This is a genomic window from Oceanicaulis sp. MMSF_3324 (assembly GCF_030733545.1).
Taxonomy (GTDB): Bacteria; Pseudomonadota; Alphaproteobacteria; order Caulobacterales; family Maricaulaceae; genus Oceanicaulis.
The window spans coordinates 1-57034 of record NZ_JASHIU010000001.1; the positions used below are offsets into that span (position 1 = coordinate 1).

Consider the following 57034-nt stretch of genomic DNA (forward strand, 5'->3'; position numbering starts at 1 on the left):
CGGCCAGACCACCGCCCTGCCCTTTGAAAGCCGTGCGGTGCTTCTGGGCCTCGGCGGTGATCTTCATGTCACCCTGGCCAGCGGCGACAGCCTGACCCTGCCCGCCCTGCGCGAGGGCGTGCTCTACCCCCTGGCCCTCACCCATATTCATGACGCCGGCACCAGCGCCGCCCAGATCACGGTGCTGGCATGATCGGCTTCGGACCCGAGCTCGTCGGCGGCGCCCAGATCGACGGCGCCGTGCGCCTCGACGTCAACGGGCTGCGCCCCGATCTGTGGCCGCGCAATGGCGTAAGGGTTGAGCCCGACCCGCTGCCCGCCCCCTTCACCCCGGCCCGGATCATCAATACGGGCGGAGAGACCTGGCATCGCTGCAATGTCGAGCTGAAACGGCCGCTAAAGCTGGGCGAGACGGTCTTGATCCGCGTCCGCACGGCGGACGGGACCAGCCAGAACCGCCGCATTGGGCCCATGGGGCCGGGCAGCCTGGCGAGCCTCCTGACCGGGCCGCTCTCCAATCTGAAGGTCACCCGCGAACAGATCGGCCCCCTGTCCCTCGTCTCCAACACCGCCCTGCCAGACGGCAGCGCCGATCTGGTGCTGAGGTATGAGTGTCAGGCGGAGGGGGTGGAAGCAATAGCTGTTGGGCCTGAGACAAATATTATCGGAATGCACCTAATCGTGTACAATTGCACCGCCCGATCCCCCTAAAATGAAATTCAATCATGATTGAATTGCACCTGTATTGTAATTAAATAAACGCGATTATTACGATCCTATGTTAATGCAGAGCAGATTTGTAATGGTATTAGAATGGCACTGTCACAGCCATAAAACACTTGGCTTGCAAGGCTGAGCAGAAACCCAGTTTGATGCTCTCAAGTAGGCTGGGTTAAAAAAGGTCAGCCCAATCCTAGTAAGGGGTAGCGACGGTCTTTAATCCCGCCGCAAATCAGAAAGGCCCCGGCCTCATGGACCATTTCAAGCGCTATTTTCCCATTCTCGATTGGGGGCGCGACTATGACCGGCTCGCTCTGGGTGAAGACCTGACAGCAGCGGTCATCGTCACCCTTATGCTGATCCCGCAATCTCTGGCCTATGCCATGCTGGCGGGCCTGCCGCCCGAAACAGGTCTGTACGCCTCCATCGCGCCGATCCTGCTCTATGCCGTCTTCGGCACCAGCCGGGCTTTGGCGGTGGGACCGGTCGCCGTGGTGTCGCTGTTGACCGCCTCGGCCATCGGACAAGTCGTCGAACCGGGAACCGCCAGCTATGTCGCGGCGGCGCTCACCCTGGCCGCGCTCTCCGGCGCCATCCTTCTGGGGCTCGGCCTGTTGCGTCTGGGCTTTCTGGCGAATTTTCTCAGCCACCCCGTGATCGCCGGCTTCATCACCGCCTCAGGCGTGCTGATTGCGGCGAGCCAGCTCAAACATGTCATGGGCGTGGAAGCCGAAGGTCACTCCCTGATCGAATTGGGCCTCTCCCTGGTGCAGCACGCGCCCGACACGCATGGGCCGACCCTGTTGATCGGCGGGGCGGCGGTCGCCTTCCTGTACTTTGTCCGAACCGGGCTTAACCCCCTGCTGACCCGGCTGGGCCTCCCGCCGCGTCTGGCCGGCTTCATCACCAAGGCCGGACCAGTGTTCGCGGTCATCGCTACGACCGCGCTGACCTGGGGGCTGGATCTGGAAGCGCGCGGCGTCGCGGTCGTTGGCGTCGTGCCGCAAACCCTGCCGCCCCTGACCGCGCCAGACTGGTCACCCGAGTTGATCCGCGCCCTGTTCATCCCCGCCGTGCTGATCTCGATCATCGGCTTTGTGGAATCGGTTTCGGTCGCCAAGACCCTCGCCGCCAAGAAACGCCAGCGGATCGACGCCGATCAGGAGCTGATCGGCCTGGGCGCCGCCAATCTGGGCGCAGCCTTTACCGGCGGATATCCGGTGACAGGCGGGTTCGCGCGATCGGTGGTCAATTTCGATGCGGGCGCACGCACGCCAGCGGCCGGCGCCTTCACGGCGCTGGGGCTGGCGCTGGCGGCGCTCACCTTGACGCCGCTCATCTATTTCCTGCCCAAGGCAACCCTGGCGGCCACCATCATTGTCGCCGTACTCAGCCTTGTGGACTTCTCGATCCTCAGAGCCACCTGGCGCTATTCCACATCCGACTTCATCGCCGTGCTCGCGACCATCCTGCTGACGCTTTCGCTCGGGGTGGAAGCCGGCGTGGCGGCGGGCGTGGGCCTGTCGATCCTGCTGCACGTCACCAAGACCTTCAAACCGCATATCGCCGAAGTTGGCCGCGTGCCCGGCACCGAGCACTTTCGCAACATCCATCGCCATCAGGTGGAAACGACACCGTCTCTCCTGACGCTTCGAATTGATGAAAGCCTGTATTTCGCCAACGCCAATTTCCTTGAGGACATGCTGCTCAAGCGCCTGAGCCAGGATGCCGAAGCCGTCCGCAATGTCGTGCTGATGTGTTCAGCGGTGAACGAGATCGACTATTCGGCCCTTGAAACCCTCGAAGCACTCAACGCCCGCCTTGAGGACATGGGCGTGCGCCTGCATCTGTCAGAGGTGAAGGGCCCGGTCATGGACAAGCTCGAACACACCCACTTCCTCCGCGACCTGAGCGGAGAGGTCTTCCTGTCTCAGCATGACGCCTGGGCGGCGCTCGGCCGGTCAGGATAAAGCGCGTCTTGCAGCTGTCGGCGCGAGACAGGTCGGGCACTCCAACAAAACATTGCAAGGCCCTGAGCGAGCTGCGATAGCTGATCCGGAATCTGATGCGGGAACGGAATATCGGGGAAGAGCGCACATGACCAAAGTCACGCCCGTCATTCTGTGCGGCGGCGGCGGCACGCGACTATGGCCCTTGTCCACCCCGCGCACGCCCAAACAATTCCTGCCCCTGACCGGCCCTGTGTCCATGGTCGCGGAAACCCTGGCGCGGGTGACCGATGACGGGCTGTTCAATCCCGCCATGGCGATCGGCTCCTTCCGTCACAAGGACCAGCTCCAGGACGAGCTGCCCGACGTGAAGCTGGTCCTGGAGCCGATGGGACGCAATTCCGCGCCCGCCATCGCCGCCGCCGCCCTTCTGGCCGAGCCGGACGATATCCTGCTGATCCTGCCCGCCGACCATCACATCAAAGATGTGGCGGCCTTTCACCGTGCGATCCGCAACGCCCAGCCCGCCGCCAGCGAGGGCCAGATCGTCACCTTCGGCATCAATCCCGATTTCCCGGCCACCGGCTATGGCTATATTGAGGCCCTGCCGGCCGACAGCGCCGCCAAGCCCGTCGCGCGCTTTGTCGAGAAGCCCGACGTGGAGACCGCCCGCACCTATATCGAGACGGGACGGTTTTACTGGAACGCCGGCATCTTCATGTTCACCGGCCAGGTGATGCGTGACGCGTTGGCCAGCCATGCGCCCGACATTCTGGAAAGCGTACAGGCGGCGCTGACCGAAGACGGCCAGCTCGACCGCGCCGCCTTCGCCCGGTGCCGGTCGGAATCCATCGACTACGCCGTCATGGAAGCGGCCAACAATATCGCCGTCCTGCCGGTCTCCATGGGCTGGAGCGATGTGGGCGATTTCCGGGCCGTGCACGCCCTGCACGCAGAAGCGACCCATGACCCCAAGGTCTTGCGCGGCGCTGTGGTCGCGCCCGGTTCGGAACGGGTTTTCATCCAGTCCTCAGGCCCCAAGGTGGCCGTTCACGGGCTGGACGCCATTGCGGTCATCGCCACGCGCGATGCGGTGCTGGTCTCCAGCCTGGATGGCGCGGCGGGGATCAAACACGCAGTTTCCGCCATCCAGACGCTGGGACAAACCCTGCTGCGCGCCGATCAACGCAAGACGCTGGGCGACTGGCTGTGGAACACGGTGATGCCCGGATGGGCGACGCGCGCCGTCGACCCGGCTTCGGGCGGTTTTGTCGAAGGGCTCGACCTGAGCGGAGAGGCCGCGCCCGGCCTGAACCGGCGCGGACGCGTGGCGCCGCGGCAATTGTTCAGCTTCGCCCGCGCCAAGCAACTAGGCTGGAATCCGGATGGGCTCGCCGATCAGGTCATCGAGGCCGCGATCACCTTCCTCAACGGCCCCGCTCGTGCGTCCCAGGGCGGCTGGGCGCACGGCTTTGACGCCCAGGGCAAGGTCAGCGATCCGCGCCGCGATCTGTATGACCACGCCTTCATCGCCCTGGCGGGCGCGGAACTGGCGGCGCTTGGCGATCCGCGCGGCGAAGCGCTGGCCGAGGAAGCCTTCACCGTCATCGACGACCTGTTCGCCGACGACATTTATGGCGGCTGGGTGGATCATGAGACCGGCGGCGGCGGCAAGCTGTCCAACCCGCACATGCATCTTCTGGAAGCGAGCCTGCGTCATTACGAGGTCATGGGCGACCCCGCCTCCGCCGCGCGCATCCAGACCATCGCCACCTTGTTCGAGCGGTTCATGTTCGCGCCGGAAACCGGCGCCGTGCTCGAACGCTTCGGGCCGGACTGGACCCGTGTGCGCGATGACCGGATCGAGCCCGGCCATTGCTATGAGTGGATCTATCTACTCAATGAAACCGATCGTCTGGTCGGTCGCGATTGCGGCAGCTGGCTGAGACGTATCTACGCCTTCGCGGAAAGTGAGGGCATACGGGACGGCCTGGCGCTCAATGTTCTGGGCAATGGCGATGTGGGCTACCGGCTCTGGCCCCAGCTGGAGCGCCTGCGCACCTATATCACCCTGGGTTCGCCCCAGGCGCCGGTGAAGGCCATGATCGACGAGATCACGGCGCGCTATCTGAAGAAAGGCCCGGCCCATGGCTGGGTGGACCGGCTGGATGCGGACTTCGAACCGGCGGTGGACCATGTCCCCGCCAGCATGGTCTATCACCTGATGACCGGCATCGCCCCGTTCGTCGCCGCCCCCCAATCGTAATCAAGTCTCTGCTGTCTGCATGCGCATCGCCTCCCTGCTCGCCAGCTCGACCGAGATCGTCGCCGCCCTGGGGCTGACCGATGATCTGGTCGCCGTGTCCCATTGCTGTGACTGGCCGCCTCAGGTGACAGACTTGCCCGCGCTGACGAGCGCGCTGTTTGAAGCCCAGACCGCACGCGAGATTGACGAGGCCGTCCGCGAAAAGCTCCAGGGGCAGGATGCGATCTATGCGCTCGACGCGCAGGCGCTGGCCGACCTCAAGCCCGATCTCGTGATCAGCCAGGCGCTGTGTGATGTATGCGCCGTGTCCGGCGCCGAGGTCAGCACGGTTCTGGGCAATCTCGATCCGCAGCCGACACTCGTCAATCTCGAACCCTATTCGCTGGGCGACATCCTCGAAACCATCACCATGATCGGCGAGGCCGCCGGCGTCAGCGAGCGCGCCGCAGACCTTCGCGCCCGTCTTCAGGCCCGGATCGACGCTGTCGCCGCGCGCACACAGGCGCTCCCCGGTCCACGCCCGCGCACCGTATTGCTGGACTGGACCAACCCGCCCTTCATTGGCGGGCACTGGATGCATGAGCTTTTGACGCTGGCGGGCGCCGAGGATGCGGGCAACACTGCGGACCGTCCCAGCTGGACCACGAGCTGGAAGGAGATACACGCGATCAATCCCGAGCGTCTGGTGATCGCGCCCTGCGGCTTTCCCACCGCACGCACGCTCGACGACATTGCCGGCGATGCCGAGACGGTGACCGCGCTGCGCCAGCTGGAAGCCCAGGGCTGCCAGATCGCCGTCTTCGACGGCAACCGCCTGTTCAGCCGATCCAGCCCCGGCATCGTCAATAGCCTGGAAGCCCTGGCCCACTGGCTCTGGCCCGACCATCATCCGGCGCCGGATATCGCGTCGGAAATGGGTCCGTTTCATCCGCTGTCCGCGCTGAAAACCTGATCAAAGCTCACCCGCCAGATCCTGGCGCGCCGCCGCACAAGCCTTGAGATGCTGGGCCAGGCGATTGGCGGCGGCGGAGGGGGAGCGCCCCGGGGCCGTCTGCAGAAAATACGCCTGGTCGGTCGACTGGTCCCCGTCCGGGAAGACCGGCGCGAGCCGGCCGCTGCGAATGGCGTCATAGGCCAGCGGCTTGCGCCCCAGCACGATCCCGCCCCCCTGTTCGGCCAGCGCCAGCGCCGCCAGCGAGTCCGCCACCCGCAGGCGCGGCTGCGCTTCAAGCCCATAGCCGCCCCGCGCGCTCAGCCATTGCGTCCAGCTCATTCCGCCCTGGCTGTCCTCGATCAGGGGCAGGGTTTCAAGCACATCCAGCCCTGCGTCCGGCGCCACAAGACCCGGCTGCGCCAGCGGGGTCAGCACTTCATCCATGATCCGGTCCGCGCCCGCCGTGGCGGCCGCAAGGCTTGAGCGCGTCAGGGTCAGCTCCGCCTCCTCGCCGGTCGGCACGAGCCGGATTGCGGCATCCGTCCTGGGCAGGTCCCGGCTCAGCCAGGCGATCATCAAATCGTGATCCGCCGCCAGGGTCAGCGTGGGCGTCGCCTGTACGGCGCGCAGGGCGGCGCTCGCCTCCCCCATCAGCTCAAAGCCGCGGCGCAAGGGCTCCAGCGCTGCAGCGCCCCGTTCGGTCAGAACGAGCTTCTTGCCCTCGCGTTCAAACAGCGCTTCGCCAATCAGGGCTTCAAGCTGGCGCACCTGCTGACCCACGGCGGCGGGGGTGACATTGAGTTCTTCCGCCGCGCCGACAAAGCCGCCCTGTCGAGCAGCAGCCTCGAAAGCACGCAGGGCATTGAGCGGAGCCAGACCGGCCATGGATCACCATTAAAAAGAATTTCTTTCTATATGGCGCAAAAATACTGATTTGTAAAAAGCTATACTGACAGCGAGAGTGCGGGCCGCATTACGAGAAGGCCTTAGTGTTATGGATCAGTTCCTGCCCGCCATCCCCCTCAAGAACGCCCGTGTGGTCGTTCTGGGCGCCGGAGAGTCCGCATTGAACAAGCTGCGCCTGTTCCGCACCGCCCCGTGCGAGCTGGTCTGGTGCACGCTGGGCGTCTCACCCACCCTGCCCTCAGATCTCAACCCGAACACCCGGATCGACACCCGCGCCCGCCCTCATGACGTCTTCAAGGGCGCCAAGCTGGTCTTCATCGGCGTTGAGGACGAGAAGCGCGCCATCAAGCTGGCGGCGAAAGCCCGCAAGGCCGGCGCGCTGGTGAATGTGGTCGACAATCTGCCCCTGTGCGATTTCTACACGCCCGCGCTCGTGGATCGCGGCGCGATCACCATCGCCCTGTCCTCGGGTGGCGCCGGACCGATCCTGGTGCGCGATCTTCGCAGCGCGATCGAGACCGTCATCGCGCCGGGCATTGGCCTTCTGGCGGAAACCGCGCGCGGCCTGCGCCAGCGCGTCATGGACGCCTTCCCCAGCGTGGACGCCCGTCGCAAATACTGGGAGCGCGCCCTGCGCGGCCCCGCCGCCCAGCTGGCCGATGCCGGCGATGAAGACGGCGTACGCGCCGCCCTGATCGACGCCCTGAAAGACGACGCCCCCGCCAGCAAGGGCGTGGTGCATCTGGTCGGCGCGGGGCCGGGCGATCCCGAACTTCTGACCGTGAAGGCGGCCCGTCTGATCCGCGATGCGGATGTGATCGTGCATGACCGCCTGGTCTCGCCCGAAATCATCGACCGCGCCCGCCGCGACGCCCATCGCATCGATGTGGGCAAGCGCCAGGGCGACCATCCCGTGCCGCAGGAGCGCATTTGCGAAATCCTGATCGAACAGGCCAAGCTGGGCCGTCGCGTGGTGCGCCTGAAAGGCGGGGACAGCTTCATCTTCGGGCGCGGCGGCGAGGAAGTGGACGCCGTGCGCGCCGCGGGCATCGAAGTGCATGTCACGCCGGGCATTTCCGCCGCTCTGGCAGCGGGCGCACAGGCGCAGATCCCGCTGACCCATCGCGACGCCGCCCAGGCGGTGACCTTCGTCACCGGGCGCCCGAAACTCGGTGGGCCGGATCTGGATTACACAGCCCTCGCCGCCTCCACCCACACCCTCGTTGTCTATATGGGCGTCGCGGTGGCCGCGACCCTGGCGCGCCGCCTGGTCGAGGCCGGCCGCTCCCCCGCCACCCCTGTGGGGATCATCGAGAACGCCAGCTTGAGCACCGAACGCCGGGTTTTCACCACGCTCGACGCTTTGGCGCACACGATCTCGTCTGAAGCCGTCAACGGCCCCGCCGTCCTCGTGATCGGCGATGTGGTCGCCCATGCGCCCGAACACCTTGCAAGCCTGAGCCAGAAAGCGCTGGAGCACGCCGCATGAAAACCATCACTGCAAACCGGCTGACCGATGGCCGCGTGGTCTATCTCACGCCCGATAACCGCTGGACCGAGAACGCCGACCAGGCCATCCGCCTTGAGGATGACGCCACCGACGCCGCGCTGGATACGGCGCTGCTGGACGTGCTGACCGTGGTCGGTCCCTACCCCATCGAGATTGACGCCGACCGTGAAGGCTTTGCGCCCGCAGGCCGCAAGCATGTGCGTGAAACCATTCGCCTGACCGGCCCCAGCGCGGGCTCGACCAAGACGGGAGTCGCGCATGTATAAGTATGACGAGATCGACCGCGCGGTTCTCGACGCCCGCACGGCGGAGTTCCGCGAACAGGTCCACGCCCGTCTGTCCGGCGCCTTGAGCGAGGACGAATTCAAGCCGCTGCGCTTGATGAATGGCGTCTACTTGCAGCTGCATGCCTACATGCTGCGCGTGGCCATTCCCTATGGCGTCCTGTCCTCGGAGCAATTGCGCTCGCTGGCCTATGTGGCGCGCACCTATGATCGCGGCTATGGCCATTTCACCACCCGCCAGAACATCCAGTACAACTGGCCGGCGCTGGTGGATATTCCCGATGCGCTCGACCATCTGGCGGGGGTGCAGATGCACGCCATCCAGACATCGGGCAATACGATCCGCAATACCACGACCGACCCGTTCGCAGGCGCAGCCGCGGACGAGATCGCCGATCCGCGCCCCTGGTGCGAGCTGATCCGGCAATGGTCCACCACCCACCCCGAATTCACCTGGCTGCCGCGCAAGTTCAAGATCGCGGTCACCGGCTCGCCCGAAGATCGCGCCGCCATTGGCGTGCATGATATCGGCCTGCGTCTGGTGCGGAACGAAGCGGGCGAGACCGGGTTTGAAGTGCATGTGGGCGGCGGTCAGGGCCGCACGCCAATCGTCGCCAAGATCATTCGCGACTTCCTGCCCCAGCGCGAGCTTCTGGCCTATCTGACCTCGATCCTGCGCGTCTACAATCTCGCCGGTCGCCGGGACAATATGTACAAGGCGCGCATCAAGATCCTGGTCGACGCCATGGGTCCGGACGCGTTCCGCGATGCGGTCGAAGCCGAATATGAAGCCAGCCGCGGTCGCGCCATGACCGTGCCGGTCGAAGAGATCGAACGCGTCAGCAGCCATTTCGCCCCGCCCGCCGAGGGCGGCGCGCTGACCGAAATCCCCACCGGGACTCAATTCGCGCGTTGGCGCGCGGTGAACGTAAAGCCGCACAAGGTGAAGAACCGGGCCGTCGTGGTGATCCCCCTCAAGGCGCCGGGCGCCACGCCGGGCGACGCCAGCGCCGAGCAGATGGACCTCATCGCCGATCTGGCAGATCGTTACGCCCTCAGCGAGATCCGCGTCAGCAAGGAGCAGAACCTGGTTCTTCCGCATGCGGACAAGGCGTCTCTGGGCGATCTGTTCCGCGCCCTCGACGAAGCCGGTCTGGCCACGCCGAATTTTGGTCGCGCCAGCGATATCGTCGCCTGCCCCGGGCTTGATTACTGCAACCTCGCCAATGCCCGCTCCATCCCGATCGCCCAGGCCATCTCGACCGGCCTGCATGAAGCGGGACTCGATGACGCGACGGGTGATCTGACCATCAAGATTTCAGGCTGCATCAATGCCTGCGGCCACCACCATGTGGCCAATATCGGCCTTCTCGGCGTCGATAAGGCGGGCGAGGAAGTCTACCAGCTCACCCTCGGAGGCGTCGGCGATGGTCAAGCCGCCATCGGCAAGATCCTGGGCCCTGGCCTGTCCGCTGATGACGCCGTGACCGCCGTCATCGCTTGCGTTCGCGTTTACGCTGAACACGCGCAGGTGGAAGAAAGCTTCATCCAGACGCTCAACCGTCTGGGCACAGACCCGTTCAAGGAGGCCGTCTATGGCGCTTGATGCCCTACGCCGGATCGAATCCCATTCCGTGGAATTGCCAGGCGACGCCGCCCCTGCCGACGCCGAAGCCGCCATTGAAGGCGCGGACCGGGTCGTGATCCGTTTCCCCACCTTCAAGGACGGGCGCGGCTTCTCGCTCGCCGCCCTCTTGCGCCGGTCCGGCTTTGACGGCGAGCTTCGCGCCGCAGGCCCGCTCCTACCCGATCAGGTCGACGACCTGTTGCGCATGGGGTTTGACGCCGTCGACATCGAACGTCCCGACGGCCCGGCCCGCAACCGCAATACCGGCGGTGCCCCCTATATCTATCAGCCCGACCCCGGCGCTGTGACCGCCCGCCCGACGGCGCTGCAAATCCGGGCGCTGGCGGCACGCAAGGCGACCGCAGAAGCGCTGGCGAAGGAGCTGGATGGCGCGACGCCTGAAGCCATCCTGATCCGCGCCGCCCAGGTCTATGGCGGCCGCATGGCCATGCTGTCCTCCTTTGGCGCGGAAGCCGCGCTCGGACTGGCGCTGGTGGCGGAGATCGCGTCGGATACGCCGATCCTGTTTCTCGACACCGGCATGCACTTCCCCCAGACGCTGAGCTATCGCGACCGTCTGGTGAAGCATCTGGGCCTGACGAACCTGCACATCCTCAAGCCGGACGAAGCCGAGCTTCGAAACGAGGATCCCGACAACAGGCTCTATGACCGCGATGGCGTGGCGTGCTGTGATCTGCGCAAGGTGCGCCCTCTGGGACGCGCCCTGGACCCGTTCGATGCGCTGATCACCGGGCGCAAGCGCTACCATGGCGGCCAGCGCGGCGACATTCCGGCCGTCGAGTTTGATGGCGAGCGGGTGAAGATCAATCCCTTCGCCTTTCTGAGCCCCCAGGATGTGGCCGACCGCTACAAGGCGCTCGACCTGCCTCGCCACCCGCTGGCGGAGGACGGCTACGCCTCCATCGGGTGCTGGCCCTGCACCGCGCCCGCGGACGAGCCCGGCTCGCGTGATGGTCGCTGGGCTGGCCAGGACCGGGACGAGTGCGGCATCTTTGATCCAGCTCGCGCCGAGCGCGCCAAACGCGCTGGCGCTGTCCGCCTGATCTGAGGCGGATGGATCAAGAAGGACGCATCATGAGCACACCGATTGTCTCGCTGATCGGCGACACGCCGCTGATCCGCCTGAAGGCGGCGTCAGACGCCACGGGTTGTGAGATTTTCGGCAAGGCCGAATTTCTCAATCCCGGCGGCTCGGTCAAGGATCGCACGGCGCTCGGCCTGATCCGGGCGGCGGAAGCGGATGGCTCGCTCAAGCCCGGCGGCGTGATCGTCGAGGGCACGGCGGGCAATACCGGCATCGGTCTGGCGCTGGTCGCTGGCGCGTTGGGATACAAGGCGCTGATCGTGATGCCCCGCGGACAAAGCCCGGGCAAGCGCGAAGCCCTGATTGCGGCGGGCGCCCAGATCATCGAGGTCGACCCCGCCCCATATTCAAGCGAGCACCATTTCGTCCACGCCTCGCGCCGGATCGCCGAGAGCCTGCCCGGCGCCATCTGGGCGAACCAGTTCGACAATCCCGCCAACAAGGCCTTCCACGCCAATACGACTGGTCGGGAAATCTTCGAACAGACCGAAGGTCGCGTTGACGGTTTCATCTGCGCCGCCGGCACGGGCGGCTCGCTGGCGGGCATTGCGTCCGCCCTGCGCACCGTCAAGCCCGAGGTCCAGATCGGCCTCGCCGACCCGGCGGGCGGCGCGCTTTATGCCTGGTTCACCGAAGGCGCGCTCAAATCCGAAGGCGGCTCGATCACCGAAGGCATTGGCGTGGGCCGGATCACGGGTCAGCTGGAAGGCCTCAGCGTCGACCACGCCTACCGGATCGAGGATTCCGAATTCCTGCCGATCCTGTTTGATCTGGTGCAGACCGAAGGCCTGTCGCTGGGCGGCTCGGCCGGGGTGAATATCGCCGGCGCCATCCGGCTGGCGAAGACCCTGGGTCCGGGCAAGACCATCGTGACCCTTCTGTGTGATTCCGGTGCGCGCTATGCCGGCAAACTCTTCAACCCTGAATTCCTGCGCGCCCGCGGGCTGCCGGTTCCGCCCTGGACGGAAGCGGACGCCGGCGCGGGCCTGAGCGCCTGACGGAGACTCTCATGCTGGATACGGCTCAAGACTTGGACGTGATTGACCAGGGCGCTTTCTTCGCCTGCAAGGTCACCGAGGTCGAACACTTCACCGACGATCTGTTCCGCTTCCGCACGGCGCGGCCGGCGACCCTGCGCTTCCGCCCCGGCGAGTTCCTGATGATCGGGCTCGAAGGTGAGAAGAAACCGATCCTGCGCGCCTATTCGGTGGCGAGCCCCTCTTGGGACGACACGCTGGAATTTTACTCCATCAAGGTGGAGAACGGCGCGCTCACCTCGCGTCTGCGCAATATCCAGCCTGGCGACCGGGTGCTGGTCGGCCGCAAACCCACGGGCACGCTGGTCACCGATGCGCTCAAGCCCGGCAAGCGCCTCTACATGCTCTCCACCGGCACCGGGGCTGCGCCTTTCGCCAGCCTGATCCGCGAACCGGGCGTTTATGAGCAGTTTGACGAAGTGGTCTTCACCCATACCTGCCGCACCAGCCCGGAGCTGACCTATTCGCGCGGCCTGGTGGAGGCGCTCAAGACCGATCCGCTTGTCGGCGAGGCGGCTGACGGGCGGCTGGTCTATTTTGACAGCGTCACCCGTGAGGACGGCCCGCGAAAGGGCCGGATCACGACGCTGATCGAGTCGGGCGAACTGTTCAGGATGATCGACCGGCCCGAACTGAACCCCGAAAGCGATCGGGTGATGATCTGCGGCTCCATGGCCATGCTCGAAGAGCTCAAGACCATGCTGGAAGCGCGCGGTTTCGAGGAAGGCTCGAACGCCAAGCCGGGCGATTTCGTGGTCGAGAAGGCTTTCGCCGGCGAAGGCGTCTGAGCGTCGACAAGGGCGCGGCCCAAGCGGTAATACGCCTCGTCCGCGCCCGTCGTTTAGGGCCTGTTAACACTTTATTTACAACGCTGATTGGGTCTTTGTTCAGCTTTCCCTGCTATCCAGGGTGCTGATGGAGGGATGTCATGCAGGCCCAACGCAAGATCGATATGACCGCAATGTCCGCCCCGGCGCCCGCGCCAGAGGATGAGGCGCGCGTCGCTCCGCCCCCCTTCCCGACCGCTCCGGCCGGGGAAGCGAGCGCCATTCCCTCCCCGGCGCACGCCCTTCAGGAACGACTGGAATCTGCATTTGCAGACCCTGTGGTCGAAAACCGCTGGAGCCCGCGCCAGACCCTCGCCCTGCTTGTCTTCACCTGCGGCGCCTTCTGGGGCGCCGTCGTGGGCGGCGCGATCCATTTCCTGGGCTAGCGCGCGGCCCGGGTGACAAATGTCACCTCAGCCTTGTGACGGGCGTCACTCACAACACTCCATGAGATCAGGCACCCTTCCGGCCTTGATAGCCAGGCTGTGAGGGCTGATGACTGCTTCCCCCGATTTTGCGCCGCCCATTCTCAAGGCGGACGCACTTACCCGACGTTTTGGCCGCAAGACAGCGCTGGACGGGATCAATCTGACCGTTTCAGACACGGGCGTTCTGGCGTTGTTGGGCCCCAATGGCGCGGGCAAGACCACGTTTGTCCAGACTGCGCTGGGCTTGGTCCGTCCCAGCCATGGCGAACTCAGGGTTCTGGGCGCCAAGCCCGGCCAACAGTCGGTCAAGACACGCATTGGCGTCATGATGCAGGATACCGATCTGGCGCACACGCTGACCGGGCGCGAATTGCTTGAGCTGTTCGCCAGCTATTACCCAGACCCGGCGGATCTTGAGGCGCTGATTGACCGTTGCGCCCTCGGCGATTTCATCAAGCGGCGCTACGGCCAGCTGTCTGGCGGCCAGAAACGCCGGATCCAGTTCGCCCTGGCGCTCGTGGGCCAGCCTGACCTTCTGTTCCTCGACGAACCCACCACCGGGCTCGACACCGAAGCGCGCCGCGCGCTTTGGGCAATCGTGCGCGACGTCGCCGCCAATGGAACGCTGGTCGTCCTAACCACGCACTATCTGGAAGAAGCGGACGCACTGGCCGATCGGGTGATCGTGCTCAAGGACGGGCAGGTCATCGCGGATGACACGGCTGACGGGTTGCGCACGCGCATGGGCGGCGCAGTCATCGATTGCGTCACCGGGCTGACAGATGACGCGCTCAGATCCATCGAGGGCCTGATCTCGCTCAACCGGTCGGGCCGCAAGGTCCGCTTGCAGGTCAGTGAGGCTGTCCCTGCGCTCAAATCGCTGTTCGAACTGGACCCCGATCTGTCCGATCTGGGCGTCGCCCAACCCACGCTGGAAGATGCGTTCGGCGCATTGACCCGCCCCTCCGAAAGCCAGGGAGCCTGATCATGGCGAACGCCTATCTCGCGGAAATCAAGGCCGAGATCTTCAAGCTCGCGCGCATGCCCGAATTCGCCATTCCCACGCTGATCCTGCCGGTGATGTTCTTTACCCTGTTCGGCGTCATCATCCCCGGCAGCCGGGACAACGCCCCCTACCTGCTGTCCACATTCGGCGTCTTCGCGGTCATGGGGCCGGCCCTGTTCGGCTTCGGCGCCGGGGTCGCACAGGAACGCGAACGCGGCTGGCTGACCCTCAAACGCGCCGTTCCGGCGCCCGCAGCCGCTTTGCTGGTGGCGAAAACCACCGCCACGATCGTGATCGCCAGCGTCTCACTAGCCGCGATCTACGCTGTGGCTGCGTTCGCTGCGGGGGTGGAGCTGCCCGCCCTGGTCTGGCTGGGCCTGCTGCTGGTCCATGTCATCTCCGCCATCCCCTTCGTCCTTCTGGGCCTGGCGCTGGGCTTTGTCTTCGGCGCCAACGCCGCCGTCGCGGTCGCCAATATCGCCTATCTGGGCATGGCGGTTCTGGGCGGGCTGTGGATGCCGATCAGCGTCTTTCCGAAAATCATGGGTCAGATCGCCCAGTTCCTGCCCAGCTATCATCTGGCTGAAATCGCCCTGGGCGTCAGCGGCGCAGCGGGCGAGAAAGCTGTTCTCGGCCATATAGTCGCGACCCTGGTCATCACGGCGATCGCCGCCGGGCTCGCTCTGCTGGCCTGGGCGCGTCAGCGCTAGGGTCTGGCTCGCAGCGACGGAGCAGGGCAGGGTAGCGCCTGTCCTGTTATGCCCGCTCCTTTCCGGGAACCCTGATCACCATGGCGTCTGACCCCTTGTACAAACCCGACAGTCCCGCCGATGACACAGGCGCGGAAACGACGGCTCCCTCCCGGGCGCAACGCCTGCGGGGCCTGTCCGAAACGCCAGCCTTCTATCTGATCTATCTGGTCTTCTATTTCACGCCCTGGTTCTTCCAGCTGCCGGGCATGCGCGATGCGCTGATCAGCTTCGCCGCCGTGGGCAGCTTCATCCCGGTCTATCTGTACGCCAATGCCGGCGACCCTTATCGCGAAGGGGTGAAGCCGCGCCGTGTTCTAATGGCCACCGCCTATGCCTCTTTCCTGTCGCTGGCCCTGATCCCGGTCGTGGGCATGAGCGGCAATTTCCACATATTCGCCGTCACGCTTCTGGCGGGCCTGCGGCCGCAGAAGCTGGCCCTGCTCGCCATGGCTGGCCTGAGCGCCTTCTACATGGTCGCCTCCTGGCTGCTCGATGTGACGCTCTTTGAACTGGTGCTGTCCCAGTTCATCGCCGTGATGGCGGGCATGGCGACACTGGCCGGGTATGAATCCGCCCAGCGCGTCACGGTCCGCGAACGCAATCTGCGCATGGAGGCCGAACTCGCGGCCTTGCGCGAACGCGAGCGCATCGCCCAGGACCTGCACGATCTGCTGGGCCACACCCTGACCACCATCGCGGTCAAATCCGAGCTGGCCGCCCGCCTTCTGGATGCAGATGCGGATCGGGCGCGGTCCGAAATCATAGAGATCCGCGACGCCGCCCGCATCACCCTCAAGGATGTGCGCGCCGCCGTGGCGGGCATGCATGTCACCACCGTGCACCAGGAGCTGTCGCGCGCGCGCTCGGCCCTGTCGGCTGCGGACATCCGGCTGGTGGTCGAGGGCGAGCCGCCCGAACTGGACCAGGCCGCCCATGCGGCCCTCGGGCTGGCGCTGCGCGAAGCGATCACCAACATCATCCGCCATTCAGGTGCAGAGACCGCCCATATCCGCTTTGCGCCCGAAGGCGCCCTGATCATCGAGGATGACGGCCAGGGCGGCGCGCTCAATGCGGGCACGGGCCTGATGGGCATGCGCCGCCGTATTGAATCCCTGGGCGGCGAAATGCAGATCGAGAGCCGGGATAGCGGCGTTCGCGTCACCTTGAGCCTGCCCCCCACCCAACCCGGCCAGGAGCGCCTGGAGACCCCTTCATGATTTCCATCGTCATCGCCGAGGACCAGTCGCTGCTGCGTGGCGCACTGGCCGCTCTTCTGACGCTTGAACCCGATATCGAATTGCTGGCGCAGGCCCAGGACGGCGAAGAGGCTGTCCGACTTGTGGGCGAGCTCAAGCCTGATGTGCTGGTCACCGATATCGAAATGCCCGGCATGACCGGCATCGAGGCGTCCGAGACCCTGCGCCAGTCGGGCAGCGACACCCGCGTGCTGATCGTGACGACCTTCGCCCGTCCCGGCTATCTGCAACGGGCGCTTCAGGCTGGCGTGCTGGGCTATGTGCTCAAGGATGCGCCCAGCGAGGAACTGGCGGACGCCGTGCGCCGGGTCGCACGCGGGCAGCGCGCCATCGCGTCGGAGCTGGCGGAAAGCGCGTGGAGCGCGCCGGTGGTGCTGACCGATCGCGAGCGCGAGATTCTGCGTCTTGTGGAAGAGGGCAAGTCCAACAAGGAAATCGCCCGCCTTCTCACCCTGTCACCGGGCACCGTCAGGAATTATCTGGCCGAGGCCACCCAGAAGCTGGGGGCAGCCAACCGTATCGAGGCGTTCCAGATCGCCCGCGAAAACGGTTGGCTCTGACCCTTCGGACCGGGGCCTAGCCCCGGTCGACAACGGCGGCCAGCTCACGCAATTGCGTTGAGCAGATGGCCACTTTCGAGAGCGTCCAGCCGCCAGCCGAGGACACTTCCTCGAGCGCCCGGTCGGCGCGCCGGACCATGATGTCCTGGGACTCCGCCCAGGCCGCAACCACCTCTTCGGCCCAGTCCGAACCGGCGGAGGCCAGGTCCTTGGCGAGATCGGTGCGCTCGGTTTTGACGTAATCCATCATGCCTTCGCAGATGGCCTGCTGGCTTCCATACAGGTCCTCGATCAGACGGCGCATGGCCAGACGGTCCCAGTGCAGGGTCGAGGAGAGCTGATTGCCCGCCGCCCGCAGGCGGTCGAACATAAAGCGCGCGCCCACCGCGTGATACAGACGCCCCACCGCGCCCAGCGGCCAGTTGACCGCCTTGGCGAGGTCGATCACGTCCGACGACGAGGTCAGAGGACGCAAGCGCGCCACGTCACGGGCGATATCCTCGGGCGCCCCCGCCTCCACATAGGACTGGAAGCGCCGTTCAACGGCTTCACAGTCATACGGGCTGGCGATATCGGTCACGAGCGGCTTGAGCTCGTCCACGCCCGGCTGATAGGCCGCAATCACGTCCGCAATCGGCAGGACGTCCTGACCCAGGGTCCGCCGCGACAGCCAGTAGGTCTGACGACGCAGAAGCCGGATCACCTCGTCATGAAGCGCGATCTGGACCTCGGCCGGGGCCTTGTTGTCGAGCGCATTGATCCGGTCGCTGTATTCGTTGAAGCGGAAGATGTTGCGCCCCGCCTCGAACGCCCGCGCCACGGCGGCGACGTCCGCGCTGGTGCTCTCGATGGCCCGGTTCACAAAAGTGGGGCCGCCCAGATTGATCATGTCATTGGCGAGCCGGGTCGCGATGATCTCGCGTTTCAGCCGATGGCCCTCCATGGCGTCGGAGAACTTCTCCAGCTTGTCCGGGAAATAGGTCACCAGCGATTGCTTGAAGTGGGCGTCATCCGGCACGTCGGACTCCACCAGCTTATCAAACAGGGTGATCTTGGCGTAGCTGATCAGAACCGCGATCTCGGGACGGGTCAGGCCCAGCCCCTGGTCCTTGAGCTCCCGGATCTGGTCCGGCGCGGGCAAGCCTTCGACCTTGCGGTCCAGACGGCCATCCTGCTCCAGACGCTCCATCAGGCGCTCATGGGCGTCGAGATCCTCGACCGCGTGCTCCCGCGCGATGGTGATCGCCAGCGTCTGGTCGTAATTGTGCTCGAGAACGTGGTCCGCGACCGTGTCGGTCATCGATTCCAGCAGCGTGTTGCGGTCATCGAGCTTCATCGAGCCCTCGCGCACCATCGGGTTGAGCAGAATCTTGATGTTGACCTCGTGGTCGGAGCTGTCCACGCCCGCCGAGTTGTCGACGAAGTCCGCGTTCACCCGGCCGCCATTGCGGGCGAATTCGATCCGCGCCGCCTGGGTCACGCCCAGATTGGCGCCCTCGCCGATGACCTTGGTGTTGAGCTCTTTCGCGTCGATGCGCAGGGCGTCGTTCGCCTTGTCGCCCACCTGATAGTTCTGCTCGCTCGACGCCTTGATATAGGTGCCGATGCCGCCGAACCACAACAGCTCCACATCCGCTTTCAGGAGCGCGCGGATCAGGTTGGTCGCCGATGCGGCATTGCCGGTCAGACCGGTCAGCTCGCGCATTTCATCGGAGAGCTTGATGGATTTCGCAGAGCGCGGGAAGATCCCGCCGCCTTTGGAAATCAACGACTTGTCATAGTCCTGCCAGCTTGACCGCCCCTGATCAAACAGGCGCTTGCGCTCTTCCCAGGTCTTTTCAAGATCGGTCGGATTGGGATCGATGAAGATGTCGCGGTGATCAAATGCGGCCACCAGCTTGATCTGCTTGGACAGAAGCATGCCGTTGCCGAACACGTCGCCGGACATGTCCCCGACGCCGATGACGCTGAAGGGCTCGTTCTGGATGTCCTTGCCCATTTCGCGGAAATGGCGCTGAACGCTGACCCAGCCGCCCCGGGCGGTGATGCCCATCTTCTTGTGGTCATACCCGGCTGACCCGCCCGACGCGAAGGCGTCGCCGAGCCAGAAATCGTACTCGGTCTGCGCCACGGAGTTGGCGAGGTCGGAGAAGGTGGCCGTGCCCTTGTCGGCGGCGACCACGAGATATGGATCCTCGTCATCCCAGCACACGACCTTTTCGGGCCGTTTGACGGCGTCCTCGACCAGGTTGTCGGTGATGTCCAGAAGCCCGCGCAGGAAGGTCTTGTAGGCTTCCTGGCCCTCGGCGATCCAGGCGTCGCGATCGCCCCGATCAGGCAATTGCTTGGGATAGAAGCCGCCCTTGGAGCCCACCGGCACGATCACGGCGTTCTTGACCTGCTGCGCCTTCACAAGGCCCAGCACCTCGGTGCGGAAGTCCTCACGACGATCCGACCAGCGCAGGCCGCCGCGTGCGACCGGGCCAAAGCGGATATGCACGCCCTCGACGCGCGGGCTCCAGACAAAGATTTCACGATAGGGTTTGGGATCGGGCAGCTCGCGCACATCGCGGCTGGCGATCTTCATCGAGATCCAGGGCTTGGCGCGACCGTCCTCGTCGGTCTGGAAGAAGTTGGTGCGCAGCACGGCCTCGATCAGGCGCAGCATCCGGCGCAGCGCGCGGTCGTGGTCCAGGCTTTCGACCCGCTCGAGCAGGATGCGGATGGCCTTGCTGACATCCTTGGCGTGGCTCTCGCGACTTTCCTCGCCGAAATCGAGATCCGGATTGAACTTGGTGTTCACCAGCTCCAGCAGTCCACGGGCGATTTCGGGGTTCGCCGCCAGCGCCTCTTCCTGAATGGATTGCGACGGGTCGAGCCCGGTCTGCTGGCGATAGCGGGCGACCGTGCGCAGGAAGGCGGCTTCGCGCCAGCTGACCCCGATGCCCAGCACCAGCTTGTTGAAGCCATCATCCTCGGTCTGGCCGGCCAGCACCGCGAGCAGCGCGTCCTCGAACGCCGCCGCCTCATCATCGATCTTGCTGGCGCCATCGCCGCTCAGGGACGCTTCGAACTCGTGCACCCAGACCGTCTCGGAGCTGTTTTCCCCATGGCGCTGGACCGGGTACCCGGCTTCGGCGAGCACATGCAGGCCCAGATTTTCCAGGACGGGCATGACGCCGGACAGCGCCACCGGCTCGCCGCAGCGATACAGCTTCACCCGCAGGCGGTTCTCGCCGTCCGTCTCGACGCGATAGGCGCGCGCCGCGGTGTCCGCCGACGATTTGACCCGCTCCATGCGGCCGATATCGGCCAGGGCGTCTTCAGGCGAGAAACGCTCGCGATACCCGGCGGAATAGCCATCGAGATAGCGCGTCACCGCCCGCCGCAGCTCGGCGTCGCCCGCATTGCGCGCAGCATTGTGCAACTCGTCTTCCCAGGTCCGCGCCAGCGCCGCGATCTCGCGGTCGAGCTCGGACGGATCGGGCTCGGGATGATTGAACGGATCAAGCCCGATGATGAAGTGGACCCGGGCCAGCGGCGCATCGCCGAATTGCGGATAGAACGCAGACAGACGACCGTTGAAGGCTTCGCGGATCTTCTCGCCCGCCAGTTCGCGCACCTTCGAATTATAGCGGTCGCGCGGCACGAAGAGCAGGCAGGAGACAAACCGGTCAAACTGGTCGCGGCGCATGAACAGCTTGGTGCGCGGACGGTCGTGCAGATGCAGGATGCCCAGCGAGATATCCAGCAGATCCTGTTCCTCGGTCTGGAACAGCTCGTCACGGGGATAGTTCTCGACGATATTCTGCAGCTTCTTGGCGGAGTGCGAGCCCGGCGCCTTGGCGGCCTTGTCGAGCACGCGGCGCACCTTGCGACGGATCAGCGGCACCTCGCGCGCCATCTGGTCATACGCCTCGGCGGTGAACAGGCCCACAAAGCGGGTTTCACCCACCACATTGCCGTCGGCGTCATACCGTTTGACCCCGATATAATCCATGTAGACGCGACGATGGACGCGGCTCTTCATGTTCGCCTTGGCGACGATCACCGGCGAGGGCGCGCGCATATAGGCCTCGATCGCCGGGGTCAGCATCATCGGTTCGGCGCTCTTGCGCAGCACCTTGCGCTCGGGGTCACGCAGCACGCCCCGCCCGCTTTCCGATTTGACCTCGGGCTTGTGGTCGCCCTCCATGCCCTTGTCGAAGTCGAACTGATAGGTCCGGCTGCCCAGGAAGGCGAAATGGTTGTCGCGCAACCAGCGCAGGAAGGCGACGGCCTCTTCCTGCTCTTCCTTGGAGGCGGATGTGTTGGCGTTGGTCAGATGGTCGATCGCATCGTCCATCTCCGCGCGCATGTCGTTCCAGTCCTCGACCGCATCGCGCACATCATCGAGGGTGGCGCGCACGCCCGCTTCCAGGCGCTCGCGCACATCATCGCTGAGCAGGTCCAGATGGACCTGGATCATGGACTCGTTCAGGCAACGCCCGCCGGACGCCACACGCTGGCCGTCATCATCCCGGCGCACCTGCACCACGGGGTGGAACATGGCCAGGACATCCAGACCCTGGCTGGCGATCTCGCCCATGACCGAGTCCACGAGGAAGGGGCGGTCCTGGCCGATGACCTCGAGGATGTCGCGCTCCAGGCTGCGACCGTCCGCACCTTGCGCCGTGCGGACCCGGACCAGCAATTTGTCCGATCCGCGCTCTGAGCCATAGCGCCAGAACTCTTCGGCCAGGGAGATCGCATCCTGTTCGGAGATGCCGGCGAGATCATCCGCCAGCGCATCGCCCCAGAGCTGTTCCAGGAAGCTGGCGGCATCAGGCCCGCTATCGCCAAACGCCGCAGCAAAACGGCTTTGGGCGGCCTTTAAAAAGGCCTCTTTGTCATATGCGTGTCTGACGCTGACCACGGCGTTCATATCAAGGGGCTCCTGGACGGAAAAATGGTGGACGGTGGACGATGTTCATCGAATAACCATGAACATATAGCCCGCAGCCTACTCTCGCCTGCGCTGGGTTCAAGCGGTACTGAGCGGCTAGACCTGCAATCTTGGCTGTGCTTGATTCCAGCCCAACAAAACAACAGATTTCCACATCGGAGACGACCATGCCTCACGCTCTTATTACGGGCGCCAATCGCGGGCTCGGCCTTGAGCATGTCAGCCAACTTCTTAAGCGGGAATGGACGATCAGCGCCGCAGTGCGCGATCCTGAGTCCGCCGACGCCCTCAAGGCGCTCGACCCGGGCGATGGCCGCCTCGAGATTCTGCTCTATGACGCCTCGGACCTGAACGCCGCCAAGGCGCTCAAGGAAAAAGTCACCGGACCGCTGGACATCCTGTTCGCCAATGCCGGCGTGATGGGTCCGAAAGAGCAATCCTTCGGCGAGGCCGCCAATGACGGCTTCCTCGACACGTTCCGCATCAATACGCTGGCGCCGCTGGCGCTGGCCGAAGCCTTCGCGGACCAGGTGGCCCAAAGCCAGCTCAAGGTGATCGCGCTGCAATCGAGCCGCATGGGCTCCATCGCCGACAATGACAGCGGCGGCCGCTACGCCTATCGCGCGTCCAAGGCGGCGCTGAACGCCGTGGGCAAGTCGCTGAGCATCGATCTTCAGGACAAGGGTGTGGTCGTGCTGGTCCTGCATCCGGGCTGGGTGCGCACCGATATGGGCGGGCCGAACGGGCTGATGACGCCGAGTGAATCGGTCAGCGCCCAACTCGACCTGATCGCGCGCGCCAATCCGGCGATGAGCGGGCGCTTCTTCCATATCAGCGGCGAGGACCTGCCCTGGTAGGGCCACAGCCTTGAACACCGCGCATCAAAAAACCCCGCAGCCAGGCTGCGGGGTTTCTTTTTGCAAGCGGCGCCGCCGGACGGGGACAGGCTTGTCCGGCGGCGCCTGCAGGCCTCATCGGGCAGGCTGGGGGGACGCACTCTGAGGCCTGTTCTGTTCACTGACGCGTTTCATCGAATCGCGTTCATTTATCCCGTGATGTAGAGCCCCTCGCCTGAAGCGCAAGCGGCTATGAGGCTGAGAGTCAGAAAAATACCAGTTGCGATCACCAGTGAGATGGCGCGGGTCATGGCTGAACCTTCTTTCTTTTCTTGTGTCCGGCTTCATGCCGGTTGGCGAAGGGCGGAGCCGGGCAGACGCTGAAAGACAAGGCTTTCAGCGTCTTCCGGCTGGGGAGAGGTCCGGTGGGGGGATCCGGCTCCGCATTCGCAATCGAGGATATGGGGCGCACGCGACCGTTTCGCCAGACACGTCCGCTCACAGCTGTGTGAAAGATGTATTTCCGGATCGGCAATATTCCGGGGCACACTCACCACATATCAGACTCATGGATTGGGGGAGGCTTGAGATGATGGTTCTTCGCACGGCCGTAAGGGTGCACAAATGGCTGGCCCTGATCATCGGCATTCAGGTGATGATCTGGATCCTGGGCGGGCTGGTGATGAGCGCCCTGCCCATCGAGCGTGTCCGCGGCGAGCACAATATCGCCCGTCATGCGCCTCTCATGGCGGACCCTGCCGACCTGAAATCCGTCGAGGAAGCAGCCGCGATCGCGGGTTTTGACACGCTGGAAAGCGCCGCCCTGACCCATCTTGCAGGCGCTCCGGCCTGGCGTCTGGAGAGCGCCGGTCGGACAATCGTCATCGACGCCGTCACAGGCGCGCGCCTGTCGCCGGTGGATGAAGCGCTGGCTCGCACCATCGCCCGACACGATTTTGCGCCGGAGGCCGAAATCGAGGCCGCGCAGCTGCTCAACGATCCGCCCTCCGAATACGGGCCGGGCGGCGAAGTCTGGCAGATCCGCTTCGCCGACGCCGACCAGACCCGTTTGTACATTGACCCCGATACCGGCGTCGTGCGGGCGCGCCGGTCCGACACCTGGCGGGTGTTCGACCTGTTCTGGCGATTGCACGTGATGGATTATGACGACGGGGCGGACTTCAACCATCCCCTGCTCATCATCTCGGCGGCCCTCGGGCTGCTGGTGGCCCTGGCCGGTCTTGTCATCCTGTTCATCCGGATGCGGCGCAGCTGGATGATCTGGCGCGCATCGCGATCGGTCTGAGAGATGGGAGCGGGGCGGAGCCTGTCACAGGCGGTCCAGAGGGATTGGGGGCCGTTCACCTTTGGGGGAAAGGCTGACGGATGATCCGCCCCGCACAGTCCATCCTGTGATCGCAGCGTCGGGGAGACGCATTCTTCAAACAGACCTGCCGGCCCGAGGCCGGCAACTGGGAACTTGCCCGGTCAAATCGACCGGCTGCAGGTGCAAGTTATATTGTCGTCTGAAGAAAATGGAGCGGGCGATGCGATTCGAACGCACGACCCTCACCTTGGCAAGGTGATGCTCTACCCCTGAGCTACGCCCGCTCACTACCTGCGTACAGGGTCCGGCTTGCGCCGAGGCCGGGTATATCGCTCATCGCCGTTTGTTTTGCAAGCCCGTCTTGTGCAGCTTTTGCAGTGGACCTGCATCTTGCCTGAAATCCCTTGTGCTGCTGAGCTGCGCCGATGATGACGACACCGCCCCCGCCTGCTCCGCCCGCTTCACGCAACGCCCTGTTCGCCTATCTCGATGCGCTCGGGATCGCCCATGAAACGCGCGACCATGCTCCGGTCTTCACCGTCGAGGAAGGCGAGGCCATCAAGCTCGACATGCCGGGCGGGCACACCAAGAACCTCTTTCTCAAGGACAAGAAGGGCGCGCTGATCCTGATCTCGGCCCTGCAATCCACCCAGGTGGCGCTCAAGCGCCTGCACCATACGCTCGGCTGTGGCCGCCTCTCCTTTGGCAAGGCCGACCTCATGGAAGAGACGCTGGGCGTGACCCCGGGCTCGGTGACTGCCTTCGCGATCATCAATGATCCCGAACACAAGGTGCGTTTCATCCTGGATGAAGCGCTGATGGCCAATGACATCGTCAATTTCCATCCGCTGAAAAACGACGCCACCACCGCCATCCGCTCCCAGGACCTTTTGACCTTCGTGCGGGCGTTGGGGCGTGCTCCGGAAATTGTGAAGCTTGATGAGTGAGCCCGCGCGCTTGCATCCCGGCGCGCAAACGGCCACCTAGAGACCCAACGGATTATCGCCCCAGACGGGAGGCCTTTATGGACATTATTGGTGCAACCGGCGCTGACGCGCCCAGCGGTGACGACCTGGTGCGCGACGGCACTGACCAGACCTTCATGGACGATGTGATCGAGCCCTCTCGCGAAGTGCCGGTTCTGGTGGACTTCTGGGCGCCGTGGTGCGGCCCGTGCCGCCAGCTGGGCCCGACCATTGAACGCGCCGTCACCAAGGCGGGCGGCAAGGTCAAGCTGGTCAAGGTCAATATCGACGAGAACCCCGGTATCGCAGGCCAGTTGCGCATCCAGTCCATCCCGGCGGTCATCGCCTTCAAGGACGGCCAGCCTGTGGACGGCTTCATGGGCGCCCTGCCCGAAAGCCAGGTCAATGACTTCATCAACCGCATGACCGGCGAAGTCTCCGAAGAAGAAGTGACCGCCCTTGTCGAGCGCGCTCAGAACGCGCTGGACCAGGGCGATTTCGGCGGCGCCGCGCAGGATTTCGCAACAGCGCTGCAAATGGACAAGGACAATGCCGACGCCATCGCCGGCATGGCGCGCGTCTATCTGGCCAGCGGCGACCCGGTCCAGGCCAAGGCCATGCTGGACAATGTTCCCGACACCCTGAAATCGGCCCCGGCCATCGCCGCCGTCCGGGCCTCCATGGAGCTGGCGGGCGAAGCCGAAGACGCCCCCGAAATGGACGCCGCGGAAGCCGCGGTCCAGTCGAACCCGAGCGCGCAAACCTGGTTCGAGCTGGGCCGCGCCCGTCTGGGCGCCGGCGATATGGACGGCGCGGCGGACGCACTTCTGGAATCGATCCAGCTCGACCGTGAGTATGACGAAGCCGCGGCGCGCCAATTGCTATTGCGGGTCTTTGAATCGGCGGGCGCCGGGTCCGAGCTGGCCAAGAATGGTCGCCGTCGACTGTCGTCGATCCTGTTTTCCTGACACCGAGCGGGTCGCAGCGCTCGACTGCGGCCCGCATCGCGCTATTTCGCACCAAAGGAGCGACCCAAGAGCCCGACCATGTCCGAAAGCGTCATCTTGCCCAGCGAACTTAAGCTGTTTCCGATCCGCGGCTGCATCCTGCCGCCGGGCGAACATCTGCCGCTGAATGTCTTTGAGCCGCGCTATCTGAACATGGTCGATGATGCTCTGGCGTCCGACCGAATCATTGGCGTCATCCAGCCCGCACCCGGCGGAACTCCGGACAAGCCTGCGCTTCAGGCGGTCGGCGGCGCGGGGCGCATTGTCAGCCATCAGGAAACCTCGGACGGACGTTATCTGATGGTGCTGGAAGGGCTGACCCGCTTTGCGGTCGAGGCGGAGCTGGACCGTCAGACCCCTTATCGTGTGGCGCGTGCCGATTATCGGCCCTACACGCAGGATCTAGTGGAAGTGCACATGCCGCCAGCCCTGGAAGTCAAAGGGCTGCTGGACCGGCTTCACGCCTATTTCGATCTGGTGGGCATCGAGACCGACTGGCCCGCGCTTGAAAAAGCGCCGCTCTCGCTGGTCATCAACAAGACGGCCATGGCCGCGCCGTTTGACGCCGAAGCCAAGCAAAGCCTTCTGGAGGCCAGCTCGATCCCGCACCGTGCCGAGATCCTGGACCGCCTGATGCAGTACAGCCTGGACGAGGCCGCCAGCGGCTCCCAAGGCTGGACGCCCTGAACCGGTGAGCGTACTGTTTCCCATATGAGCGACGTGAACTCCGAACAAACCGCCTTGGACCCCAAACTCCTGGAGATCTTGGTGTGCCCGGTCAGCCGTGGCCCGCTGGAATACGACCGGGAGGCGGGGGAACTCGTCTCCAAGGATGCCCGTCTGGCGTATCCGATCCGGGAAGGCGTTCCGATCATGCTTCCTGAAGAAGCCCGCAATCTGGACGACTGAGCCATGAGCGATCGCCCCTGGCCCAAACGGTTGAGCTTCAAGGGCTCGGACCGCGTTCTGGATATCGCCTTCGAGGACGGGGCCCAGTTCGCCATTCCTTTTGAATTGCTGCGCGTAGAAAGCCCTTCCGCAGAAGTGCAGGGCCATGCGCCGGATCAGAAAAAGCTGGTCGCCGGCAAGTCAGGCGTCAGGGTCACCGCCGCAGATCCCGTGGGGCGTTACGCCGTGCGCCTGAGCTTTGATGACGGCCATGACAGCGGCATCTATTCGTGGGATTACCTGCATGAGCTGGGCGAGAACGCCGACGCCATCATGCAGGCCTATCGCGAGCGGCTGAAGGCCGCCGGCCTGCCGCACTAGGCGGCGGTGTCCGTATCGCCCTCCGCGGGCGTCTGGGTTTCCGGCGGCGCCAGCTCGGCGAACAATTGCTGCACGGCCAGCATTTTCTGTTCCCCGCCCGGGGATGCCGCCGCCACGCGCGCTTCATCGCTTTCCATCATCCGCACCGCGCGCAATTGCGCATCCGTCCGGCATCGGCCTTCGGGCAGGACGCCAGTGGTGGACAGCTTCAACAACGCCGCCGCCCGATCCAGCACGGGGGCCTGGGAGCCCGCGACCCGGTCCATGACCTTGGTGGCGTCCAGGATCGCCAGTCCGAGATTATCGAACGCGTCGACCAGCTCTTTCTTGTCGGCCTTTGGAAAACCGCCCTTCTTGGCGCGCGCCTGCAGCCCCGTCACACGGGACAGGCGCTCCAGCGGCTGGCCGCTGCCGCGCACGAAATAGCTCACCGTCGTGTTCGCCGTCGCCTTGGCGCGGATATAGCCCGCCAGCTTCTTCTTGTTCTCCTCGCCTACCAGATGGTCCTCCATCGAGAACAGGCGTTCGATCTGGTCAACCGGCGTATGGGCGCCCGACAGCGCTTCTTCTATGGCGTCCGGCTGCAACAGGCGTGCGGAGCGGTGGGTAAAGGCTTCCACCAGGGCTTCAGGATTGAGGTTCTGTCCCGCCGACACAATGAGCCGTTGGGCCAGTTTGCGGGCCAGCTCGATCTCGGCCATCACCGAGCGCGGGCGGAAGCGTTTGGGCGCACGCAGCTTTTCCAGAATCTGCTGGGCCAGTTCGTTATGCGCGGCCGGCAAGGAAGCCGCCTTGATCTGGCTGGCGAGCCGACGGGCGGTTTCCGGCGCCCGGCTCAGGTCGGGACTGTCCGGCGCGCCCTCGTAAATCCCGGTCAGGCGCAACACCTCGTCGCCCAGATCCACGGTATCGCCCAGCACACGACGCAGGGCGGAATCAAAGGACAGAATTTCCGCGATGAAAGCGTCGGTCTGCTTGGCCGCCAGCGCACGCGCTTCCTCGCTCTGGGGCAGGTCATCATGCATGTCGAGCAGGCGACGGACCTTTTCGCCCATGTCATAGGCTTGCGACAGTTCGTCCGCGATCAGGCGGCGCATCTGTTTCTCAGACGTCGACTTGCTGGCGAGCAGGCTGGCGCTTTCGGAGAATGACTTGCCGCGCGGCGGCTTGCCGCCTGCCTTGGCTTCCTTGCGCGATTGTTCGATGCCGCGCTGCACGAGTTCGGTGATCAGCCGCACATAGGCGTGCACGCTGGCGTCAGAGTTCTGAGCGCGCGCAATGGCGACTTTCTGGATGGCGTGCTGGAGGTCGGTGTCAGACCCGTCGAGCTGCTCGATCAGGTCGGGTCGGTTCAACAGTTCCATGGGGCAGACCTGGGACCGCTCCAGCCAGCCCGACAGGGCCCGGCGCACGGTGTCACGAGCCGCGGGTCCGGACAGGTCATCAGGCGTCAGGCAGGGGATGGTGGCTTCGGCAGGCTTTTCGTCACCGGTGAACTTTTCCGGGCCCACTTCGAAGATCGCGCCGCCGCGAAAGCCGCTGGATTCCGCTTCCCAGACCTCGCGCACGACCCGGATCGAGCCGCTGGAATGGTTGGCGTGCAGCTTGTTGGCCAGCGCCAGCGCGACGTTCCGATCCGGAAGCGCTTCCACCAAGGTCCAGTCAGACTTGGCGTTTTTCTTCAGAAAGACCTCGTAATGGACGTCTTCGTGCGCCATTTCCGCCTCATTCCCCCGCAGGTTTTACAAAGTAATGCACTACCCGCCTTAACCCTAGGTAACCATGTCTTTGCTTGATCTTGGACACCAATTAGTGTGAAGCGCTAACGACATCGGTTTCGCCGAGAGATGACAGGATACGTACGATGGCGACCATCGCCCTTGTGGATGACGACGAGAACATTCTGACCTCTGTTTCCATGTTCCTGGAAAACGAGGGTTACAACGTGCGCACCTTTACAGACGGGTCCGCCGCCCTGACGCATCTGACCGAGACGCCGCCGGACCTGGCGATCTTCGACATCAAGATGCCGCGCATGGACGGGCTGGAGCTGCTGCGTCGCGTGCGCCAGTCCTCCAACCTCCCCGTCATCTTCCTCACCTCCAAGGATGGCGAGTTCGACGAGGCGCTGGGCCTGGATCTCGGCGCGGACGACTATATCGCCAAGCCTTTCTCCCATCAGCTTCTGGCGCGCCGGATCAAGGCGGTGCTGCGCCGTGCGCAAGCCGATCCTGCAGGCGCTGAAGGCGGCGAAACCGGCGAGCACAAGGTGGTCGAGCGCGGCTCGCTGGTGCTCGACCCGAACCGTCACGCCTGCACCTGGGCGGGCAAGCCGGTGCGCCTGACCGTCACCGAATTCCTGATCCTGCATGCGCTGGCCAACCGTCCGGGCTTTGTGAAAAGCCGCGATAGCCTGATGGACGCGGCCTATGACGATCAGGTCTATGTGGATGACCGCACGATCGACAGCCACATCAAGCGCATCCGCAAGAAATTCCGCGACGTGGACGACACGTTCGACAGCATCGAGACCCTGTATGGCGTCGGCTACCGATATAAGGAGGCTTAAGGTCGCGCGCCGCGCGACCCTGCGCCTTTCGGCTCAACTCAAGCCGCTACTCTTCACGCGCCTGGGCGCCACCATCATCCTGACCAATCTGGTGGCGCTGAGCGTTCTGATCGGCGGCATGTTCGCGATCACCGAGAACCGGCGCGGACTGGTGGACGCCAAGGTGGACTCCCTGTCCGCCCAGGCCGAGATCATCGCCAACATCATCACCGAAACCGCCGTGTACGGCGATGCGCCCGGTCCGGAAATGGATCGCGATGCGGCGCGGGAGGTCCTGCGCCGCTTGTCAGGGCTTTACGTGCCCGACGAGACACGCGCGCTGCTGCATGCGCCTGGGCCCTTACGTATTGCGGACTCCGACCTGATCGCCGGTGAGGTCGACCAGATTCCCCTGCCCCCGATCGAGGATGAACCGCGCACCCCCATCTCGCGCGCCCAGGGCTGGGGCCATTCGCTCATGGAGCATGTGGGCGAGATCTTCCTCGCTTCTGATGAACGCGCCGCGCTGGACCGCACCCTTTCAGATGAAGTGCGCGCCGCCTTCCAGACCGGCGAAGCGCAAACAGGCGTGCGTCGCGATCCCGATGGCGGCCGGGTGGTGTCGGTCACCATCCCCATCCAGCTCATCCAGGCCGTGGTGGGGACGATCACCTATGAATCCTATGATCTCGACGCGCTGATCGCCCAGGAACGCGCCGCCATCCTGCCCTATGTGATCGTGGCCGCGCTTGTGACCTTCTTCATGGCGGTGGTGCTGACCGTGCAGATCGCCTGGCCGGTCCGCCGCCTCGCCGAAGCGGCGCGCGAAGTGCGGCTGGCGGGCGGGCGGCGCGTGCCTCTGCCCGACATGAAGGGCCGCAAGGACGAGATCGGCGATATGGGCCGGGCCTTCACCCAGATGACGAACGCGCTCTATGACCGGCTGGACGCTATTGAGGCCTTCGCCGCCGATGTGGCGCACGAAATCAAGAACCCGCTCACCTCGATCCGCTCGGCGTCGGAAATCCTGCCCATGGCCAAGGATGACGCCAAGCGCGCGCGCCTGATCGAGGTCATCCAGCATGACGTCAAACGCCTGGACCGCCTGATCACGGACATCTCCAACGCCTCCCGTCTGGACGCCGAGCTGGCGCGGGAAGACCTTGAGACGATTGACCTGGTGGTCCTTCTGACCGACATCGCCAGCCTGCAGAACGATCCCGACGCCCCCGCCCCGCGCGTTCTCGTGAAGGCCGAAGGCGACCGTCACATCATTCGCGGCCATGAAAGCCCGCTCAGCCGGGTCTTCATCAATCTCATCGAGAACGCCGTCACCTTCTCGCCCGAGGCAGGCGGGGTGCGGATCATCATTGAGCGCGGTCCCGGTCAGAACCAGCAAGTGCGGATCGAGGACGACGGTCCCGGCATACCCGAAGAGAATCTCGAAGCCATTTTCGACCGCTTCCACACCCAACGTCCCAAAGGCGCCGCCTTCGGCGCCCATTCCGGTCTGGGCCTCGCCATCGCCCGTCAGATCGTGACCGCCCATGGCGGCCAGATCCGCGCCTCCAACCGCAAGGACGCCGAAGGACGCGTTCTGGGCGCCTGTTTCACCGTCATCCTGCCCGCGCCTTCACGCTAGCGGATGTGTGGCGCGAAAACGGCGCCTGTCGTCATCATGCAGCAGACTGTTGCACACCCGACGCACAGGGCTTTCGTCCGACGCAAAACCGGGTTTACATGGACAGGAAGTTACTCCGTCTGAGGACCTGATCCACACCATGATCGGCATTGTCGTCGTCACCCATGGCCGTCTCGCTGACGAACTCGTCGCCGCCACTGAACATGTGGTCGGCCCGCTTGAAGCCTGCAGCGCCATTTCCATCGGCCCGGATGATGATATGGAGCGCCGCCGCGACGATATTCGCGAAGCGGTGGAGAAAGCTGATCAGGGCGATGGCGTGATCATCCTGACCGACATGTTCGGCGGCACCCCCTCCAACCTGTCCATTTCGCTGCTGGAAAAAGGCCGGGTCGAAGTGATCGCCGGGGCCAATCTGCCCATGCTGATCAAGCTCGCCGAAGCGCGCTCGCGTCTGGACATGAACGCCCTGGCCGAAAGCGCCAGCGAGGCGGGCAAGCGCTATATCGCCGTCGCCTCCCAGATTCTGGATGGCGCCGCGTGAACACCGAACGCACCGTAACGATCTGCAACCAGCGCGGCTTGCATGCCCGCGCCTCTGCGAAATTCGTGGCGGAAGCCGCACGCTTTGACTCCCAGGTGAGCGTCGCCCGCGACGCCGAGGAAGTCAGTGCGGATTCCATCATGGAATTGCTGATGCTGGCCGCCGGACCGGGCGTGGTCATCACCATCAAGGCCGAAGGCGAGGACGCCGAAGAGGCCGTGGACGCGCTCAGCGCCCTGGTGGAATGCGGCTTTAACGAGAACGACTGACCGAAGAACGTCATGCCTCATCAACAAAAACGCCGCCGGATGATCCGGCGGCGTTTTGCATTGGAACAAGGGCTTCGCGCCTAGACGTTCTCGTCCTCGGAACTGCGCTCGGGCGCGGGCGGCGCAGGCGGGGCCGGCGGCACGGGCGGATTCGAGAACAGAGACAGGACACGGCTCGTCAGCGGCGCACTGGGCCGTAGCTCACGCGTCTCGCGGGTCACCGGGCCGTTCGACGCCGTCACCGCGTCATCCGCAGCCGTATCCGCCTCAGCCTCAGCCTCAGCCTCAGCTTCAGCTTCAGCTTCAGCAGCCGGCATGGGCGGCGGCGAGGGCAACACAATGGCCCGGGCGGCGTAGCGCGGATCATTCTTCAGGCGTTCGGCCTCTTCCGCGTCCAGACCGGCGAGTTCCAATTCCGGCTCTTCAGGCTGGGGGTCGCTTTGCGCCTCGGCGGTGAGCGCCGGCTCCAGCTCCTCGGCGTCCTCAGATGTCAGCGCGTCCGGATCAGCATGGGTCTCGATATCGGCCTCGGACTCCGCCTCGAAGGCGACAGCTTCTTCGGCCGTCGGCTCGACTTCATCATCCGAAGCCGCCTCGGTGGCTTCGCTTTGCGCGTCTTCCGCAACAGCCTCATCCACCGTTGTAGCGGCAGGCTCTTCCGATGGAGCCACATCCCCCGCCATCGTCTCGGTCGCAGGCTCAGACACCGCTTCATCATCCCCGGCCTCCGGGGCGGACAGAACCGGTTCGGGGGTTTCTTCGGTCAGGACGGTATCGGCCGGCGCCGGTTCGGCGCCTTCGGCTTCCGCTTCAACCGCCTCTTCGTCCCCTTCCGTGTCTTCCAGCACGGCTTCATCGGCATCCACAGCAACGGTCTCGTCCGGTTGGACGACAGGTGCATCCGCGTCCGCGGTTGGCGCGTCTTCGGCTTCTGCCTCGGCAGAGGCAGTCTCTTCACTGTCCGTATCGGCGACGGAGGCTTGCTCGACATCGGCCGCAGCGGCTTCGCCCTCGCCCTCGCTCAAGGCAGCGCTCACCGGAACGGCGATGGCCGCCGGCGCGTCATCATTGGCTGCAGACGCGTCCGCATCTTCCGCTTCGGACTCCTCAGCGACAGGCTCGACCGCCTGTTCCGCTTCAGGGTCTTCGGCATGGGCAATGGTTTCTTCGGGCGGGTGCCGCTCGAGATGGTCCGCGAGCAGCGCGATCCGACGCTCCAGCCGGGCGGAGTCGCGCACGCGATTGATCGTCCCGCCGACCACGAAAATCAGTCCCGCCAGGCCATAGGCCAGAACGGCATAACCCGCCGCCTCCGCTTCACCACCCAGGCCCAGGGCCGCTGCGCCGACCAGGCCCACGAACAACGGCGCCCAGAGCAGGCGCCAGGAGCGCGTGGCGAACACGATCAGCGCGCCCAGCCCGCTGGCGCCATAAAACACGATGGCGTCCGCATGCTCGGCCGCCAGTGGCCCCGCCTGGGCGATCAGGCTCGATAGCGGGGCGACGCTTTCAGCGAAGCTCCAATTGCCCAGATCCGGCAAAGCGGCCAGGGCCAGTGCAAACAGGTCAAATTCGGGCGCTGCGCCGAACAGACCGGGATCGACTTCCATCAGAAAGGCGCGCAGAGCCGGCCAGACCATGACGAGGGACATCAGGGCGAACAGCAAAACAGTCAGGAACCAGTTCACGTTTCGCGCAACGCCGGCGCGAGACAAGAGCGCGCTGGCGCCGGGATGGGTGCGCGACCAGCCTTTCTGGGTGTGATTGACCAGCGCCACCGGGCGTGAGCGCTGGGCCGGGCCGGTCTGCATGCGCAGAACCGACGCCTGGTCCCCCGCCTCCAGGGCGAAATTCCGGTCCATGACGCGCACGGTGTGTTTGGCGCCGTCATAATCGGTCAGGCTGCGTTCGTCGGCGCGCGCACGCGGGTCAGACCCGCTCACTTCGCCAGAGGCGGCGTAAAAATCCAGCGTTTTACGGCCAAAATCCTGGCTCGCATAAGCGGTTGGCAAATTCGCCATTTTCAACAGTCCCCTCAGTCCGTTGCGTAGGCGCGTCGCCCCTGAGACGACGCCTGCGGCCTGGCCGCATGAGCCCATTGTACAGGCCCTCAGCAAGAACCTTACCATAAAGTTTATACAGATTTAGGACCAATTTAAGAAATAGCGCGAATTTCGGCTTGTTTTGCGATGTTCACGCGGTGCGGTTTGCCCGTTTTGGGACGCGTGTTAAGAGATGGCCCGTCTCATATGGAACCGGCAGGCGTCCGCCTGCCGGCAGTCAAAAAACAAGGCGCTCATCTATGACCCTGCTCAATGCCGCCAACACCGGCGACGATCGCTATGTCAAAGACCTCTCGCTGGCTCACTGGGGCCGGCTCGAGATCGAAATGGCCGAGATTGAAATGCCCGGCCTGATGGCCCTGCGTGAAGAGTACAAAGGCAAGAAGCCGCTCGCAGGCGCGCGCATTGCAGGCTCCCTGCACATGACGATCCAGACCGCCGTTCTGATCGAAACCCTGGTGGAGCTAGGCGCGGACGTCCGCTGGGCCTCGTGCAACATCTTCTCCACCCAGGACCACGCCGCCGCCGCCATCGCCGAGCGCGGCATTCCGGTCTTCGCCTACAAGGGCGAAACGCTGGAAGAATACTGGGAGTTCGCCGACGCCATCTTCCATTGGCCGAACGGTGAAACCGCCAACATGATCCTGGACGATGGCGGCGACGCCACCATGTATCTGCAGCTGGGCGAGAAGGCTGAAGCCGACGCCAGCGTTCTGGGCGAGCCGAAGTCGGAAGAAGAGGGCTATCTCTTCCAGACCATCAAGAAGCGCATGGAAGCCTCCCCGGGCTGGTTCGCCAAGGCCAAGGCCGCCATCAAGGGCGTCTCCGAGGAAACCACCACCGGCGTGATGCGCCTGTATCAGCTGGCCAAGCGCGGCGAGCTGGCCTTCCCGGCGATCAACGTCAACGACTCCGTGACCAAGTCCAAGTTCGACAACCGCTATGGCTGCCGTGAAAGCCTGGTGGACGCGATCCGTCGCGGCACCGACGTGATGATGGCCGGCAAGACCGCCGTCGTCTGCGGCTATGGCGATGTGGGCAAGGGTTCGGCTGAATCCCTGCGCAATGCCGGCGCCCGCGTGTCTGTGACCGAGATCGACCCGATCTGCGCCCTGCAGGCGTCCATGGACGGTTTCGCCGTGGTCAAGCTCGAGGATGTGATCAAGGATATCGACATCGTCGTCACCGCCACCGGCAACAAGGACGTCGTCACCGTCGACCATATGCGCGTCATGAAAAACATGGCGATCGTGTGCAATATCGGTCACTTCGACAACGAGATTCAGGTCGAGGCGCTGAAGAACTTCCAGTGGACCAACGTCAAGCCGCAGGTCGACCTGGTGGAGTTCCCCGACGGCAACAAGATCATCCTGCTATCCGAAGGCCGCCTGGTGAATCTGGGCAACGCCAACGGCCACCCCAGCTTCGTCATGTCCGCCAGCTTCACCAACCAGGTGCTGGCCCAGATCGAGCTGTGGACCCGCGGCGATCAGTACGAGAACCAGGTCTACATCCTGCCCAAGCATCTGGATGAAAAGGTCGCCGCCCTGCACCTGGACAAGCTGGGCGCGCAACTGAGCGAGCTGTCCGTCGAACAGGCCGACTATATCGGCGTCGAGCAGAAAGGCCCGTTCAAGGCCGAGCACTATCGCTACTAGGCGTTAGCGGCATAAGAAAAGAGAACCCCCGCCGGATGATCCAGCGGGGGTTTTTTCTTAGTCGTCTCCGGCGCGGTAGGGCGTCAACGAAAAGGCAAAGCTGTATCGACAATCGGTTGCCGGCAGAGGGTCGCCCTCGCCTTCAAAACGGAAACGAGAGCGGGTCAGCGCGTCCGCCGTTGTCTTGGGCAACTCGCGATAGGCGGCATGGTCCGTATACCACATGGGGTCCACGAGCTTGATGTTCGCCGCGGTTCCATCCGTCAGCACGCTATAGGACAGCGTGATCGGGAACTGACGTCCATTTCGCGCATAGTCATTGGAGTCCATTTGCAGAAAGGCCACAAACCGGCTTGTCCATTGGGGAATGTGATAGACATCATATTCCCAGTCATCACAGCTGGATGTCGGCCCCTGCAGCTCGACAGGCCTGAGCGTCCCGCCATACTCCACACGATCGGAAACCGGCATTGATGCGCAGCCGGCCAGTCCCAGCATGCAGACGGCCCCCACAAACTTACGTATATTCAAAATTCGCCCCTCCTCTCAGGTCCATCGCACTCTATTAAAATGTCTTTGAAATTTACAGCTTTTCTTGTTTCAGGATTGTCGGCTCTCGCATTGGGGGCATGCAGCTCGAATCCCGAACTCAATCCGCTGGCGGACCCACGGCTCCAGCCTTTCGTGGCGACCTCTGACATGCCGGTGCCGCCCAATGTGGAGCGGGCCGCGAGTTCCGATCAGTGCGCGGGCGAGCCCTTGCGGGCGATCAACGCCAACCTGCCCGATTACCCCGCGCGCGGCTGGGCGCGGGGCCTGCAAGGCTGGTCCATCGTCCAGTTCGATGTCACAGAAGCCGGAGACGTGGCCAATGTCGCGATTGCACGCGGCGTGCCCGGCGGCAGCTTTGATCGAGAAGCGCGACGCGCGGTCGAGACCTGGCGGTTCGCGCCGCTCAGCCAGGGCGCCGCGCTGGAAGGCTGTGTCGTCCTGTTTGAATTCACCCAGGGCGAAGTGCGGATTCGGTGAATCCAATCATTCAACTTTGATTGAAATTTAAGCCTTTATTGACCTTGTCCACAGTGCAAGGCGGACAATTCAGGCTCCCGATTCCTCTGGCCATCGCGTCTGAATTCACCTTCCGGTAAGATGTGATTCGCACGTGTGCGCGTTTTCAGCGGGATGGCGCACCAGGCAATTGGGGAAAAGGCGCGTCATGACCGCAGCCGAACCGGTACAACTGGCCACACTCATCGTCACGGGCGGCTCTGTCGCCTTCGCCCTGGCATCCTCGGTCTGGGCCTACAGATTGACAGCGGGCGCCCGCAAGGCCCGCAAGCTCTGGCGCGACCGCCTGTTGGCCGCCGAAGACCGCGCCGAGCGCCATACCAGCCTGTTCGCCGCCCATCCCGGCGTGGTCGTTGTTTGGGACATGCCGCCCCAAGCCGAGGCCGAACACTGGTCCGCGCCCAAGCTCTATGGCTCGCCCGCCGCCCTCGCCTCGCTCCTGCAATTTGCCGAATTGAGCCAGTCCGGCGGCGCCAACGGGCAGATCGCCACCGACATTCTCGACAGCATTTCAGGGTTCAGCGCCCGTAACGCTGGCGGTGAAACGGTCAATTTCCGCGATCGCGCCCGCGCCCTGATGGCGGAGGGCCAGCCCTTCTCCCTGACCCTGACCGGCCCCTCCGGTCGTCAGATCCAGGCCGATGGACGCCCGGCCGGACGCCAGCTCGTGATCTGGCTGACCGACACCGCCCTGCGCCATTCCGACGGCGCGTCTGCAGACGAAATCAGCCATGACGACCCGATCGGCTTCATGGACATGATGGGACGCAATCCGGTCCCGGCCTGGCGCATGGACCAGAATGGCCGGCTCAACTGGGTGAACGCAGCCTATGTCAAAGCCGTGGAAGCCTCTGACGTGGCCGACGTGCTGGACCGTCAGATCCTGCTGGAGCCGACCCTGAACGAACAGGCGCGCGACGTGCTCAATTCGGGCGATCCGCGCACCACGGCGCGCGGCGTCGTATTGGCCGGCCAGCGCCGGGTGATGTCGGTGACCAGCTATCCGGTGCAAGGCGGCGTGACCGGTTTCGCCGTGGACGCCACCGATGGCGAGGAAGCCAAGGCGGCGCTCAACCGCTTCCGCGAAGCGCATGACCTGACGCTGAACCACATGACCGAGGCCGTGGCGATCTTTGACCGCGCCAAGAAGCTGGTCTTCTACAATCAGGCCTTCAGCCAGATGTTCAATGTGGAAGAAGCCTTCCTCAATGACCGCCCGGCCCATGGCGTGTTGCTGGACCGTCTGCGCGAGAAACGCCGCCTGCCCGAACAGGCCGATTACAGCGCTTGGCGCCAGGCCGAGCTGTCGCGCTATGAAGCCGCGCCGAACCAGGACGCCGAGCCGGATGAGCTGTGGGCGCTGCCTGATGGCCGCACCCTGCGCGTGGCGCGCCAGCGCCATCCGATGGGCGGGCTGCTGGTGATCTTCGAGGACATGACCGACCAGCTGTCCCTGCAGGCGCGCTACAACACCCAGCTCAAGGTGCAACGCGCCACGCTGGACAAGCTGCACGAAGCCGTCGCCGTGTTCGGCTCCGACGGTCGCCTGAAACTGCGCAACGCCGCGTTTGAAACCCTGTGGAAGCTCGACCCCGAGCGCCTGGACGGCGTGCATTTCGACGACATGGTCGCCTCCTGCACCCCACTTTATGACCATGAGGAAGCCTGGGGTCAGCTCAAGGCGCGGATCACCGATCCCAGCCCGGAATCGCGCAAGGCCATGACGGGCGAGATCCGCCGTAGCGACAATTCGGTACTGACCTGGCTGACCCGCCCCCTGCCCGATGGCGCGACGCTGATCGCCTGGGATGACATCACCGACAGCCGCCGCATTGAATCCGCCCTGCGTGACCGCGCCGAAGCGCTGGAAGCGTCCGAGCGCATCAAGACCGAGTTCGTCGAGCATGTGAGCTATCAGCTGCGCACGCCGCTGACGACGATTCACGGCTATGCCGATCTGCTCGCGGGCGGGTTCGCCGGCGATCTGTCAGACCGCCAGAAAGAGCATATGGGCGCGATCCAGACCGCTTCGGCGCAACTGGGCAAGCTGATCGACGACATCCTCGATATCGCCGCCATTGATGCAGGCCAGCTCGAAATGGAGCTGGGCGATGTGAACCTGCACGCCCTGGCCGAGGAATCCATGGAGCTGATCGCCTCGCGCGCCGAGCATTCGGGCATCAAGCTGACGCTCAACGCCGACGAGGACGGCCCGCTGATCCGGGCGGACGGCAAGCGCCTCAAGCAGGTCGTCTACAACCTGCTCACCAACGCCATGGATCACGTCAATCCGGGCGGCGCCGTTGAAGTCGGCGCCGAAGTCGCGGGCGATGACGTGTCCTTGTGGGTGGCCGATGACGGCGTCGGCATTGCGCCGGACCGCCAGGCGACCATTTTCGAGCGCTTCGAGCGCGGCGATGGCGGCGGCGCGGGCCTGGGCCTGGCGCTGGTCAACGACATCGTCCGCCTGCATGGCGGCTGGGTGGAGCTGGAGAGCGAGCCCGGCGAAGGCACGCGCGTGACGTGCCATCTGCCGCGCATGACCCGATCGGAAGCGGCGCCGGAACTGAACCTGCCCGGCAGCCACTCGCTGAGCGCGGAATAGGCGTCAGGCGTTCGCCTGACGCGCCGCTTCATCGCCTTCGAGCCCGAGATCGCGGAACAGGACATTGTCCGTATTCTCATCCGGGTTCGGCGTGGTCAGAAGCTCATCGCCCACAAAGATCGAGCCTGCGCCCGCCAGGAAGCACAGCGCCTGAAGCTCGCGCGACATGGTTTCGCGACCCGCGGACAGGCGCACCACGCTCTTGGGCATGATCAGGCGGGCCGTAGCGATCGCCCGCACGAACTCCAGCCCGTCGAGACTCTCTGAGCCTGACAGGGGCGTGCCCGCCACTTCCACCAGATGATTGACCGGAACGCTTTCAGGATGGACCGGCAGGGTCGCCAGCTCGGTGAGGAGCCCGATCCGGTCCGCCTTGCTCTCGCCCATGCCGATAATGCCGCCGCAGCAGGTCTTCATCCCGGCCGCGCGCACCTTGGACAGGGTGTCGATCCGGTCATCCCAGGTCCGGGTGGTGATGATCTGCTTGTAGTATTCCGGCGAGGTGTCGAGATTGTGGTTGTAGTAATCAAGCCCGGCCTCGGCGAGGCGCTCGGCCTGTCCGTCGCCCAGCATGCCCAGCGTCATGCAGGTCTCAAGGCCCAGCCCTTTCACCCGACGGATCATGTCATGGATCTTCGGCTCGTCGCGTTCTTTCAGCTCGCGCCAGGCTGCCCCCATGCAGAATCGCGTGGCGCCTGAATTCTTCGCTTCGATCGCCTTTTTCTCGACCTCTTCGGGATCCATCAACTTGGACGCCTTAAGACCGGTGTCGAAATGGGCGGACTGATTGCAATAGCCGCAGTCTTCCGCACAGCCGCCGGTCTTGATCGACAACAGGCGCGACTTCTGCACCGTGTTCGGGCGATGGACCTGACGGTGCAGGCTTTGCGCCGCAAAGATCAGATCGTTGAACGGCGCCTCATGAATGGATGCGACCTCGTCACGGGTCCAGTCATGGCGCGGCGTGGCCAGACGGTCGAGATCGTTGAGAAGTGTGGACATGAGCGCCTCTGAGCCTTTGGAAAATCAGCCAGACGGTAGAAAGCCCCGGTCCGGGCTGCAAGCCTTCGCGCTCAGCCCGAAGCAGGCGCAACTGGCGCTTCTGGCGGTGTCGCTCGTGATATTCGGCCTGGCTCTTGCGCCTTCCGAGCCCGAACCGCCGAACCTGCTTGGCGTCGACAAACTCAAGCATGCCGGCGCTTTCTTGTTACTGACCCTGGTCGCACGGGCGGCATGGCCGATGGCGGCGCGTTGGTCGCTGGCGGTCGGACTGGCGGGGTTTGGTCTGGTGATCGAGATCGCCCAGGCGCTGAGCGGCTGGGGCCGAACCGCCTCCATCGCGGACCTGGTCGCCGATCTTGTCGGAGTCGGGCTCGGTTTCGCCCTGCTGGCCTGCATCCGAACCTTGCGCAAACCGGCCGCGTCCAACCGCTCCTGACAAAAGAAAACCCCCGGCGCCAGGGCGCCGGGGGTCTTTGCTAGCGCGACAGGTCGCCTCTAGCTGTCATTGCTGGACGGGTTCGATCCCTGTCCTTCTTCATCCGCCTTCTTGGTGTAGGCGATTACCACGCCGGACAACAGCAATATGGCGATCAGGTTGGGCGCCGCCATCGCTGCGTTGGCGATGCCGCCAAACTTCCAGATGAAGTCCACCTGCTGAAGCGCGCCGAAGAACACCATCACCACCCACATCAGGCGGAACGGCTTGGTCGCCCAGTCACCGACCAGATAGGTCAGCGCCTGTTCGGCATAGTAGGACCAGCCCAGAATGGTGGTGAAGGCGAACAGGGTCAGACAGACCGCGATCAGGATGCCGCCAAACGGGATCGTGCTTTCGCGGAAGACCGCCGTGGTCACCTCGGAGGCTTCCAGCTGGGACTGCCAGGCGAAGCCGACGGTCTCGGCGCCGTTGGGATACGCGCCTTGGACCACCAGGATCACCAGCGCGGTCATCGTACAGATCACGATGGTGTCGATGAACGTGCCGAGCATGGCGATCTCGCCCTGACGCACCGGCGAGTCGGTCTTAGACGCCGCGTGGGCGATGGCCGTCGAGCCCTGACCCGCCTCGTTCGAGAACAGGCCGCGCTCCACGCCGAAGCGCAAGGCGATCATGATGGAAGACCCGACAAAACCGCCCGCTGCGGCCGATCCCGTGAAGGCATCGGTGAAGATCGTCGCGAACGCACCCGGCAGGGCCGGCAGGTTCAATGCGAGGATGAACATGGCGCTGATCAGGTACACCACCGCCATGAACGGCACGACCTTGCCCGCGAACGAGCCGATCGACTTGATGCCGCCAATGATGACGATGAAGACCAGGATGGCCAGGATCAGGCCCGGCACCCAGTTGGCGACCATGACCGTGAAGGCTTCCGCCGGCAGTTCGAAGGTCTCGCCCATACGCTCGACCGTCACCAGCTCACCCGATTCCGCCGCCGCTGCGACGGTGCAGGCCGACGCGTAGGCATTGCCGAAATCGCCGTTCACTTCGACCGCCGTCCGGCCCACCGCAATCTGGCAGGGAATAGACTCAGAGAAGGGCGCAGAGGCTTCCGTCATCGCCTGGGTGATCGAGTTGGACTGGATCATATTGCCCGTGGCGACAGCGGAGAACAGCGTGCCAGCGGCGAACAGAACCGCCAGGAATCCCCATTTTTTGCCCAGACCGTTCTTGATGTAATACATCGGCCCGCCATGGACGTGCCCGTCAGGGTGGGTTTCCCGGAAGCGCACGGCCAGAGACGATTCAGCGTAAGCCGCCGCCATGCCGACCAGCGCCGTAATCCACATCCAGAAGATGGCGCCCGGACCGCCCAGCGAGATCGCCGTGGCGACGCCCGCCAGGTTACCGGTGCCGACCTGGCCAGACAGCGCGGTGGACAGGGCCTGCCAGGGCGTGATGTCGCCCGAGCCGGCGCCGCCCTTGCGGCCCGCCCACAATTCGCCGAAGGCCGGGAACAGTCGCCGCAGCGGCCGCAGCCGCAATCGGATCATGAAATACAGACCGGTCCCCAGCAGGAGCAGGATCATCGGTCCGCCCCAGATCGCCGCGCTGACCTGATCAACTAGCGCGTAGAATTGTTCCATTGGTGTCGCTCCCCGAACACAGAATTGTCGCAGAGATTAACGACATGCGCGCAAAATCAAAGGATTCGTTCAGTATAAGTGCGTCACAAGCGCACGGATGTGGATTTCAGGTCGCGCCCGGACGCCCTCAGGCCACGCCCGGCGTCAGACGTCGCTTCAGGAAGTCGCTGAACCGTCCCTGGGTTTCCAGGGTCGCCTGCGGATCATAGCGCAAAGCAGACTCCGGATGATGATCCGGTTCGTCGAACGCGTGGGTCACGCCGCCCAGCACCGACCAACTCACGGATGCGCCGTGCTCGCGCGCCCGGCTGAAAACGACGGAAGCGTCCGCCTCGCTGGCCATGGAATCGCGCTCCACCAGCACACCCTCGATGGGGATATCAGCCAGCCAGTCATTGCGCACGGCGAGCGACGGCCCGCTCACATAGGGATAGACCAGAAACACGCCGGTCACGCCCTTGAAGGGCTGCTCGGGTGCGTCTGACAACCCGTCCGGCGGCGTCTGCATCCGCGCCAGGGTCAGCGCGTCCAGAACCGTCCAGCCGCCATGGCTCCAGCCCGCGAGCGCCAGCCGCTGCGGGTCGATCTGCTTGTCCTGACGGATCAGTTCGAGCGCCGCATACACATCCGCCGCGCGTTCACGCCCCCACAGACGATGCCCGGTGCAAACCTGGGCCAGCGCCTGTTCATAGCTGATGGCGCGGGCGCGCAGGCTGTCCACGATGACGGCCGCAACGCCCGCCTTCACCGCAAGGGCGGCGTAGTTCTCGGTGACCTGGCGGACGCCGCCGCAGCCATGAAACAGCAGCACGGCCGGAAAGGGACCGTCACCGGGCGGGTAGGACACCCGCACATAGGGCTCCATGAAGGCCACATGGTCTGAAAACGGTTTGCGCGCCATGTGCTGGCCGCGCAGCCTGCGATACAGGGACCAGCCGATATAAAGGGCGAAGGCGAGCACGCCCGCCCCCGCTATCGCCAGAACCCAGATCAATACGTCCATGTCACACGCCCAGCCGTGATGGTCTCGTCTTCATGACTAAGCCCATCACGGTCAGGGTCAAACACTTCCCGCCTAGTGGCGGAAGTGACGCATACCGGTGAAGACCATCGCCAGGCCCGCCTCATCGGCAGCGGCGATCACGTCTTCATCGCGCACCGAGCCGCCCGGCTGGATGACGCAGCGCGCGCCCGCCTTGGCCGCTTCCAGAAGTCCGTCAGGGAACGGGAAGAACGCATCAGACGCACAGGCGGAGTTCGCCGTGCGCGGCGCGTCCCAGCCATTTTCCTTGGCGGCGTCCTCGGCCTTGCGCGCGGCGAGCCGCACGGCTTCCACGCGCGAGGTCTGGCCCATGCCGACGCCAGCGGTGGTGCCGCCCTTGGCGAAGACAATGGCGTTGGATTTGACGTGCTTGACCACGCGCCAGGCGAACATCAGATCCGCCAGCTCTTCCTCGGTCGGGGCGCGCTTGGTCACCACCTTGAGGTCGGAGGGCAGGATATGGCCGGTATCGCGTTCCTGCACCAGAAGGCCGCCGGCGACCGCCTTGGTGGTCCAGCCCGGCTGGGTCGGATCGGCCAGCGCGCCGGTCAGAAGAACGCGCACATTCTTCTTCGACGACAGGATGTCGAGCGCGGCTTCATCCGCATCCGGGGCGATGACCACCTCGGTGAAGATCTTGGTGATGGCGTCCGCCGTGCTGGCGTCCAGCGTGCGGTTGAACGCGGCGATGCCGCCAAAGGCGGAAATCGGATCCGCCGCAAAGGCGCGTTCGTAAGCGGTGGCGAGATCGTCCGCCGCCGCGGCGCCGCACGGATTGGCGTGCTTGATGATGACGGCGGCCGCGCGGTCCTCCGGGTCAAATTCGCTGACCAGTTCGAACGCCGCGTCGGCGTCGGCGATATTGTTGTAGGACAGGGCCTTGCCCTGGATCTGGCGCGCCGTGACCACGCCCGGACGCTGCTCGGCCGCTTCATAAAGCGCCGCATCCTGGTGCGGGTTCTCGCCATAGCGCAGCTTGTTCAGACGGCGGCCGCCAATGGTGAACCAGCTCTGGGCGGGTTTTTCGACTTCCGGCTCGAAGCGCGCCGCAATAGCGCTGTCATAGGCTGCAGTGCGCGCGAAAGCCTTGGCCGCCAGATGGCGACGAATGGCCAGCGTGGTCTCGCCATTGTTGGCGTCCATGGACTCCAGCACCTTGTCGAGATCGCGCATATCGGTGCAGACGGCCACGTGGTTGTGATTCTTCGCCGCGGCGCGGATCATGGCCGGCCCGCCCACATCGATCTTCTGGATGCAGGCGTCGATATCGGCGCCGGAGCGGGCGGTTTCTTCGAACGGATACAGATTGACCACCAGCAGGTCGATCTGGGGAATGCCGTGCTCGGCCATCGCCGCCAGATCATCCTCGCGGTCACGACGGGCCAGCAGGCCGCCATGGATGCGCGGATGCAGGGTTTTCACCCGGCCATCCATCATTTCAGGATATTCGGTGACGCTGGAGACGTCGCGCGCATCCAGTCCGGCGTCGCGCAAGGCCTGCAGCGTACCGCCTGTGGACAGAAGCTCGACGCCCGCTTCAGCCAGCTTGGCGGCGCGTTCGGCGAGACCGGTTTTATCAGAAACGGAAATCAGCGCCCGCTTGAGCGGGGCGAGGCCCGAATTATCCATGGAAACGTCCTCCCAGACGGCGCCAACCTAACTGCGCCAGGAACGAAGACGGCCCCTTATCACGCGTCACGCGCGGCGGGAAGCGTTTGACTGATCGCCGCCACGCCTTCGGGCCATCCCGCTTCGATGACCAGTTTTAGCCGGTTCCTGACCTGATCATCATCGCGGCGCTGCGCCGCGGCGATCAACTGCTCGAGCGCGGACTCCACCCGCGCCAGATCCAGACCGGGCGTCTGGATGCGCAACACACCCGCCGGTCCGGCGGGCGAGACCCGTTCAAAGGCGTGGGTCAGCGCTTCATGCAGCTTCTCGCCCGGGCGCATGCCGGTATAGATGATCTCAACATCGCGCTCGGGCTCCAGCCCGCGCAGGCGGATCAGCTGCCGTGCGAGGCGCGAGATCAGAACCGGCTCGCCCATGTCGAGCAGGAAGATATCGCCGCCCTCAAGACCCACGGCCCCCGCCTGGGCGCCCGCTTCCAGCACCAGCCCGGCGGCTTCCTCGACCGTCATGAAGTAGCGCGTCGTCTCTTCATGAGTGACCGTGACCGGCCCGCCCTGAGCGATCTGGCGTTCAAATAGCGGCACCACAGAGCCCGCCGAGCCCAGCACATTGCCAAAGCGCACCGAGGCGAGCTTCATCGGCTCAACCTTGTCGGCGGCGGCGGCGAGATAAAGCTCCACCGCCCGTTTGCTGCCGCCCATGATCGAGCTGGGATCCACGGCCTTGTCCGTGGAGATCGAGACCACGGCTTCAACCCCGGCTGCGGCGGCCGCCTCGACCACATTGCGCGTGCCCATAAGGTTGGTGCGCACGGTCTCGGAGACGTTTTCCTCCATCAGCGGCACATGCTTGAGCGCCGCCGCGTGCAGCACGACTTCGGGCTGCTCCTCCGCCATCAGGACATCCAGGCCTGCGCGGTCCTTGATATCGCCCAGAACCGACCGCCAGCTGGGGGCCTGGGGCATGGATTGAAGCACCATGTCGATTTCGTAGAGATTGGGCTCGGCGCTATCGAGCAGCACCAGCCGCTCGGGCTTCAGGCCCGCCGCCTGACGCACAAGCTCTGATCCGATCGTGCCGCCAGCGCCGGTGACCAGCACCCGCTTGCCTGCGATCAGGCGCCGGGCGCCATCGCGCGACAAGGCGCGCGGCGGGCGCGCAAGCAGGTCAGACGCTTCCACCGACGTGAAGGCCCTGACGCCATTGCCGCCGCGGGCGCGGCTCAATTGCACGCCGGTCCGTCCGGCGACGCGCGCGACTTCATTGACCAGCGCCGCATCCGGGTTGGGGTCGGCGAGCACAATCCGAACGCCGCCCTCGCCCGCCTGGCGTTTCACACGCAGCACGGCACGGGTCAGCTTGTCGGCGCCGCCTTCGATCGGCACGCCGTAAAGCGCGCGACCACCCGCCGTGCCTTCAGTCTCCACAAGGGCGCGAAAGCGAAAGCTCGGCCCTGATGCGCGGCGCAAATGCGCCTTCAGCACATCCGCCAGATGCTCGCGAGCGCCCACCAGCACCGCCATGGGCGCGCTTTCGTCCCCGCGTTGCACCAGGGATCGCAGATCGCCCGAGCGCCAGGCGGCCGCAGCCACGCGGGGCGCCACCAGGAGCATGATCAGAAACGGAGCGGAAATGGCGAAGGTTGAACGCGGAAAATCCTCAAGCCGGTTCATCACGAAGAATACCGGCAGGAAAATCAGATGGGACAGCAGGACCGCCTGCACGATCGGCAACAGGTCCGGCATGGACATGTGGCGCCACAACCCGCGATGAACCCCAAGCGTCAGGAACACTGCCGCGCTGATGGGCGCAAACACCGCCGGCGCCATGTATTCAAGCGCGCCCGGCGGCACGCTGTATTCGGAAAAATGATAACGCACCATGAGGCTGGCGAACATCGCGCCCGCCGCCGCCAGGGTGTCATAAAGCAGAACCAGACTTGTCGTCAGCGCAATCCCGCGTGCAGGCGATTTGCGCGCCTCGTCGATTTCAGTGGCGTTTTCGCTCATGGCGCCGCCTCCCCCATGCGACCGCGTCATCGACACCGGATCCGCCCATCGTACTCATCCTGCCGCACCCACGCGACCCAAGCGCTGAAACGCCCATCTGACACGGTTCGGCGGCCGTTCGCCAGCCCCGTAGGGTTCCGCCTCTCCCGATACGACCAGCTGGGTCGAACGTTCAGGCTTGCCCCCTGCCGCCAGATACACAGAGCGCTCCAGGCGCACCGGTCCCCCATCGGTCCGGAAACGCCAGCCATCACCATTACCGGCAACCAGAAGTGCACTCAAGGAATCCCTTGAGAGGGAGGCGCGCACACTGGGATGCAGATGGAAGCGGATCGAGAAGCGATAGCGCAGCTCCGGATTGGCCGGAGCGCCATCCTCGACCGGACGATACAGGCTGTCCTCACCGCGCAGATCGCCCCCGTCAGAGGCCAGGAACAGACGCCGCCGCAAGGACAGGCCGAACTCCCGGCGATAGCCCTCATGGCTGGCCTCCAGCCAGACGCCCAGGTCTTCCTCGTTCCGGCGGGCTTTCACCGGTTCGGGCCCCGCGGCCACGCGCGGCCCGAGCAGCGCCCGCGCCCAACCCTGAGCCACAAGGCGCGTGGAGGAGGTTTCTTCCAGGGTCAGCGCCGAATGCGCGGCGGTGGCGCGCACCGCCTCCCGCCAGGTGCGCGGCTGATCTTCAGACCAGCCGCAATTGACCACCAGGCGCCCGCCCGGCGCGGCGAATTCAAACGCCAGCGCGCTGGCGTGAACGTCCGCCGAATGCGACCCCGACGGCGGGCCCGCCGAATCCATGATCAGGACCGCGCCGCCCGCTTCCACGCGATTGAACCCGCTATGGGGCGCCACATTGAAGCCGCGGCCTTCCCCGCCGCCCACATGCTTGAGCGCGGTCTCGATGGCGCGAGAATCGCCTTCATCCCCGCCGTGAAAGACGCTCAACCCGCCACTCGGGAAACGACAGAAACGAATAAAGGCCGCCGCCCGATCCATGGCGCGCGAGACTTCGGACGACAGGGTCACGCCCCGTTCATCTGCGGCCCTATCCAGCACAACGAGAGCGATCAGAGTGTCAGCGGCGGCACAGGGATTACGGCTGGCATGGCCGCCATCGGGCAGAATCTGGCTGGTCAGTTCCCGGTCGAGCGCGCCTTGAGCCTGGGTCTGCAGCTTGGCCGGCAAATCCAGCGTGATCGTCGCCAGTCGCAGGGTGATCGCCGCGAACAGCCGCGTCTTGTCTTGCGGCATGAGTGAGAGGCAACGCGCCAGTCGCAAGGTCTGCCGCACCGCTGATTTGAGCCGTCTGGGCGTTTCCGGATCCTCTTCGGCGAAGACCGTCTCGCTCGCCAGCAACCAGGCCCAGAGCCGCCCTTCAAGCACATGGGGCTCCCAGCTGAACCAGTTCCATTTGCCAAACCGGGCCAGCCAGTCATCGACCAGCTTGCGCGCCATCAAGGGCGCTTCGGGGTCCTCAACGGCCAGAAGGTCGGCCAGCCAGTCAAATCGGTGCAGGCGTTCGGCGAACCGCTTGGACGGAGCGGTGCAATCCCAGACGGATTGCTCCTCGGACACTTCCAGCATTTCACCCGCCAGCGCGAACCGCCCGCCCAGAAGCGCCGCGCCATGGGCCTTGTCGCCCTTGATCAAGGGCTTGGGCCGAACAGCCAGCGTCTCGGGTGCGCGCTGGCTCTGGGTCAGCATGCGATAGGGCGGCGCCGCGTTCAGAAGGTCCGACATTTCCCGGCGACCGCGCAACGCCAGGGCGGCGGCGATCTCACGGGTCCTGGGCTGGCGTTTCATCAAGGTCTCAAGCGCCCCGCAAAGCCGCGATGTTGTCGGCATAGGCGTCAGGCCCGCCCTTGAACACCGCCGATCCCGCCACCAGCGCATCCGCTCCGGCGCTGACGCATTGCTGAGCCGTCTGCGGGTTCACCCCGCCATCCACCTCGATCAGCGTATCCAGACCCCGCCGCTCGATGGTCTTGCGCAGGGTTTCGATCTTGCGCAGTTGCGAGCTCAGGAAGCTCTGACCGCCAAAGCCGGGGTTCACGCTCATGATCAGCACGAGGTCGAGCTCGTCGAGGGCGTAATCGATCATGTCGAGCGATGAACCGGGGTTCAACGCCGCGCCCGCCTTCACGCCATGGCTCTTGATGGACTGGACGGTGCGGTGGAAATGGGGCCCCGCCTCGGGATGGGCGGTGATCATGTCCGCGCCCGCCTCGACGAAATCGGCGATATAGGCGTCCACCGGCGAAATCATCAGGTGCACGTCAAAGGGCTGATCGGACCAGGACCGCAGGGCTTTGACCACCGCCGGACCGATGGTGAGGTTCGGCACAAAATGCCCGTCCATCACATCGATATGAATCCAGTCGGCGCCAGCAGCGTCGATGGCTTTGACCTCGTCTCCCAGCCGGGCGAAATCAGCGGACAGAATCGAGGGTGAAATAATTGTCGAGCGAGCCATGCTGATTGCGTATCAGCGGCCCGCTTTTTGAGCAAGATGCGGCGGCGGCTTTCACGCCTTTTGCGTCAGTTTATTCGGCGCTTTCAGGGACCTGCATATCTCGGTCTGATCAACGCGCTCAGGACCGGCCCAGCAGGATCGGGAGCAGATTGACCACGCTGCGCGGCAAGGATCCGCGATAGCTGGCCTTTTCAAGCCGCTCCAGATCATCGCGATCCAGCCAGACCCCGTTCGCCATGACCGCTGTGGGGAACTCCACGCTGGAAATGTCGCTGAGCGGATCGCCGGACACCAGCATCAGATCCGCCCGCAGGCCGGGGACGATCATGCCGCGATCCTCCAGCCCGAAGACCATCGACGGCGTCACGGTCGCCGCCTGAAGCGCCTCGTATGGGCTCAATCCCGACTGCACGAGCAGTTCCAGCTCCCGGGTCATCGAGCGGCCGGGCAGATTGATGAAAATGCCGGCATCCGTGCCCGCGATCAGTGTAACGCCAGCCTCATGCATCAGCCCGGTGGCCTGGCGGTAGAACTGTCGACGCGCCTCTTCGCGGACCGCCGGGTCCTGGCGCGCCCAATAGTCATGCATGCCCGCATCCACGCGCATGTAAAGCGGGTTCATCGCCGCAACGCCGGGGCGTTCCAGATAGGCGCCGTCGCTTTCCGCCACGCGCACCAGATTGTCATGGGCGATCAGGGTCGGCGTCACCACCGCGCCCGTCGCCGCCATCTCGGTCGCGAGCGCTTGCATGGCCTCGGCGTTCAACCGGTCGCGCAAGCCGTGCCAGACAATGGATTCAGTGTGTTCGATGGTCACGAAGCCATCATCAAGCACATGCGTGAACGGGATCAGGAAATCGCGCTCCAGCGGAATACCGGGCTCCCGCACGCCCTCCGGCGTATGGCCGGACACCGTCATCCCCAGCGCGCCCGCCTCGTCCAATATGCCGCGATAGGCGGCCTCGGTGAGGTTGGAATAGAGCTTGAGATGCTCGAACCCTTGCGCGTGCTGGCGGCGCACGGCGGCGCGCGCGTCGTCTTCTGTCGCGACGATCACATGGTTCTGCTGAACATTGGGCCCCGGCGAGTTCAGGATCGGCCCCGTGGTCAGGAGCGTCGGACCCAACAGCGCGCCGCGCTCGATCCGGTCCGCCCAACGCAAATGCACCACCAGGCCCGAAACATTGCGCACGGTCGTCACGCCATGGGCGAGATATCCCGCAAACTCGGGCACATCCCAGACATGCACATGAGCATCGATCAAGCCGGGCAACAGCGTCTGACCCGCGCCGTCCACAAGCAAGGCGGCTTCAACGCGCGGATCATCATCCAGCGCCCCGTGAGCCGCGATCGCCGCAATCACGCCATCAAGCACCAGAACGTCGCGATGCGCTTCCACCTCGGCGGCGCCGGGTTGCATGGACACAAGCCGGACATCCGAAATCAGGACCGCAGGCTCAACCGATGCGCCGGTCAACGCCGCAGGCCATTTAAAGAAGATCGCCCAGACGCCAAACGCCAACAACGCCAGCACAGCCAGTCCGTATCCAAGAATGCGCATGCCATCCCCCATCGCTGGGCTCAGTCTGGATGGGCGCCGCGCCAAGGGGAAGCGCAAATCCGGACCGTGATCCAGCGATGAGGGCGGCTTCTGCGCCAGCTCAGGGCTGATGGGCTAGTCCCGCAAAGGGAAGGCCAGGGGCCGCATGGGCGCTGCGTCCGCCCCTCTCAGTTTCAGCCCGCCGCCCACGAAGGCGAACTGGTAAACCCCGTCCCGCGCAAGCCCTTCAAGATTGACCAGCTCGAGAATGGGCGCGCCCTGCTCGGCCAGCAGATAGGTATGAACGGGCACGTAATTGTCCGGGTCTTCGGACGGGAACGCCTCGAAGCTGAGATTGTCCGCGCCCACGACCATGGCGCCCGCCTCCTCGATCAGATACCGCGCGGCGTCCAACCCCAGGCCGGGCGGGTTCTGCATATAGCGCTGCGCATCCTCATAGACCTGCATGCGCCCTGTCCGGATCAGCACTACATCGCTAGGTTCAAGCGTCAGCCCCTGTGCGGCGGCGGTCTCGACCAGGTCGGCGCGCGTGATGCGATAGCCATCTTCGAGCATGTCCACGCCCTTGAAGGCCGGCAGGTCCAAGAGCACGCCGCGCGCCACGATGGGCGGCAGGGCCTCAGCCCCGCCCACGCGCCAGCCGCGATCCCCCAGATGCTCGTCGGCGGAGAACCCGTTCCAGACTTCACCGTTTAGGCCGAAATGGACCAGCGCATCGATATGGGTTCCGGTATGGGTGTACATGGACACCGCCGCCCCGGTGTACCCCACATGGGTGTTCATGGCGTGGCCCACGCCAAGGGGGTCATCCACTTCAGTGCCGTGCGGGGTATGGGTCATCCACAAGCGGTAATGCGGATCGCCCGCCGCCTGCCAGCTGGGCATGCCGATGAAATACTCCACCGACAGATCATAGGGCGCGCCGCCTGAAATCCGGCCCAGGATCGCGGCCTGGCTGTCAGCGGTCATCAGGTTGAGACGACCGATCTGATCCTCGGCGCCCCAGGGGCTGAGGCCGACCTGGGGGCGATCCGGTTCAGGTTGGGCCTGAGCCATGGGGACGCTCAGGGCGAGCGCTGCGACAGAGGCAGAGACAAGCTGTTTCATGTCGACGCCTCCTGGAGATCCGCCCCTTGCGCGCCCCGCAGGAATTGCAGCGTCAGATCCGCCACGCGCACGCCCAGACGCGCCGCCGTTTCCCGATCCGCCGGCGGCGGCGCCAGTTCCGGCCCCTCATCGTTATTGGCCTGCGCCATCACGCCAATGGATGCGCCGATCCGGTTGTAATCGTCCACGCTGCCGGTCGAGCTGTTATTGCCCGGCAACTGATCAAGGCTGACCCAGAGCATGCCGTGCTGGGCGGCGAAGGTGGACAGCTGGCTCAAGGTCGCGAACTTGTCGCCCGCCTGTGAGCTCGATACGGTGAACCCGGCCGCCAGCTTGTTCGACCAGCCGCGCGCCAGCCAGGTGGCCGAGCTCAGATCCATGAAGTGTTTGAAGGGCGCCGAAACCGCGCCCATATAGGTGGGCGAGCCAAAGATGTGGGCGTCCGCTTTGCCAAGCGTCCCCCAGTCCGCGTCCGACATCGTGGTGACATCGACCAGATCCGCACGCGCGCCGCGAACCCTGTCGACGCCCAGGGCGACAGCCTGCGCCAGCACCCGCGTATGGCCATATCCGGAGTGATAGACGATTGCGATTTGAGCCTGCATGAAGGCCTCCCGTTCTGTGACGGGACAGAGCTAGGCCATTCCTAAAATGAAAATAATCGCTCTATTATCGAATATATAATTCACTAATCGCGAATTATCTCGACCTATCGATCCCGAAACGCCTCGGCCAGATGGTCGAGCAAGACGCGCAGCTTGCGCGAGACCGCACGCTGTTCGGGATAGACCATGTACAGCGCCCGGCCCTCGATGGACCAGTCAGGCAGCAATTGCACCAGCCTCCCCTCGTCGAGCGCCTGACGCACATAGACATGGGGGGTGACGGCGATGCCGAGCCCTTGCTCCGCCGCGCTCTTGATCGCGATGGAGCTGTTCACCCGCAAACGGGGCCGCAAATGGACCTGCACCGTCTCCTCGTCGCGCTTGAGCGTACAGGTTTCGCTGTGCTCGGCGCCGGAATAGATCAACGCGTCATGTGCGGAGAGGTCTTCGGGACGCTCCAGCGCCGGTCTTCGCGCCAGATACTCCGGAGCGGCCACGACCACCCGATCCAGGGACATCAGCTTGCGCGCCTTGAGACTGGAATCAGGCAGGTTTCCGCCCCGGATCGCAGCGTCAAAGCCCTCCCCGACCACATCCACCACCGAGTCGCTCATATGCAGATCAAGAAGGATGTCGGGATAGGTCTTGCAGAAGGACAATAGCGCTTCCTGCAAGGCGACAAGCCCCAGCGACATCGGGGCCGCCAACCTTAAGCGCCCGCGCGGGGCCGCGGTTTCAGAACGCACCTGCTCATCAGCGTCTTCCAGCGCATCCAGCACCTGCCCGACCCTTTGATAATAGGCGAGTCCCACATCGGTGAGGTGAAGCGATCGCGTGGTGCGGACAATGAGCTGGGCGCCGAGCTGGCTCTCGAGTTCCTTGATCGCCTTGCTGACCGAGGCATTGGACAGGCCCAGCTCCCGCGCCGCGGCGCTAAAGCCGTTGCAATCCACAACCTTGCGAAAAATCTCAAGCGCGTTCAGCCGATCCATAAAGCCCTTCCCGGTCCATCCGTCCGGCCTCAGTCTGGGGCAAGTCTTCAAACGGGGAAAGCAGCCTCGGTGACAGCATCTTCGCCGAACGCTGGGACCAGGCCGGGCAAGACCACTCCTCCGGGGTCGGAACAGGCTGTGGCGCCGCGAGCAGGGACAGGCTCAGAAAGGCCGGGGCCAGACAAGGTCTCAACGCGCCCTCCTTACGTCAGACCAGTTGCGCGAACGCCAGCACGAACAGGCCAAAGGCCCCGATCGCCCCGACGCTACGAACATGGTTCCAGAGCGTCCATACGCGTTGATACCGATCCCAGACCGCCGCATCCCCGCCCGACGCATCAAGCTGCTTGTTGAGCGGCACATTGCGCACCGCTGTCAGCGCGAAGACCAGCACGCCATAGATCACGGCGCCCGCCCCGATCAGACCGCGCACCTCAGCGCTCACCCCGTCCGGCGCCCAGAACGCCAGAGCGGCGGCAACCGGCGTTGTCAGCATGAAGCCGACCAGAAAGAGCGAGCGATAGATGACCTGATTGATCGCGATCATCGCCCCGGCCCCGCCGTCGGCGCGACCAAGGCCTCGCATTATGAAATCGGAGAAGGCGAGGAAGACCCCGGCGCCCAGCCCTGTCATCATGACCAGGCTCAGCACCATCATCGCATAAAGGCTCATCACCCTCACTCCGCCGGTTCGGAGACCTTGAACGCGCCCGCAGCCGCGGCCCGCCGGGCGAAGGTTTCAAAATCGGTGGGCTTGCGACCCAGCGCCCGTTCCACGCCATCACAGACATGCGCGTTGCGACCGTCAAAGACGGTGCTGAACAGGTAATCCATAAGCCAGACCACTTCGCCGGGCGCGCCCTGGGCCTTGAGCCCGTCCAGAAATGTCGTGTGAGGGATCGGGATATAAGCGATCGGCCGGCCTGCGGCCTTGGACAGGATCTCGGCCATCTCATCAAAGCCCATCAGGCGCGGCCCCGTCACCTCGTAGATTTCACCGGCATGCCCTGCCTCGGTCAGCGCCGTCGCGGCCACTTCGGCGATATCCTCGACATCAATGAAAGGCTCGCGCACATCCGCGCCCGGCAGAGTGATCTGACCGGCCTGGACCATGTCGGCGAAGCCGCCTTCGGTGAAGTTCTGGTTGAACCAGCTTGCCCGCACCACGGTCGCTTCGAGACCGCTCTTCAGGACGATCTGTTCACAGGCCTGGGCCTCGGCCTCTCCCCGCCCCGAAAGCAGAACGAGACGCGTCACGCCCGCGGTCCTGGCGGCCTCGACAAAGCGCGTGATCAGCTCCACCGCGCCGGGCACGGCGAGATCGGGCGAATAGGCGATATAGGCCGCTTTCACATCCTTGAGCACGGCGGGCCAGGTTTGCGGCGCGTTCCAGTCAAACGGGATTTCGGCGCGGCGCGAGCCCAGCCGGATTTCATGGCCGTCTTCGGCCAAACGGGCCGCAACGCGGCTACCGGTCTTGCCCGATGCGCCCGTAACCAGAATGGGCGAGGTGCGCGTGAAGGCGCGACGAACGGACGTGAACAGACTCATATCAAGCTCCTGACGCGTCACTTGACGCAGTGTAAAGTTTACACGATGACAAGTGCCGATTTCTTGACATTGTGTCAAGTCTAATCGAGCCTGATACGTATTGATCCTGACAAGGCGCTTTGAATGGCCGACGCATCCGCAACCCGAACGAAAATTCTGAACGCCTGCCGCACTCTGCTGGAAAGCGACGCCGGGGCCGCCACACGGATGAGCGATGTGGCCAAGGCGGCGGGGGTCAGCCGTCAGGCGGTCTACCTGCACTTCAAGACCCGCGCCGAGCTTCTGATCGCCCTCACCCGGCATATCGACTCGGTGGAGGATGTGGATGACAGGCTCGCCGCCAGCCGCGCCGCGACCGGTCTCGACCGACTTGACGCCTTCATCGACGCCTGGGGCGGCTATATCCCGGTCATCTATCCGGTGGGCCGCGCCCTGATGGCCATGGCGCCAGGCGATGACGCCGCCCGTCTGGCCTGGGAGGACCGCATGACCGCCATGCGCCAGGGGTGCGAGGCCGCGGTCAGGGCGCTTGAAAGCGTTGGCGCCCTCAAGGATGCGCTCACGCTCGAAACCGGAACGGATATGCTCTGGACCTTGCTCTCCGTGCGCAATTGGGAAGCCCTGGTGGAAACCTGCGGCTGGGATCAGAGCCGCTATATCACCGACATGAAAGCGTTGAGCCGGGCCTATCTATGCAAGACGGACAATCACGGATGAGGATGCAATTTCACTTTCGCGCTGCAAGTCAGGACGATCTGGATCCGATCATTGCGCTTCTGGCCGATGACGCGTTGGGACAGACGCGGGAGCGGGTCTCGACGCCCACCGATCCGGCGTATGTCGAGGCCTTCCAGGCGATCAGCGCGGATCCCAACCAGTTGCTCGCCGTCGTCGAGGATGAAGACGGGCTGGCCGGCTGCCTCCAGATCAGCTTCATCCCCGGGCTTTCAAGACTGGGCATGTGGCGCGGCCAGATCGAGAGCGTGCGCATCGCCCGCCGCCTTCGCGGCGCCGGGCTGGGTCGGCAGATGCTGGCATGGGCGATCGAACAATGCCGGG

At 64.7% G+C, this 57034-nt stretch carries 50 protein-coding genes, 1 tRNA gene and 1 pseudogene (1 of these 52 cut by a window edge); 33 read left to right on the top strand and 19 right to left on the bottom strand.

Annotated features, from left to right (window positions below; all coding sequences use genetic code 11):
- The 5 genes and pseudogenes from RBA95_RS00005 to RBA95_RS00025 all read left to right on the top strand — a co-directional run.
- Positions 1-193, top strand: a pseudogene (locus RBA95_RS00005) (hypothetical protein); the annotation flags it as partial.
- Positions 190-711: a hypothetical protein gene (locus RBA95_RS00010; RefSeq protein WP_306014716.1), complete on the top strand. Its 522-nt coding sequence runs from the start codon at positions 190-192 to the stop codon at positions 709-711. The pseudogene RBA95_RS00005 and the gene RBA95_RS00010, both read left to right, overlap by 4 nt.
- A gap of 260 nt (positions 712-971) precedes the next feature.
- Positions 972-2690 carry a SulP family inorganic anion transporter gene (locus tag RBA95_RS00015; RefSeq protein WP_306014717.1) on the top strand — a complete coding sequence of 573 codons (1719 nt, stop codon included), beginning with the start codon at positions 972-974 and terminating at the stop codon, positions 2688-2690.
- 127 nt (positions 2691-2817) lie between these two features.
- Positions 2818-4935 carry a sugar phosphate nucleotidyltransferase gene (locus RBA95_RS00020; RefSeq protein ID WP_306014718.1) on the top strand — a complete coding sequence of 706 codons (2118 nt, stop codon included), beginning with the start codon at positions 2818-2820 and terminating at the stop codon, positions 4933-4935.
- 19 nt (positions 4936-4954) lie between these two features.
- Positions 4955-5887 (top strand): ABC transporter substrate-binding protein, encoded by a 933-nt coding sequence (locus RBA95_RS00025; protein ID WP_306014719.1) that lies wholly within the window; start codon positions 4955-4957, stop codon positions 5885-5887.
- Here RBA95_RS00025 and RBA95_RS00030 read toward each other — a convergent pair whose 3' ends face one another.
- Positions 5888-6754: a LysR family transcriptional regulator gene (locus tag RBA95_RS00030; RefSeq protein ID WP_306014720.1), complete on the bottom strand. Its 867-nt coding sequence runs from the start codon at positions 6752-6754 to the stop codon at positions 5888-5890. It lies immediately after the preceding gene.
- Positions 6755-6863: 109 nt separating this feature from the next.
- Between RBA95_RS00030 and cysG the strand changes: the two genes are divergently transcribed.
- From cysG to RBA95_RS00085, 11 genes are all read left to right on the top strand, one after another.
- Positions 6864-8264: a siroheme synthase CysG gene (gene cysG, locus RBA95_RS00035; RefSeq protein WP_306014721.1), complete on the top strand. Its 1401-nt coding sequence runs from the start codon at positions 6864-6866 to the stop codon at positions 8262-8264.
- Entirely contained in the window at positions 8261-8551 is a 291-nt protein-coding gene (locus RBA95_RS00040; protein ID WP_306014722.1) for a DUF2849 domain-containing protein, read from the top strand. The genes cysG and RBA95_RS00040 overlap by 4 nt, the downstream gene beginning before the upstream one ends.
- Positions 8544-10175 carry a nitrite/sulfite reductase gene (locus RBA95_RS00045; protein WP_306014723.1) on the top strand — a complete coding sequence of 544 codons (1632 nt, stop codon included), beginning with the start codon at positions 8544-8546 and terminating at the stop codon, positions 10173-10175. Before RBA95_RS00040 ends, RBA95_RS00045 begins: the two co-directional genes overlap by 8 nt.
- Positions 10165-11265, top strand: a complete 1101-nt coding sequence (locus RBA95_RS00050) for a phosphoadenylyl-sulfate reductase (RefSeq protein WP_306014724.1) — start codon at positions 10165-10167, stop codon at positions 11263-11265. The genes RBA95_RS00045 and RBA95_RS00050 overlap by 11 nt, the downstream gene beginning before the upstream one ends.
- A 26-nt stretch (positions 11266-11291) precedes the next feature.
- Positions 11292-12299, top strand: a complete 1008-nt coding sequence (locus RBA95_RS00055; protein ID WP_306014725.1) for a cysteine synthase A — start codon at positions 11292-11294, stop codon at positions 12297-12299.
- Between the two features lie 11 nt (positions 12300-12310).
- Positions 12311-13126, top strand: coding sequence for a ferredoxin--NADP reductase (locus RBA95_RS00060; RefSeq protein ID WP_306014726.1), 816 nt, complete (start codon positions 12311-12313; stop codon positions 13124-13126).
- A gap of 140 nt (positions 13127-13266) precedes the next feature.
- Positions 13267-13551, top strand: a complete 285-nt coding sequence (locus tag RBA95_RS00065) for a hypothetical protein (protein ID WP_306014727.1) — start codon at positions 13267-13269, stop codon at positions 13549-13551.
- Positions 13552-13660: 109 nt separating this feature from the next.
- Positions 13661-14578: an ABC transporter ATP-binding protein gene (locus RBA95_RS00070; protein WP_306014728.1), complete on the top strand. Its 918-nt coding sequence runs from the start codon at positions 13661-13663 to the stop codon at positions 14576-14578.
- Positions 14579-14580: 2 nt separating this feature from the next.
- Positions 14581-15309, top strand: a complete 729-nt coding sequence (locus RBA95_RS00075; RefSeq protein WP_306014729.1) for an ABC transporter permease — start codon at positions 14581-14583, stop codon at positions 15307-15309.
- Between the two features lie 80 nt (positions 15310-15389).
- Positions 15390-16568 carry a sensor histidine kinase gene (locus tag RBA95_RS00080; RefSeq protein ID WP_306014730.1) on the top strand — a complete coding sequence of 393 codons (1179 nt, stop codon included), beginning with the start codon at positions 15390-15392 and terminating at the stop codon, positions 16566-16568.
- Positions 16565-17167 (top strand): DNA-binding response regulator, encoded by a 603-nt coding sequence (locus RBA95_RS00085; protein ID WP_306014731.1) that lies wholly within the window; start codon positions 16565-16567, stop codon positions 17165-17167. Before RBA95_RS00080 ends, RBA95_RS00085 begins: the two co-directional genes overlap by 4 nt.
- A gap of 16 nt (positions 17168-17183) precedes the next feature.
- On the opposite strand, the gene RBA95_RS00090 is transcribed toward RBA95_RS00085, so the two are convergent.
- Complete coding sequence (locus tag RBA95_RS00090; RefSeq protein ID WP_306014732.1) at positions 17184-22091, bottom strand: NAD-glutamate dehydrogenase; 4908 nt, start codon at positions 22089-22091, stop codon at positions 17184-17186.
- A 188-nt stretch (positions 22092-22279) separates the two neighbouring features.
- Here RBA95_RS00090 and RBA95_RS00095 point away from each other — a divergent pair, with 188 nt between their 5' ends.
- Together RBA95_RS00095 and RBA95_RS00100 are read left to right on the top strand one after the other, a co-directional pair.
- A complete protein-coding gene (locus tag RBA95_RS00095; protein ID WP_306014733.1) occupies positions 22280-22969 on the top strand; it encodes an SDR family oxidoreductase in 690 nt (229 codons plus the stop codon).
- Between the two features lie 568 nt (positions 22970-23537).
- The gene (locus RBA95_RS00100) at positions 23538-24254 is read left to right on the top strand and encodes a PepSY domain-containing protein (RefSeq protein WP_306014734.1); all 717 of its coding nucleotides are present in this window, start codon (positions 23538-23540) and stop codon (positions 24252-24254) included.
- A 230-nt stretch (positions 24255-24484) separates the two neighbouring features.
- On the opposite strand, the gene RBA95_RS00105 is transcribed toward RBA95_RS00100, so the two are convergent.
- Positions 24485-24559: transfer RNA gene (locus RBA95_RS00105), tRNA-Gly, on the bottom strand.
- A 141-nt stretch (positions 24560-24700) separates the two neighbouring features.
- Here RBA95_RS00105 and RBA95_RS00110 point away from each other — a divergent pair.
- The 5 genes from RBA95_RS00110 (at position 24701) to RBA95_RS00130 (ending at position 27516) form a co-directional block, all read left to right on the top strand.
- Positions 24701-25222 carry a prolyl-tRNA synthetase associated domain-containing protein gene (locus RBA95_RS00110; protein ID WP_371933562.1) on the top strand — a complete coding sequence of 174 codons (522 nt, stop codon included), beginning with the start codon at positions 24701-24703 and terminating at the stop codon, positions 25220-25222.
- A 77-nt stretch (positions 25223-25299) separates the two neighbouring features.
- Complete coding sequence (gene trxA, locus RBA95_RS00115) at positions 25300-26208, top strand: thioredoxin (RefSeq protein WP_306014736.1); 909 nt, start codon at positions 25300-25302, stop codon at positions 26206-26208.
- Positions 26209-26286: 78 nt separating this feature from the next.
- Positions 26287-26934: an LON peptidase substrate-binding domain-containing protein gene (locus RBA95_RS00120; RefSeq protein ID WP_306014737.1), complete on the top strand. Its 648-nt coding sequence runs from the start codon at positions 26287-26289 to the stop codon at positions 26932-26934.
- 24 nt (positions 26935-26958) lie between these two features.
- Positions 26959-27156: a Trm112 family protein gene (locus RBA95_RS00125; RefSeq protein ID WP_306014738.1), complete on the top strand. Its 198-nt coding sequence runs from the start codon at positions 26959-26961 to the stop codon at positions 27154-27156.
- 3 nt (positions 27157-27159) lie between these two features.
- Positions 27160-27516 carry a DUF971 domain-containing protein gene (locus tag RBA95_RS00130; protein ID WP_306014739.1) on the top strand — a complete coding sequence of 119 codons (357 nt, stop codon included), beginning with the start codon at positions 27160-27162 and terminating at the stop codon, positions 27514-27516.
- On the opposite strand, the gene RBA95_RS00135 is transcribed toward RBA95_RS00130, so the two are convergent.
- Complete coding sequence (locus RBA95_RS00135; RefSeq protein WP_306014740.1) at positions 27513-29234, bottom strand: hypothetical protein; 1722 nt, start codon at positions 29232-29234, stop codon at positions 27513-27515. The two genes, RBA95_RS00130 and RBA95_RS00135, sit on opposite strands and share 4 nt — an antisense overlap.
- A 146-nt stretch (positions 29235-29380) precedes the next feature.
- On the opposite strand from RBA95_RS00135, the gene RBA95_RS00140 reads away from it, so the two are divergent.
- From RBA95_RS00140 to RBA95_RS00155, 4 genes are all read left to right on the top strand, one after another.
- On the top strand, positions 29381-30085 hold the full coding sequence (locus RBA95_RS00140) for a response regulator transcription factor (protein ID WP_306014741.1): 705 nt from the start codon (positions 29381-29383) through the stop codon (positions 30083-30085).
- Positions 30054-31706, top strand: a complete 1653-nt coding sequence (locus RBA95_RS00145) for a stimulus-sensing domain-containing protein (protein ID WP_306014743.1) — start codon at positions 30054-30056, stop codon at positions 31704-31706. The genes RBA95_RS00140 and RBA95_RS00145 overlap by 32 nt, the downstream gene beginning before the upstream one ends.
- 139 nt (positions 31707-31845) lie before the next feature.
- Positions 31846-32250, top strand: coding sequence for a PTS sugar transporter subunit IIA (locus RBA95_RS00150; RefSeq protein WP_009802633.1), 405 nt, complete (start codon positions 31846-31848; stop codon positions 32248-32250).
- Positions 32247-32519 carry an HPr family phosphocarrier protein gene (locus tag RBA95_RS00155; RefSeq protein WP_306014744.1) on the top strand — a complete coding sequence of 91 codons (273 nt, stop codon included), beginning with the start codon at positions 32247-32249 and terminating at the stop codon, positions 32517-32519. Before RBA95_RS00150 ends, RBA95_RS00155 begins: the two co-directional genes overlap by 4 nt.
- An 80-nt stretch (positions 32520-32599) precedes the next feature.
- On the opposite strand, the gene RBA95_RS00160 is transcribed toward RBA95_RS00155, so the two are convergent.
- Positions 32600-34540 carry a hypothetical protein gene (locus RBA95_RS00160; protein WP_306014745.1) on the bottom strand — a complete coding sequence of 647 codons (1941 nt, stop codon included), beginning with the start codon at positions 34538-34540 and terminating at the stop codon, positions 32600-32602.
- Between the two features lie 281 nt (positions 34541-34821).
- Here RBA95_RS00160 and ahcY point away from each other — a divergent pair, with 281 nt between their 5' ends.
- On the top strand, positions 34822-36240 hold the full coding sequence (ahcY, locus tag RBA95_RS00165) for an adenosylhomocysteinase (protein ID WP_306014746.1): 1419 nt from the start codon (positions 34822-34824) through the stop codon (positions 36238-36240).
- 57 nt (positions 36241-36297) lie between these two features.
- On the opposite strand, the gene RBA95_RS00170 is transcribed toward ahcY, so the two are convergent.
- On the bottom strand, positions 36298-36771 hold the full coding sequence (locus RBA95_RS00170) for a hypothetical protein (protein WP_306014747.1): 474 nt from the start codon (positions 36769-36771) through the stop codon (positions 36298-36300).
- Between the two features lie 153 nt (positions 36772-36924).
- Here RBA95_RS00170 and RBA95_RS00175 point away from each other — a divergent pair, with 153 nt between their 5' ends.
- The gene (locus tag RBA95_RS00175) at positions 36925-37269 is read left to right on the top strand and encodes a TonB family protein (protein ID WP_306014748.1); all 345 of its coding nucleotides are present in this window, start codon (positions 36925-36927) and stop codon (positions 37267-37269) included.
- A gap of 187 nt (positions 37270-37456) precedes the next feature.
- Positions 37457-39913, top strand: a complete 2457-nt coding sequence (locus RBA95_RS00180) for a PAS domain-containing sensor histidine kinase (RefSeq protein WP_306014749.1) — start codon at positions 37457-37459, stop codon at positions 39911-39913.
- A 3-nt stretch (positions 39914-39916) separates the two neighbouring features.
- Here the strand turns inward: RBA95_RS00180 and bioB are convergent, their stop codons facing one another.
- The gene (gene bioB / locus RBA95_RS00185) at positions 39917-40915 is read right to left on the bottom strand and encodes a biotin synthase BioB (protein WP_306014750.1); all 999 of its coding nucleotides are present in this window, start codon (positions 40913-40915) and stop codon (positions 39917-39919) included.
- On the opposite strand from bioB, the gene RBA95_RS00190 reads away from it, so the two are divergent.
- Positions 40914-41351, top strand: a complete 438-nt coding sequence (locus tag RBA95_RS00190; protein ID WP_306014751.1) for a VanZ family protein — start codon at positions 40914-40916, stop codon at positions 41349-41351. The genes bioB and RBA95_RS00190 overlap by 2 nt on opposite strands.
- A gap of 59 nt (positions 41352-41410) precedes the next feature.
- On the opposite strand, the gene RBA95_RS00195 is transcribed toward RBA95_RS00190, so the two are convergent.
- The 12 genes from RBA95_RS00195 to RBA95_RS00250 all read right to left on the bottom strand — a co-directional run bounded on the left by RBA95_RS00195 (position 41411) and on the right by RBA95_RS00250 (position 55975).
- Positions 41411-43003, bottom strand: coding sequence for a sodium:alanine symporter family protein (locus RBA95_RS00195; RefSeq protein ID WP_306014752.1), 1593 nt, complete (start codon positions 43001-43003; stop codon positions 41411-41413).
- A 127-nt stretch (positions 43004-43130) separates the two neighbouring features.
- The gene (locus RBA95_RS00200) at positions 43131-44006 is read right to left on the bottom strand and encodes a dienelactone hydrolase family protein (protein ID WP_306014753.1); all 876 of its coding nucleotides are present in this window, start codon (positions 44004-44006) and stop codon (positions 43131-43133) included.
- A 72-nt stretch (positions 44007-44078) separates the two neighbouring features.
- Positions 44079-45674, bottom strand: coding sequence for a bifunctional phosphoribosylaminoimidazolecarboxamide formyltransferase/IMP cyclohydrolase (gene purH, locus RBA95_RS00205; protein ID WP_306014754.1), 1596 nt, complete (start codon positions 45672-45674; stop codon positions 44079-44081).
- Positions 45675-45733: 59 nt separating this feature from the next.
- Positions 45734-47686: a polysaccharide biosynthesis protein gene (locus RBA95_RS00210; RefSeq protein WP_306014755.1), complete on the bottom strand. Its 1953-nt coding sequence runs from the start codon at positions 47684-47686 to the stop codon at positions 45734-45736.
- A gap of 54 nt (positions 47687-47740) precedes the next feature.
- Positions 47741-49489, bottom strand: coding sequence for a heparinase II/III family protein (locus RBA95_RS00215; RefSeq protein ID WP_306014756.1), 1749 nt, complete (start codon positions 49487-49489; stop codon positions 47741-47743).
- A 7-nt stretch (positions 49490-49496) separates the two neighbouring features.
- A complete protein-coding gene (rpe, locus tag RBA95_RS00220) occupies positions 49497-50159 on the bottom strand; it encodes a ribulose-phosphate 3-epimerase (protein WP_306014757.1) in 663 nt (220 codons plus the stop codon).
- A 118-nt stretch (positions 50160-50277) separates the two neighbouring features.
- Positions 50278-51720: an amidohydrolase family protein gene (locus RBA95_RS00225; protein ID WP_306014758.1), complete on the bottom strand. Its 1443-nt coding sequence runs from the start codon at positions 51718-51720 to the stop codon at positions 50278-50280.
- Positions 51721-51834: 114 nt separating this feature from the next.
- Positions 51835-52827, bottom strand: a complete 993-nt coding sequence (locus RBA95_RS00230; protein WP_306014759.1) for a cyclase family protein — start codon at positions 52825-52827, stop codon at positions 51835-51837.
- Positions 52824-53432 (bottom strand): flavodoxin family protein, encoded by a 609-nt coding sequence (locus RBA95_RS00235; RefSeq protein WP_306014760.1) that lies wholly within the window; start codon positions 53430-53432, stop codon positions 52824-52826. The genes RBA95_RS00230 and RBA95_RS00235 overlap by 4 nt, the downstream gene beginning before the upstream one ends.
- 104 nt (positions 53433-53536) lie before the next feature.
- Entirely contained in the window at positions 53537-54424 is an 888-nt protein-coding gene (locus RBA95_RS00240; RefSeq protein WP_306014761.1) for a LysR family transcriptional regulator, read from the bottom strand.
- A 208-nt stretch (positions 54425-54632) separates the two neighbouring features.
- Positions 54633-55097, bottom strand: coding sequence for a DUF1772 domain-containing protein (locus RBA95_RS00245; RefSeq protein WP_306014762.1), 465 nt, complete (start codon positions 55095-55097; stop codon positions 54633-54635).
- A gap of 5 nt (positions 55098-55102) precedes the next feature.
- A complete protein-coding gene (locus RBA95_RS00250; protein WP_306014763.1) occupies positions 55103-55975 on the bottom strand; it encodes an NmrA family NAD(P)-binding protein in 873 nt (290 codons plus the stop codon).
- A gap of 123 nt (positions 55976-56098) precedes the next feature.
- On the opposite strand from RBA95_RS00250, the gene RBA95_RS00255 reads away from it, so the two are divergent.
- Together RBA95_RS00255 and RBA95_RS00260 are read left to right on the top strand one after the other, a co-directional pair.
- The gene (locus tag RBA95_RS00255) at positions 56099-56692 is read left to right on the top strand and encodes a TetR/AcrR family transcriptional regulator (protein ID WP_306014764.1); all 594 of its coding nucleotides are present in this window, start codon (positions 56099-56101) and stop codon (positions 56690-56692) included.
- 2 nt (positions 56693-56694) lie between these two features.
- A protein-coding gene (locus tag RBA95_RS00260; RefSeq protein WP_306014765.1) for a GNAT family N-acetyltransferase crosses the window boundary here: on the top strand, positions 56695-57034 show its 5' portion. Its footprint extends 116 nt past the window's final position; the window shows 340 of its 456 coding nt (coding positions 1-340); its start codon is at positions 56695-56697; the stop codon falls past the right edge of the window.

Bases quoted from the DNA above. Each gene is read 5' to 3' on its own strand.
- RBA95_RS00010 (WP_306014716.1), top strand. From the start codon at position 190: ATGATCGGCTTCGGACCCGAGCTCGTCGGCGGCGCCCAGATCGACGGC.
- RBA95_RS00015 (WP_306014717.1), top strand. From the start codon at position 972: ATGGACCATTTCAAGCGCTATTTTCCCATTCTCGATTGGGGGCGCGAC.
- RBA95_RS00020 (WP_306014718.1), top strand. From the start codon at position 2,818: ATGACCAAAGTCACGCCCGTCATTCTGTGCGGCGGCGGCGGCACGCGA.
- RBA95_RS00025 (WP_306014719.1), top strand. From the start codon at position 4,955: ATGCGCATCGCCTCCCTGCTCGCCAGCTCGACCGAGATCGTCGCCGCC.
- RBA95_RS00030 (WP_306014720.1), bottom strand. From the start codon at position 6,754: ATGGCCGGTCTGGCTCCGCTCAATGCCCTGCGTGCTTTCGAGGCTGCT.
- cysG (WP_306014721.1), top strand. From the start codon at position 6,864: ATGGATCAGTTCCTGCCCGCCATCCCCCTCAAGAACGCCCGTGTGGTC.
- RBA95_RS00040 (WP_306014722.1), top strand. From the start codon at position 8,261: ATGAAAACCATCACTGCAAACCGGCTGACCGATGGCCGCGTGGTCTAT.
- RBA95_RS00045 (WP_306014723.1), top strand. From the start codon at position 8,544: ATGTATAAGTATGACGAGATCGACCGCGCGGTTCTCGACGCCCGCACG.
- RBA95_RS00050 (WP_306014724.1), top strand. From the start codon at position 10,165: ATGGCGCTTGATGCCCTACGCCGGATCGAATCCCATTCCGTGGAATTG.
- RBA95_RS00055 (WP_306014725.1), top strand. From the start codon at position 11,292: ATGAGCACACCGATTGTCTCGCTGATCGGCGACACGCCGCTGATCCGC.
- RBA95_RS00060 (WP_306014726.1), top strand. From the start codon at position 12,311: ATGCTGGATACGGCTCAAGACTTGGACGTGATTGACCAGGGCGCTTTC.
- RBA95_RS00065 (WP_306014727.1), top strand. From the start codon at position 13,267: ATGCAGGCCCAACGCAAGATCGATATGACCGCAATGTCCGCCCCGGCG.
- RBA95_RS00070 (WP_306014728.1), top strand. From the start codon at position 13,661: ATGACTGCTTCCCCCGATTTTGCGCCGCCCATTCTCAAGGCGGACGCA.
- RBA95_RS00075 (WP_306014729.1), top strand. From the start codon at position 14,581: ATGGCGAACGCCTATCTCGCGGAAATCAAGGCCGAGATCTTCAAGCTC.
- RBA95_RS00080 (WP_306014730.1), top strand. From the start codon at position 15,390: ATGGCGTCTGACCCCTTGTACAAACCCGACAGTCCCGCCGATGACACA.
- RBA95_RS00085 (WP_306014731.1), top strand. From the start codon at position 16,565: ATGATTTCCATCGTCATCGCCGAGGACCAGTCGCTGCTGCGTGGCGCA.
- RBA95_RS00090 (WP_306014732.1), bottom strand. From the start codon at position 22,091: ATGAACGCCGTGGTCAGCGTCAGACACGCATATGACAAAGAGGCCTTT.
- RBA95_RS00095 (WP_306014733.1), top strand. From the start codon at position 22,280: ATGCCTCACGCTCTTATTACGGGCGCCAATCGCGGGCTCGGCCTTGAG.
- RBA95_RS00100 (WP_306014734.1), top strand. From the start codon at position 23,538: ATGATGGTTCTTCGCACGGCCGTAAGGGTGCACAAATGGCTGGCCCTG.
- RBA95_RS00110 (WP_371933562.1), top strand. From the start codon at position 24,701: ATGATGACGACACCGCCCCCGCCTGCTCCGCCCGCTTCACGCAACGCC.
- trxA (WP_306014736.1), top strand. From the start codon at position 25,300: ATGGACATTATTGGTGCAACCGGCGCTGACGCGCCCAGCGGTGACGAC.
- RBA95_RS00120 (WP_306014737.1), top strand. From the start codon at position 26,287: ATGTCCGAAAGCGTCATCTTGCCCAGCGAACTTAAGCTGTTTCCGATC.
- RBA95_RS00125 (WP_306014738.1), top strand. From the start codon at position 26,959: ATGAGCGACGTGAACTCCGAACAAACCGCCTTGGACCCCAAACTCCTG.
- RBA95_RS00130 (WP_306014739.1), top strand. From the start codon at position 27,160: ATGAGCGATCGCCCCTGGCCCAAACGGTTGAGCTTCAAGGGCTCGGAC.
- RBA95_RS00135 (WP_306014740.1), bottom strand. From the start codon at position 29,234: ATGGCGCACGAAGACGTCCATTACGAGGTCTTTCTGAAGAAAAACGCC.
- RBA95_RS00140 (WP_306014741.1), top strand. From the start codon at position 29,381: ATGGCGACCATCGCCCTTGTGGATGACGACGAGAACATTCTGACCTCT.
- RBA95_RS00145 (WP_306014743.1), top strand. From the start codon at position 30,054: ATGGCGTCGGCTACCGATATAAGGAGGCTTAAGGTCGCGCGCCGCGCG.
- RBA95_RS00150 (WP_009802633.1), top strand. From the start codon at position 31,846: ATGATCGGCATTGTCGTCGTCACCCATGGCCGTCTCGCTGACGAACTC.
- RBA95_RS00160 (WP_306014745.1), bottom strand. From the start codon at position 34,540: ATGGCGAATTTGCCAACCGCTTATGCGAGCCAGGATTTTGGCCGTAAA.
- ahcY (WP_306014746.1), top strand. From the start codon at position 34,822: ATGACCCTGCTCAATGCCGCCAACACCGGCGACGATCGCTATGTCAAA.
- RBA95_RS00180 (WP_306014749.1), top strand. From the start codon at position 37,457: ATGACCGCAGCCGAACCGGTACAACTGGCCACACTCATCGTCACGGGC.
- RBA95_RS00190 (WP_306014751.1), top strand. From the start codon at position 40,914: ATGAGCGCCTCTGAGCCTTTGGAAAATCAGCCAGACGGTAGAAAGCCC.
- bioB (WP_306014750.1), bottom strand. From the start codon at position 40,915: ATGTCCACACTTCTCAACGATCTCGACCGTCTGGCCACGCCGCGCCAT.
- RBA95_RS00195 (WP_306014752.1), bottom strand. From the start codon at position 43,003: ATGGAACAATTCTACGCGCTAGTTGATCAGGTCAGCGCGGCGATCTGG.
- RBA95_RS00200 (WP_306014753.1), bottom strand. From the start codon at position 44,006: ATGGACGTATTGATCTGGGTTCTGGCGATAGCGGGGGCGGGCGTGCTC.
- purH (WP_306014754.1), bottom strand. From the start codon at position 45,674: ATGGATAATTCGGGCCTCGCCCCGCTCAAGCGGGCGCTGATTTCCGTT.
- RBA95_RS00210 (WP_306014755.1), bottom strand. From the start codon at position 47,686: ATGAGCGAAAACGCCACTGAAATCGACGAGGCGCGCAAATCGCCTGCA.
- RBA95_RS00215 (WP_306014756.1), bottom strand. From the start codon at position 49,489: ATGAAACGCCAGCCCAGGACCCGTGAGATCGCCGCCGCCCTGGCGTTG.
- rpe (WP_306014757.1), bottom strand. From the start codon at position 50,159: ATGGCTCGCTCGACAATTATTTCACCCTCGATTCTGTCCGCTGATTTC.
- RBA95_RS00225 (WP_306014758.1), bottom strand. From the start codon at position 51,720: ATGCGCATTCTTGGATACGGACTGGCTGTGCTGGCGTTGTTGGCGTTT.
- RBA95_RS00230 (WP_306014759.1), bottom strand. From the start codon at position 52,827: ATGAAACAGCTTGTCTCTGCCTCTGTCGCAGCGCTCGCCCTGAGCGTC.
- RBA95_RS00235 (WP_306014760.1), bottom strand. From the start codon at position 53,432: ATGCAGGCTCAAATCGCAATCGTCTATCACTCCGGATATGGCCATACG.
- RBA95_RS00240 (WP_306014761.1), bottom strand. From the start codon at position 54,424: ATGGATCGGCTGAACGCGCTTGAGATTTTTCGCAAGGTTGTGGATTGC.
- RBA95_RS00245 (WP_306014762.1), bottom strand. From the start codon at position 55,097: ATGAGCCTTTATGCGATGATGGTGCTGAGCCTGGTCATGATGACAGGG.
- RBA95_RS00250 (WP_306014763.1), bottom strand. From the start codon at position 55,975: ATGAGTCTGTTCACGTCCGTTCGTCGCGCCTTCACGCGCACCTCGCCC.
- RBA95_RS00255 (WP_306014764.1), top strand. From the start codon at position 56,099: ATGGCCGACGCATCCGCAACCCGAACGAAAATTCTGAACGCCTGCCGC.